This is a genomic window from Companilactobacillus kedongensis, from assembly GCF_003946625.1.
In the GTDB taxonomy this organism is placed as follows: domain Bacteria; phylum Bacillota; class Bacilli; order Lactobacillales; family Lactobacillaceae; genus Companilactobacillus; species Companilactobacillus kedongensis.
This window is the reverse complement of the sequence record NZ_RHOR01000009.1, coordinates 1-57671: the sequence shown is the minus strand read 5'-3', so window position 1 is coordinate 57671 and position 57671 is coordinate 1. Positions and strand designations below refer to the sequence as shown.

45 protein-coding genes and 1 other annotated feature (1 of these 46 running past the window's edge) are annotated in these 57671 nt (G+C 36.1%); of the genes, 12 read left to right on the top strand and 33 right to left on the bottom strand.

Annotation, left to right across the window (positions count from 1 at the left end):
• The 13 genes from EKM60_RS06740 to EKM60_RS06680 form a co-directional block, all read right to left on the bottom strand.
• A protein-coding gene (locus tag EKM60_RS06740; RefSeq protein WP_125677508.1) for a glycosyltransferase family 4 protein crosses the window boundary here: on the bottom strand, positions 1-745 show its 5' portion. Its footprint begins 341 nt before the window's first position; 745 of the gene's 1086 nt are visible here — the first part of the coding sequence; its start codon is at positions 743-745; its stop codon lies off the left edge, out of view.
• A gap of 128 nt (positions 746-873) precedes the next feature.
• Entirely contained in the window at positions 874-2439 is a 1566-nt protein-coding gene (gene rny, locus EKM60_RS06735; RefSeq protein WP_125713753.1) for a ribonuclease Y, read from the bottom strand.
• Between the two features lie 127 nt (positions 2440-2566).
• Complete coding sequence (gene recA / locus EKM60_RS06730; protein ID WP_125713751.1) at positions 2567-3715, bottom strand: recombinase RecA; 1149 nt, start codon at positions 3713-3715, stop codon at positions 2567-2569.
• 89 nt (positions 3716-3804) lie between these two features.
• Positions 3805-4344 (bottom strand): nicotinamide-nucleotide amidohydrolase family protein, encoded by a 540-nt coding sequence (locus EKM60_RS06725; protein WP_125713749.1) that lies wholly within the window; start codon positions 4342-4344, stop codon positions 3805-3807.
• A 23-nt stretch (positions 4345-4367) separates the two neighbouring features.
• The gene (pgsA, locus tag EKM60_RS06720) at positions 4368-4952 is read right to left on the bottom strand and encodes a CDP-diacylglycerol--glycerol-3-phosphate 3-phosphatidyltransferase (protein WP_125677516.1); all 585 of its coding nucleotides are present in this window, start codon (positions 4950-4952) and stop codon (positions 4368-4370) included.
• A 107-nt stretch (positions 4953-5059) separates the two neighbouring features.
• Complete coding sequence (locus EKM60_RS06715) at positions 5060-5926, bottom strand: helix-turn-helix domain-containing protein (protein WP_125713747.1); 867 nt, start codon at positions 5924-5926, stop codon at positions 5060-5062.
• Positions 5927-5991: 65 nt separating this feature from the next.
• Positions 5992-6711, bottom strand: coding sequence for an elongation factor P 5-aminopentanone reductase (gene ymfI, locus EKM60_RS06710; RefSeq protein ID WP_125713746.1), 720 nt, complete (start codon positions 6709-6711; stop codon positions 5992-5994).
• Positions 6712-6713: 2 nt separating this feature from the next.
• On the bottom strand, positions 6714-7955 hold the full coding sequence (gene yfmH / locus EKM60_RS06705; RefSeq protein WP_125713744.1) for an EF-P 5-aminopentanol modification-associated protein YfmH: 1242 nt from the start codon (positions 7953-7955) through the stop codon (positions 6714-6716).
• 1 nt (position 7956) lies between these two features.
• Positions 7957-9234 carry an EF-P 5-aminopentanol modification-associated protein YfmF gene (gene yfmF / locus EKM60_RS06700; protein ID WP_125713742.1) on the bottom strand — a complete coding sequence of 426 codons (1278 nt, stop codon included), beginning with the start codon at positions 9232-9234 and terminating at the stop codon, positions 7957-7959.
• Positions 9231-11627, bottom strand: coding sequence for a DNA translocase FtsK (locus EKM60_RS06695; protein WP_125713740.1), 2397 nt, complete (start codon positions 11625-11627; stop codon positions 9231-9233). The genes yfmF and EKM60_RS06695 overlap by 4 nt, the downstream gene beginning before the upstream one ends.
• A 130-nt stretch (positions 11628-11757) precedes the next feature.
• Positions 11758-12183 (bottom strand): DUF1149 family protein, encoded by a 426-nt coding sequence (locus EKM60_RS06690; RefSeq protein ID WP_125713738.1) that lies wholly within the window; start codon positions 12181-12183, stop codon positions 11758-11760.
• Between the two features lie 13 nt (positions 12184-12196).
• A complete protein-coding gene (gene trmL, locus EKM60_RS06685) occupies positions 12197-12706 on the bottom strand; it encodes a tRNA (uridine(34)/cytosine(34)/5-carboxymethylaminomethyluridine(34)-2'-O)-methyltransferase TrmL (protein WP_125713737.1) in 510 nt (169 codons plus the stop codon).
• 192 nt (positions 12707-12898) lie between these two features.
• Positions 12899-14041 carry an AI-2E family transporter gene (locus EKM60_RS06680; protein ID WP_225427017.1) on the bottom strand — a complete coding sequence of 381 codons (1143 nt, stop codon included), beginning with the start codon at positions 14039-14041 and terminating at the stop codon, positions 12899-12901.
• 130 nt (positions 14042-14171) lie between these two features.
• Between EKM60_RS06680 and EKM60_RS06675 the strand changes: the two genes are divergently transcribed.
• The 3 genes from EKM60_RS06675 to EKM60_RS06665 are packed head-to-tail and all read left to right on the top strand — an operon-like array spanning position 14172 to position 16747.
• On the top strand, positions 14172-15185 hold the full coding sequence (locus EKM60_RS06675; protein WP_125713733.1) for a lactonase family protein: 1014 nt from the start codon (positions 14172-14174) through the stop codon (positions 15183-15185).
• 30 nt (positions 15186-15215) lie between these two features.
• A complete protein-coding gene (locus EKM60_RS06670) occupies positions 15216-16055 on the top strand; it encodes an undecaprenyl-diphosphate phosphatase (protein ID WP_125713731.1) in 840 nt (279 codons plus the stop codon).
• Between the two features lie 53 nt (positions 16056-16108).
• Positions 16109-16747, top strand: coding sequence for a copper homeostasis protein CutC (locus EKM60_RS06665; protein WP_125713823.1), 639 nt, complete (start codon positions 16109-16111; stop codon positions 16745-16747).
• A 54-nt stretch (positions 16748-16801) separates the two neighbouring features.
• Here the strand turns inward: EKM60_RS06665 and mgtE are convergent, their stop codons facing one another.
• The 4 genes from mgtE to EKM60_RS06645 are packed head-to-tail and all read right to left on the bottom strand — an operon-like array spanning position 16802 to position 20538.
• The gene (mgtE, locus tag EKM60_RS06660) at positions 16802-18175 is read right to left on the bottom strand and encodes a magnesium transporter (protein ID WP_125713729.1); all 1374 of its coding nucleotides are present in this window, start codon (positions 18173-18175) and stop codon (positions 16802-16804) included.
• A gap of 5 nt (positions 18176-18180) precedes the next feature.
• Positions 18181-19086 (bottom strand): RluA family pseudouridine synthase, encoded by a 906-nt coding sequence (locus EKM60_RS06655; RefSeq protein WP_125713727.1) that lies wholly within the window; start codon positions 19084-19086, stop codon positions 18181-18183.
• Complete coding sequence (locus EKM60_RS06650) at positions 19076-19885, bottom strand: NAD kinase (protein WP_125713725.1); 810 nt, start codon at positions 19883-19885, stop codon at positions 19076-19078. Before EKM60_RS06650 ends, EKM60_RS06655 begins: the two co-directional genes overlap by 11 nt.
• Positions 19885-20538, bottom strand: a complete 654-nt coding sequence (locus tag EKM60_RS06645; RefSeq protein WP_125713723.1) for a GTP pyrophosphokinase — start codon at positions 20536-20538, stop codon at positions 19885-19887. Before EKM60_RS06645 ends, EKM60_RS06650 begins: the two co-directional genes overlap by 1 nt.
• Before the next feature lie 143 nt (positions 20539-20681).
• Here EKM60_RS06645 and EKM60_RS06640 point away from each other — a divergent pair, with 143 nt between their 5' ends.
• Positions 20682-21335, top strand: a complete 654-nt coding sequence (locus EKM60_RS06640; protein WP_125713721.1) for a DsbA family protein — start codon at positions 20682-20684, stop codon at positions 21333-21335.
• Positions 21336-21342: 7 nt separating this feature from the next.
• On the opposite strand, the gene EKM60_RS06635 is transcribed toward EKM60_RS06640, so the two are convergent.
• From EKM60_RS06635 to EKM60_RS06615, 5 genes are all read right to left on the bottom strand, one after another.
• Positions 21343-22194 (bottom strand): competence protein CoiA family protein, encoded by an 852-nt coding sequence (locus tag EKM60_RS06635; protein WP_164508346.1) that lies wholly within the window; start codon positions 22192-22194, stop codon positions 21343-21345.
• Positions 22195-22774: 580 nt separating this feature from the next.
• Positions 22775-23428 (bottom strand): adaptor protein MecA, encoded by a 654-nt coding sequence (locus EKM60_RS06630; RefSeq protein ID WP_125713821.1) that lies wholly within the window; start codon positions 23426-23428, stop codon positions 22775-22777.
• 70 nt (positions 23429-23498) lie between these two features.
• Positions 23499-26054, bottom strand: a complete 2556-nt coding sequence (locus EKM60_RS06625; protein WP_125713717.1) for a BspA family leucine-rich repeat surface protein — start codon at positions 26052-26054, stop codon at positions 23499-23501.
• A gap of 184 nt (positions 26055-26238) precedes the next feature.
• Positions 26239-26637, bottom strand: coding sequence for a transcriptional regulator SpxA (spxA, locus tag EKM60_RS06620; protein WP_125713715.1), 399 nt, complete (start codon positions 26635-26637; stop codon positions 26239-26241).
• A 261-nt stretch (positions 26638-26898) separates the two neighbouring features.
• Complete coding sequence (locus EKM60_RS06615; protein WP_125713713.1) at positions 26899-27621, bottom strand: MBL fold metallo-hydrolase; 723 nt, start codon at positions 27619-27621, stop codon at positions 26899-26901.
• A gap of 42 nt (positions 27622-27663) precedes the next feature.
• Between EKM60_RS06615 and EKM60_RS06610 the strand changes: the two genes are divergently transcribed.
• Complete coding sequence (locus EKM60_RS06610) at positions 27664-28110, top strand: hypothetical protein (RefSeq protein ID WP_125713711.1); 447 nt, start codon at positions 27664-27666, stop codon at positions 28108-28110.
• Here the strand turns inward: EKM60_RS06610 and EKM60_RS06605 are convergent.
• Entirely contained in the window at positions 28103-30097 is a 1995-nt protein-coding gene (locus tag EKM60_RS06605; protein WP_125713709.1) for an FtsX-like permease family protein, read from the bottom strand. The two genes, EKM60_RS06610 and EKM60_RS06605, sit on opposite strands and share 8 nt — an antisense overlap.
• Positions 30078-30848 carry an ABC transporter ATP-binding protein gene (locus EKM60_RS06600; RefSeq protein ID WP_125713707.1) on the bottom strand — a complete coding sequence of 257 codons (771 nt, stop codon included), beginning with the start codon at positions 30846-30848 and terminating at the stop codon, positions 30078-30080. The genes EKM60_RS06605 and EKM60_RS06600 overlap by 20 nt, the downstream gene beginning before the upstream one ends.
• A 75-nt stretch (positions 30849-30923) precedes the next feature.
• Here EKM60_RS06600 and EKM60_RS06595 point away from each other — a divergent pair, with 75 nt between their 5' ends.
• From EKM60_RS06595 to EKM60_RS06580, 4 genes are all read left to right on the top strand, one after another.
• A complete protein-coding gene (locus EKM60_RS06595; RefSeq protein ID WP_125713705.1) occupies positions 30924-31598 on the top strand; it encodes a response regulator transcription factor in 675 nt (224 codons plus the stop codon).
• A 12-nt stretch (positions 31599-31610) separates the two neighbouring features.
• Positions 31611-32615, top strand: coding sequence for a sensor histidine kinase (locus EKM60_RS06590; protein ID WP_125713703.1), 1005 nt, complete (start codon positions 31611-31613; stop codon positions 32613-32615).
• A gap of 135 nt (positions 32616-32750) precedes the next feature.
• On the top strand, positions 32751-33467 hold the full coding sequence (locus EKM60_RS06585) for a hypothetical protein (protein ID WP_125713701.1): 717 nt from the start codon (positions 32751-32753) through the stop codon (positions 33465-33467).
• Complete coding sequence (locus EKM60_RS06580; RefSeq protein ID WP_125713699.1) at positions 33464-34387, top strand: sce7725 family protein; 924 nt, start codon at positions 33464-33466, stop codon at positions 34385-34387. The genes EKM60_RS06585 and EKM60_RS06580 overlap by 4 nt, the downstream gene beginning before the upstream one ends.
• A 987-nt stretch (positions 34388-35374) precedes the next feature.
• Here EKM60_RS06580 and EKM60_RS06575 read toward each other — a convergent pair.
• From EKM60_RS06575 to EKM60_RS06565, 3 genes are all read right to left on the bottom strand, one after another.
• On the bottom strand, positions 35375-37414 hold the full coding sequence (locus tag EKM60_RS06575) for a heavy metal translocating P-type ATPase (RefSeq protein WP_164508345.1): 2040 nt from the start codon (positions 37412-37414) through the stop codon (positions 35375-35377).
• Entirely contained in the window at positions 37414-37833 is a 420-nt protein-coding gene (locus tag EKM60_RS06570) for a CopY/TcrY family copper transport repressor (protein WP_125713697.1), read from the bottom strand. Before EKM60_RS06570 ends, EKM60_RS06575 begins: the two co-directional genes overlap by 1 nt.
• Positions 37834-38331: 498 nt before the next feature.
• Positions 38332-40902, bottom strand: a complete 2571-nt coding sequence (locus tag EKM60_RS06565; protein ID WP_125713695.1) for a leucine-rich repeat protein — start codon at positions 40900-40902, stop codon at positions 38332-38334.
• A 272-nt stretch (positions 40903-41174) separates the two neighbouring features.
• On the opposite strand from EKM60_RS06565, the gene EKM60_RS06560 reads away from it, so the two are divergent.
• Complete coding sequence (locus tag EKM60_RS06560) at positions 41175-43196, top strand: Ig-like domain-containing protein (RefSeq protein ID WP_125713693.1); 2022 nt, start codon at positions 41175-41177, stop codon at positions 43194-43196.
• 108 nt (positions 43197-43304) lie between these two features.
• Here the strand turns inward: EKM60_RS06560 and nrdJ are convergent, their stop codons facing one another.
• From nrdJ to EKM60_RS06530, 6 genes are all read right to left on the bottom strand, one after another.
• Positions 43305-45542 (bottom strand): ribonucleoside-triphosphate reductase, adenosylcobalamin-dependent, encoded by a 2238-nt coding sequence (nrdJ, locus tag EKM60_RS06555; protein WP_125713691.1) that lies wholly within the window; start codon positions 45540-45542, stop codon positions 43305-43307.
• Between the two features lie 473 nt (positions 45543-46015).
• A complete protein-coding gene (locus EKM60_RS06550) occupies positions 46016-48613 on the bottom strand; it encodes a leucine-rich repeat protein (protein ID WP_125713689.1) in 2598 nt (865 codons plus the stop codon).
• A gap of 187 nt (positions 48614-48800) precedes the next feature.
• Positions 48801-49964 carry a cation:proton antiporter gene (locus EKM60_RS06545; RefSeq protein ID WP_125713687.1) on the bottom strand — a complete coding sequence of 388 codons (1164 nt, stop codon included), beginning with the start codon at positions 49962-49964 and terminating at the stop codon, positions 48801-48803.
• 18 nt (positions 49965-49982) lie between these two features.
• Entirely contained in the window at positions 49983-51356 is a 1374-nt protein-coding gene (gene brnQ, locus EKM60_RS06540; RefSeq protein ID WP_125713686.1) for a branched-chain amino acid transport system II carrier protein, read from the bottom strand.
• Between the two features lie 156 nt (positions 51357-51512).
• Positions 51513-51740 (bottom strand) — a binding site (T-box leader).
• A gap of 109 nt (positions 51741-51849) precedes the next feature.
• The gene (ptsP, locus tag EKM60_RS06535) at positions 51850-53574 is read right to left on the bottom strand and encodes a phosphoenolpyruvate--protein phosphotransferase (RefSeq protein ID WP_125713684.1); all 1725 of its coding nucleotides are present in this window, start codon (positions 53572-53574) and stop codon (positions 51850-51852) included.
• Positions 53574-53840 carry a phosphocarrier protein HPr gene (locus tag EKM60_RS06530; RefSeq protein WP_057765009.1) on the bottom strand — a complete coding sequence of 89 codons (267 nt, stop codon included), beginning with the start codon at positions 53838-53840 and terminating at the stop codon, positions 53574-53576. Before EKM60_RS06530 ends, ptsP begins: the two co-directional genes overlap by 1 nt.
• A 293-nt stretch (positions 53841-54133) precedes the next feature.
• Here EKM60_RS06530 and EKM60_RS06525 point away from each other — a divergent pair, with 293 nt between their 5' ends.
• Both EKM60_RS06525 and EKM60_RS06520 read left to right on the top strand, forming a co-directional pair.
• Complete coding sequence (locus EKM60_RS06525) at positions 54134-56347, top strand: ATP-dependent Clp protease ATP-binding subunit (protein ID WP_125713681.1); 2214 nt, start codon at positions 54134-54136, stop codon at positions 56345-56347.
• 170 nt (positions 56348-56517) lie between these two features.
• The gene (locus tag EKM60_RS06520; protein ID WP_125713679.1) at positions 56518-57492 is read left to right on the top strand and encodes a MucBP domain-containing protein; all 975 of its coding nucleotides are present in this window, start codon (positions 56518-56520) and stop codon (positions 57490-57492) included.
• The last annotated feature ends 179 nt before the right edge of the window (positions 57493-57671 follow it).

Below are 57671 nucleotides of genomic sequence, written 5' to 3'. Positions count from 1 at the left end.
AGATGACAACTGGAATAAGCATTGTAATAAAAGTTACATTCTTCAAACCCTTAAGTGAGAAGACAGCAATCATAAAACCAATAAACAGTGCCCCAGTGTCTCCCAAAAAGATACTTGCCGGATGAAAATTGTGCGGTAAAAATCCTAGTAGAGAAGCTACCATGGCAAATACCCAAATTGAAACGTAGACATTAGTCATGTTTAAGAAGAAATATCCAACAATTCCCATCGTAAACAGGGCAATTATTGAAACTCCGGTTGCCAAACCGTCAAGTCCATCAATCAAATTAACTGCATTAGTAATGGCTAAAATCCAAATAATGGTAATTGGGAAACTCCACCAGCCTAGTTTAAAGGCCCCAAAAATCGGTAGAACAACCTCATTCATCTTAATTCCTGCTAAGAAATAGATAACCAATGAGGCCACGAAGATCCCACCCATTTTAGCCTTGGGAGAGAGTTCTCTAATATCATCGATGATCCCCGTCAAAATAATAATACATTCAGCCAAAAATACACTGAACAACTCATGACTAGGAAACTGATTTCGTAATAAGACAAACGTGGAAAATGTAAAGGCTATAAAAATAGCCAACCCGCCCATTGTTGGCATTGGCTTTTTGTTTACTCGACGTGCATTAGGGTTATCAACAGCCCCTAAAATATAAGCAAGTTTAACAACAAAGGGTGTTATTGCAGCAGACAATATCATCGTCAAAAATAATTTTACTATTACACTAAACATACTTGGTATACCCTGAAACTCACTTTCTAATTAATATTTCAATTATACAATACTCATTTACGGTATTTAAATACCCAACTGCCATTGTAACAAAAAAAGGACTGTAACAAACGTTACAGACCCCCTAATTATTTCGCTAACTCAACTTTTCTAACTTCTCGAACAACTGTGACCTTAATGTGGCCAGGATATTCAAGGTTATCTTCAATTTCATTTTTGATATCTCGAGATAAAATTGCAGCTTGATCATCTGAAATTTCCTCAGGTTTAACCATGATTCTAATTTCATGACCAGCTTGGATAGCATAACTGTGATCAACACCATCATGCTTATCAGCAATATCCTCAAGTTTTTCAAGACGATGAATATAGTTTTCCATAGATTCTGATCTTGCCCCTGGACGTGCAGCCGAAATAGCATCAGCTGCAGCTACAATAGTTGCAATCAGAGAAGTTGGTTCTACATCCCCGTGATGAGAAGCAATCGTATTAATGACCACTTCTGGTTCTTTATACTTAGTTGCGATATCAACACCTATTTCTACGTGTGATCCATCAACTTCACGATCAATAGCTTTACCTATATCGTGTAATAAACCTGCTCGTTTTGCTAACATAACATCTTCACCCAATTCGGCAGCCATTACGGCGGATAATTTTGCTACCTCAATTGAATGACTCAAAACATTTTGACCATAACTCGTTCTGTATTTCATACGTCCGATTATCTTGATTAAATCAGGATTGATCGAATTGATACCCAAACTGTAAATAGTTTGTTCCCCAACTTCACGAATGTGATCGTCCATCTCGCGACGAGATTTATCAACCATTTCTTCAATTCTAGCTGGATGGATACGACCATCTTCGATTAATTTTTCAAGTGCCATACGTGCAATTTCACGTCTGATTGGATCAAATCCACTCAAAGCTACAGCCTCAGGTGTATCATCAATGATCAAATCAACTCCGGTAAGAGCCTCAATCGTTCTGATATTTCTACCTTCACGACCAATAATTCTTCCCTTCATGTCCTCATTAGGCAAGGTTACAGTCGTAACGGTAGACTCTGAAACTGTGTCTGCAGCACTTCTTTGAATAGCAGCAACGATCAATGCTTTGGCATCTTTGTCAGCATATTGTCGTGCTTGCTCATCACTTTCCTTAATCTTTTCAGCACGTTCATGTGCCAATTCTTGATTCAAATTATCTAAGATAATCTTTCGAGCTTGTTCACGAGTTAAATTACTTACTCTTGTTAATTCCGCCTTTTGTTCATCAAGAGTATCAGTCAATTGTTTATTCTTTTCATCAAGTTTGTGTAGTCGAGCCGTAATATTGTTTTCGTTCTTTTCAATATTCTCTTCTCTTTTTTCAAGAGATTGATCTTTACGATCTAAAATATCCTGTCTTTCAAGAGCACGATTTTCTTGTTTCTGAATGTCTTGGCGACGTTCTTTCAACTCGTCTTCTTGTTGTTCACGATACTTATGAATATCGTCCTTAGCTTCAAGTAAAGTCTCTTTTTTCAAAGATTTAGCGGCTTTATGAGCATCGGAAACAATATCTTCAGCAGTTTTTCTAGCTTGTGAAAGTTTTTTTTCATAGGAGTCCTTGCAAAAAGCATATCCAAAGAATACCCCTACAATTAATGTTATCAATGCGAAAGAGAAGGTTATGATAGCACCATGCATGCCATCACCTCCAATTTTAATAGTACATAATTGTTTGTAAATAAAGAACTGTTACATTATTTTTACATACAACACCATATTATAGAATAAATAATTCCTGTCAATCAAATAAAATGAAAAAAGAGACCTATTTGGTCTCTTTTTCCTCTGGTTTTGTTGATTTAGAGCCATCAACATCCAATTTTAAATCTGTTGCATCGGCTTTCTTACCGGTTGCTTTAGCGGTCGACTTATCGTCAGATTTTTCGTCTTTTTTATCAGACTTTTTATCTTCATCAGATTTTCCGTCCATATTGTAGGCATCACGAACTCTTTGACGGATCTCTTCCATCTTCTCAGGATTATCAGCAAGAAACTTCTTAGCATTTTCACGTCCCTGACCAATTCGCTCGTCTTTATATGAGTACCAAGAACCACTCTTATTAACGATATCTTTCTCAACAGCCATATCAACTAATTCACCTGTCTGTGAAATACCATGTCCGTACATAATATCAACAAGAGCGACCTTAAATGGAGGCGCAACCTTGTTCTTTACAACCTTAATTTTGGTACGGTTACCAATTACATCAGAACCGTCTTTAATTTGCTCAGAACGTCTTACTTCAAGTCTGACAGTCGAATAGAACTTCAATGCACGACCACCAGGAGTTGTTTCAGGATTACCAAACATAACTCCGACTTTTTCACGGATTTGATTGATAAATAAAGCAATAGTTTTAGTTTTATTAATTGTTCCTGATAACTTACGTAAAGCCTGTGACATCAAACGAGCTTGCAAACCAACGTGAGCATCACCCATATCACCATCAATTTCGGCACGTGGTACCAAAGCAGCAACGGAGTCGACTACAACGATATCAACGGCACCACTGGATACCAAGGCATCGGCAATTTCCAAACCTTGTTCACCAGTATCTGGTTGTGACAATAGTAAATCATCAATATTAACACCCAAAGCGGTAGCGTATGCTGGATCCATCGCATTTTCGGCATCAATATAAGCAGCGGTTCCACCTTGTTTTTGTACTTCAGCAACGGCGTGTAACGCTACAGTTGTCTTACCAGAACTTTCAGGTCCATATATTTCTACGATTCTACCACGCGGAAATCCACCAACACCTAGAGCATTATCTAGGGCTAGAGAACCTGAGGAAACGGTTTGGATCTGCATATCCAAATCATCACCCATACGCATGATTGCACCCTTACCAAAATCCTTTTCGATCTTCTTTAGGGCTTTATCAAGCGCCTTTTCTCTTTCATCATTAGCCAAATTGTCTTCCTCCTAATGCATTCATCACTAGATATATTATTAGTAATTTAAATAAAAAGCAAGAAAAAAGCGAACAAATGTTTGTTCAGTTAAATAATTTCTTCGACGAGGGCAAAAGCGGCAAGTGTTGACTTCAAACGAATCGAATTTCGATCACCACTGAAGTGAAACTCTTTAACTTCCAACTTATTACTTGATTGATTAAAAGCTCCGATAAAGACTGTCCCAACAGGATTTCCTTCCAAAGCATCCGGACCAGCAACACCAGTCAAGCCAACACCAATATCAGACTTAACCACTTTGGCGGAGAATCGTGCCATGGCTTCAGCAACTGGTCCACTAACGACTGTATACTTCTCGATCAGTTTAGGGTCGATTCCTAGAAATTGTGACTTAACGTCATCGGAGTACGTTACGAATCCACCACTGAATACTTGAGAAGCACCAGGAACTTGTGTCAAGGTCGACTGAAACATTCCTGATGTTAAACTCTCCGCAGCCGTGATGGATAAATGCTTTTCTTTCAGCTTCGTAACGACGTTATGAGGCAGGTAATCCAATGCCTCTGGAACATAATCTTTAAATTCTACTTTATCAATTTCTTTTAATAACTCTTCAGTATTATCCATTGTCCTCACTTTTAAATTACGTTTTATTTTTTAAAGACATCTCTACTTTGAATAAAGTAATCCGCACCAGAGTAAACAGTAAAGAATAAGCAAATATATAAGAAAATCAATCCCATAGGGAATCCAAATGTTCCAAAGAATACATTATGCAATAGCAAAAGAATGATAGCAATCATCTGTGTAGTTGTCTTGATCTTTCCAGGCATTTGAGCGGCCATAACTTTGCCACCTTCTTCGAGAACGATCATTCTCAAACCTGTGACAGCTAATTCACGACAAACAATAATAGCAATTACCCAAGCTGGAGCCATTTTCATTTCTACTAAGAAAATAAATGCAGTCATAACTAACATTTTATCCGCTAATGTATCGGCAAATTTACCGAAGTTGCTGACCAAGTGATACTTACGAGCAATTTTGCCATCAGCTAAATCAGTTAACGATGCCAAAATAAATACTAAAGTAGCGATGAAATGATTCATTGGGATCAATGTTCCAAAAATGAATACGTCTCCCCAATTAGCAAAATTAAACGCCAACAAGATAATAAAGACTGGTATCAAGATAATTCGTAACATTGTAAGTTTATTTGGTACATTCCAAACCATAAGATATTCCTCCATAAATTATACTGTGAAAAATTTAACTACTATATAACACTAGAAAAATCTCGCCATTTACAAATAAACAACGAGATTTTTGATGAAACTAATTATTACTTTTCAATATTGAAAGTCAAAGTCTTAACGATCGACTCATCACTGCCAACAGTTCCCAAGTTAACGTTCTTCCCGTCAATTGTGATCTTAGTATGATTTACATTACCAGTTTGAATGGTAAATGAATCTGTATCTGCTGAAATCTTAGTTGATTTCTTTTCGTTTGCGCTAAGTGCTTGTTGCCATGTTGTAGTTGAACCTTCTTTAAACTCGATCCAAGCTTGACCGCTCTTACCAGAAACGACAACATTAGTACCATCTGAAGGTACATTTTTAATATTGTAAGTACCATCGGTACTTGATTCCTTAACACTAAGTGCTGTTGATTTTTTAGCAGTTGCTTTCTTTGAAGAAGTTTCCTTTTTAGTGGATTTCTTTTTAGAAGATTTCTTAGTCGTAGACTTCTTTGAAGTTTGCTCAGTATTGTCTTGTGGGATATTTACCTTAGATTCATTTTGGCTCTTACTGATCATTCCATAAGCAATTACACCAATGATAACTAAGATAACAATTCCTACAACGATTTGTGGAATGTAGTTACCTAATCTAGAGAAGATTGAACCCTTGTCTTCCTTAATTGCACGAGTACTATTCTTTTCAGAAGTTTGAAGTGGTTCTTTGGGTTGTGAATCAGGAATTTCTGACTTGTATTCTTCAAGCAAATCATCACTTGAGACATCTACTGCGTCTGAATACTGTTTAATAAAAGCTCGTACATAAAAATCACCGGGCAAATGATCAAATTGTCCTTCTTCAATTGCAATCAAATATCTTTTTTGGATTTTTGTGACTTGTTGTAAGTCATCAATTGTATATCCTTTTTTAATTCTTGCATTTCTTAATTTTTGGCCAATTTCGTCCATTATTTACCACCGATTAACTAATTTTATTATCTATAATATATCTTATTAGAGAGGTACTAGCAACGTTATAGCAGCCAGCCTCCCGCAAAATAAATTGTCTGTCCTGTTAAATAATTTGATTTCATATTTATCAAATAACTAACAAGATCAGCAATTTCATCCGGCTTGGCCAATCTATTGGCCGGGATCTCTTCACGAATAGTTTCTAGGTCTTCACTAGAGAATTCTTGATTCATCTTCGTGTCTACCGCACCGGGAGCCACAACATTTACCGAAATACCTAATGATGCGACTTCTTTTGCATATGCATCAGCGAATGATGACATAGCGCCTTTAACTGTACTATAAACAACTTCCATAGCAGAACCAACTTTTCCATAAATCGAACCAATGAAGACAACTCGTCCTGATTTTGATTCAGCCAATTTATCTTGAAGCTCTTTCAAGAGCAAAATTGGTAATTTAATATGTATCTTCCACAAATTATCAATTTCTTCCTCTTCAATATCTACAAGTAATTTATAGTAGGTATTGCCTTGAGCAAAGACTATCGCATCAAGTGTAAAGATCTGTCTAGTTAAGACTGACACATGATCGTGAATCATATCAAATTTAACAGGAATGAATTCCTGCTTAGGATATTTTTCATTTAATTCTGCCAGTAACTTACTGATCCGTTCTTGATTACTATTGTAATGCAGATAAAGCGACCAGCCTTTTTCTGCCAATTGTTTGGCGATACCTGTTCCAATATCGCCAGAACTTCCTAAAATCAATGCATGCATAATTATGTCCTATCAGGTAACAGATTGTAGTAGGTGTAATTATCTTTCTTTAATGAATCTTCAGCAACTTTTAGAACATCTTCACGTTTAATAGAATCAATCAAATGGATCAACTCCAAATAATTGACATCATAGAAGTGAAGTTCGGCCATTTGGTTAGCTATGGCATCAGGTGAATTCTGAGCAAATAAATATGCTCCAATTGCATCACGCTTAATACGTTCAAACTTTTGGTCATCAAGAACTTTATCTAATTGTTCATATGAAAGGTGTTTTTGTAAATATTGTTGAAATTTTTCGGGATAATTAGTTGACCCACTAATTATGATAAAGCAATAGTCATTTTCTGCAACCACATTATAAGAAAAACTATCATCAATTATTTCTTGATTTGTCAATTCTTGATAATTTAGTGAAGATTCACCAACTAAAGTTTCCATGATCATATTCAATTCAAACTGTAATTTGACTAAGTCACCATTTCGTAATGGTGTATCGATCCTGATTCCAAATGAAGAACGGCCTTGGCTGATCTCCATCTTTTCAGAACCACCTTTGCCAATTGGTGCCATAGTCTTAGACTCAGTTGCAGGTTCACCGTCAAAAGTTTCAAATTTTGATTCAGAAACAATTGATTCAATTTTCTCTGGATCAACATCCCCAACGATTACTAAATCCATATTACTTGGTCGATAATTATTCTGATAAGTTTCTAAAAGATTCTTATAATTTATTTTTTGTAACGACTCGCTACTACCAGCAATATCTTCTGCAATCGGATCTCCAGGGTAAAGTTGATTCAATATTCTCTGCTCCAAGACCCACTCAGGCATATCAAGATACATTTGAATCTCTTGATCTATGATGCCACGTTCAGAAGCAACATTTTCTTCAGTAAAGTTGGGATGCTGAATCAAATCAAGCAAGACCTTCAAATTATCATATGGATTGATCAGTGTTTGGAATAGATAAGCCGTTTTGGTGTAACTAGTATAAGCATTAGAGTTGGCACCGTATTCAGCAAATTTTTCAGAAACATCATAACCCGGTTTGGCAAACAATTTATGCTCAATAAAGTGTGCGATCCCAGCCGGTAACTTCTTTTGGTCTGGCAATAAAATATCAACTGATCCAAAGTTAGCCATTGCCACGCCGTAAGTCTGATTATAACCAGGTAGATTAACTACTTCGATTTGATAACCATTTTTGAGTTTTTTAGAAAACTTTTGTAATTTTTCTGCCATTCTAATCTCCAATCAATCTGTACTGAGCAATATCGTGAATTCCCTGGGCAACCTTAATAATATGATCCTTATTTAATTTATCCAACTCTTCTTGATAACGGTCGTCATTTAATAATGATTTAGGATAAATATTTTCCCAAATATTATGCATTATATAATACTGAATTGAGTCTGAACTTATCTTACGACGTGTTGAAAGGACCTTCTTAGCATGCTCGATCTGTGAGTCATTAAATTGCCCTTTTTGAACAAAGTCAATCTGTTTTTCAATCAATTCCATAGCTTGATCAACTGTTTTAGCGTCAAGTCCAGCTTGAATCGTCAGCAAATGACTTAATGGATGATATGAACTAGAAACCGAATAGGCCAAACTGTTCTTCTCACGCACCTGCAAGAACAATTGTGACTGATCATCCCCACCTAAAATCAGATTCATGGCTTGCGGTGCCAAATGACTTGAATCTGGATCTGTTTTCTCGGTCACATAGGCTAGAGCCAAACGGCTTTGATTAAGGTGCTTGTGTTCTTCTTCATTAAGCGGATGGTCGACTAAATTATCAAAACTGTCAAAAGTAATCTTACTATCATGACGTGCTTCCTTTAAGAATGCTGCCATAACACTACTATCCAAGGCTTTGGCAAATTCATTCTCATCTACATCACCGACAACATTTATGATCACAGTATCTTCTTTGATAACTTTTTGATAATGATCGTAGAGATCTTGATTAGTTAACTTATTAAGATGAACCATATCTCCAAAAATAGGAACTTGCTTGTCAGGATTATCGTGATGGATCAAGCTTGAAAGTTTCAGCATACTGACAAGATCTTGGTTATCGTCAACCGATGCCAAATTCGACATTAAGTTACGCTTTTCAGTTTCAAAAGAATCATCAGAAAATTCGTGATCATTCTTCAAATTTGGATCAAAGATGATTCTGCTTAACAGATCAATATTCTCTTTTAATAGATCATCACTATTCAATAGAAATTTAGGATCAGCAAATTCAATACTAAAAGCCAAATCATTGAGATTCATCAAACTTCTGGTATAAACATTTATCTCCGAACCGTATAGATCCATCTCACGATCATTTAACGTTCTAAAGCTAGGATAACGCTTAGTCGAATTTGACAAAACATTTGCCAACAAACGTCTAGTTGTCGTCTCTTCTTTATCTAATGGACGTAAAAAATCGATTTGAACTTTGATAGTTCTGAATTTTTTTATAGGATCAATATTTAAAACTACATTTTTAGCAATTTCTTGTTTCACTTTTTCACCTGATTCTTCTTAATTGCGTCTAATTGTTCTGGCGTTAATAAAACTTTTCTAGGCTTACTACCTTCTGATGGTCCAACAATACCCTTTTCTTCCATTTGGTCAACCATACGTGCGGCACGGTTATAGCCTATTTGGAATCTTCGTTGCAACATTGAAACACTGGCCGATTGTTGTTTAACGATCAAATCAACCGCATCATCCCAATGTTCATCATTTGGAGTGTCGCTGTCTTCACCCTTTTCTTCTATATCTGTTGGGATCATATCTTCATCGTATTCCGCTGATTGTTGTTCACTAACAAACTTAACAACATTTTCAACTTCTGACTCCGAAATATATGCTCCTTGAATACGAACTGGCTTACTCTTACCGATTGGTTGAAATAGCATATCTCCTCGTCCCAGCAATTTTTCAGCCCCAACGGAATCCAAGATAGTTCTTGAATCAACACCACTGGAAACAGCAAATGCCATTCTAGACGGAATATTTGCTTTAATCAAACCGGTAATAACATCAACAGACGGACGCTGTGTAGCAATAATGATGTGCAATCCTGCAGCACGAGCCATTTGAGCCAAACGAACAATCGCAGCTTCAACCTCGTGTCCAGCTACCATCATCAAATCTGATAACTCATCAACGATAACAACGATGAATGGAAGTCGTTCCATTTGTTTATCTTTATCAGCGGTTTTATTAAATTTGTCGACATCATCGTTGTATTCACCAATATTACGATGGTTCGTATCAGCAAATAATTTGTAACGACGTTCCATCTCTTTAACAGCCTTCTGTAAAGCCCCAGCTGCCCTTCTAGCATCAGTTACAACGGGTATCAATAGATGCGGTATACCGTTATAGATATTCAATTCAACCATCTTAGGATCAATCAAAATCAGTTTGACCTCATTGGGTTTAGCCTTCATCAAAATACCAGTGATAATAGTATTTATGGCAACGGATTTACCACTACCTGTTGAACCAGCTATCAATAAATGGGGCATTTTTGTGATGTTAGCTTCAATAATGTTACCTGAAACATCTTTACCAAGCGGCACGATCAAAGGATGCGTCTTATCTTTTTGATTCTCAGTAATATCTCTAAAAGAAACTGTTGAAATAGCTTGGTTAGGAACTTCAATACCAACAAATGACTTACCAGGGATCGGTGCTTCAATTCTGATATCCTTGGCTGCTAAAGCTAAAGCCAAATCATCAGATAAATTAACGATTTTACTTACTTTAACACCGACAGCTGGCTGAACTTCATACTTAGTAATTGTGGGACCTAAACTAGCTTTTTTTACTTCAACATTGACACCAAAACTTTTGAAAGTCTGTTTCAATTTATCCTTATTCTCATCGATCAAGCGAACTTCGCCACTCTGATCAACTTGCGGAATCTGCTTTAATAAATCAGAACTTGGTAATTTATAATCATCATTCTCAACTGCCTTAGCACTGACTGGAGTTGGTAGATCCTTTTCATCTCCTACTGTATGAGGAGTAGTAACTACTTGTTCCTGGTCAACTGAAGATTTCTGTACAGGCTCCTGTGTTGAAGTTTGACTTGGAACATCAATATGAAATTCCGGTTCTGGGTCTGCCTTTTTAGCTTTGGCAAAGCTGTTTACATCTTGGAACTTATCGTCATCACGTTCTATCGGACGCTCTTTTTTCGGCTCTGGTTTAGGTCTATTGTTTCGTTTATCAACATAATTATCATAGCCACCTGACAGAGCTTCCTTAGCGCCGACGATTCCATGTTTAAAGTGCAACAGAATATTTGTAAAAACAATCCCGACTTGCTTCATTGTGACATTGAACAACATTAGGATACCAATAAAAATCATTAAGAAAATAATGAAATATGTCCCCAACGTAGAGAACAACGGCATACATAGACTAAATAGATACGAGCCGATCATACCGCCACCAACTGATTCAGAAACTGAAAATTTAGCCATATCAGCCGATAAAATATTCCAAGTTATCATATTGTAATTGTGATACAAAGCTAATTTCGAAAACAGAATTGCATGCAAAATTAACAGTACCCCTAAGTAGGTGAAAAACAGGCCAAAATTTCTCTTGGGTGTCATCATTGGGATCCTGCCTGTTGCAATAATGAATACTGCAATAAAGATACTGATGATCAATAGAGCTGGATAACTGTCACCGACAAAAATTCGATAAACATTATCGAAAAACTTACCGACCATCCCAAATTTAAATAGTCCTAAGAATGACAATACGATCCAAAATAAACTAAGGATCGACTTTGCCAAACGACCATTATTGTTTTTTTTGGTCTTAGCAGTTCTAGTTGATTTTGTTTTTGTTGTTGTCTTTCTAGGCGTTGTTTTTGCCTTTCTTCTTGCCATAAAAACCTCACTAATTCTCGATTACTCACTAAAAATTATACATTATTTCCAATACAAAAATCTCTTTTGTGTAAAAAAATAAGTTTGGGTTTATTCATCCCAAACTCAAGCAACACTGTTTATCTTTATTTTATTTTTCTTCTGTCTCTTTATCAGGTTTTACTCCCGAGTTAGCTGTAAAGTTCAATGAAATACCTTGATTCAAAGCTACTGCTGTAACTTGATATGTCAATGTTTCAATGTACTCTACGACCGGACGTGAAACTTGTTCGACTTCTTTTGGTTTCAAATCTTCAGGATTATCATGGAAGTCTGTTAATTGAACCACTTGTCCGATCAAACCGGATACTTTAAAAGGTGCACCCTCTGGATGAACTTCAAAGGGAATGATAATTTGAAAAATTTTTCCCTTACTTTCGTCCATTGGTTTCCCCTGCTCATCTTTTAAATCAGGATGTTCAATTGAGATATGTAAATCCTGCTTAGCGTCAGCCGATGGTGACTCAACGTCATAATGGAATGCGTTTACTGTTACAGGACCCTTTAATGTTTTCATGTTCAATACCCCTTTAGTCTAATTTATCGTGTTCGTAATGATGAGATAATTCCAAACCAGCAAAGTTTTGTTGGCGTACTGCCTCATAAATTACTAAAGCACAGCTATTAGACAAATTCAATGCTCGAATGTTATCGCTCATTGGTATTCTTAAACATTTCTCAGGATTTCTACGCATAAAGTCTTCAGGTAAACCTGTTGTTTCCTTACCAAATAAGAAGTAATGGTCTACTGAAGTATCACTGAAATCCTTATCTGAATAAACCGTATCAGAGAATTTGGTGATCAAATACAGATATTGGTCATCAGGGATCGATTCGATAAAATCATCCAAAGTATCATGGTAAGTAATATCGACTTTGTCCCAGTAATCCAATCCAGCACGCTTCATATGGGCGTCATCAGTACTAAAACCTAGTGGACGGATCAAATGCAATTTAGTATTTGTTCCGGCACAAGTTCTAGCAATGTTTCCAGTATTAGCTGGCATAAGTGGTTGATACAATACAATATGATTAGTCATTTTTTGCTCCTTTTGAATTAAAAAAACGCATACCCTCGGTGACACTCACGGCAAGGACATGCGTTAGTTAAACCCGTCAAATTTACTTGCTTTTGTCAAAACGACTTCTGAGAAAAACAAATAACCACAAAGTTTATAAACAGTATAGACGATAAATTTGGACTATACAATATAAATTTGAATAAATAATGATTATTTTTTGACAATTTTGTCATTTTTCGGTTCATCAAGCTCTTTTATATCCTGCTCATCATACCAAGTCGAATTACGTTTAAACCAATTAAAGATTCTCGTACAGATAATTTTTAGGATGGCAAAGATTGGAATACCAGCAATCATTCCGATCAGTCCAAACATCCCTGCAGCGACCAATAACACTAGAATAGTGGTAACCGGGTGCATCTGCATCTTATTTCCCACGATGATCGGCGAAATAACACGTGTCTCAATTGTCTGTTCAACAATAAAGACGATCAACACCTTAATTACCATTGATGGTGAAACGAAAGCCGCGATAACAAGTGAAGGTATCAACGCCAAAGTTGAACCAACATATGGGATCAGGTTCAAAATACCGGCAGCGATCCCCAAGACCAACGCATAACGTTGACCAATAATTAAATAGCCGACAAAGAACATTACCGCTACCCAAAAGGCAACTGTCAGCTGACCTGTTATATAAGAACTAAGTGACTGACTCATTTCCGTCAGCATATCAGTAGCCGAACGACGCAATCTCGTTGGTACAAATCTAACAATTGAACTTTTGAATTTTTTATCATCCTTCAACATGAAGAACAGGATAAACGGTGCCGTAAGTAAAATCACAATTACATTTGTTACAACACTCAAAGCTGAACCAATATTATTGAACGTTTGTGGCAAAATATGATCGATCGACCTTTCAAAGTTAGAACTAAACTTGGCATTAGCATCAGCCAGTCGATTCTTGAAGACATGTAACTTAGGATCTTTAAAAAGATCTTGCAATGATTTATTCAAAGAATCCCAATACTGTGGCCAGTTCTTCAACAAAGAATTAATTTGATTTTGGACAAATGGAATCAACGACATAACTCCCCAAACTAACAACGCCGCTATGATAATAAAGACAAAAGCGATTGAGATCACCCTTTTAATATGGAACCTCGTCTCTAAAACATTTATCAGTGGATTAATCAAATAATATAAGATCAAAGCCAGAATAACTGGCGGCATAGTGATACCTAAAATTTGATTGATCGGTGTGAAAACAAATTTTATCTTTGAAAATAAGAAAACTATCAAGAAGATCAAAAAGACATTCAATAAGACGACCGTTAATTGGTTATTCAAAAACCATCGATAAAATAAACTTTTTTCTTTCTTCGGAGATTCTTTCATATACTCACCCGCGTACTTTTCTATAATAATTGGTTTACGCCATTTATAATGTATACTATACAATGTTTGGAGGTAATTATAAATGTTAGAAAAGGTGCTACTTAGTGGCTACACCAACCGAGGAAAGGGAATTTATCAAGCCGAGCTTGACACAGATTCCAAAACTCTCTCAGAACCAACACCACTGATCAACTTGGATGGCCCAACTTATGTCGATGTTACGAACGATTTAAAATTGATCACAATGGTTAAAAAAGATGGTCGGGGCGGTATCGCAGTCTACGATATTAATTCCGACCCTAAATTATTAGGCGAAGACATTTCAGAAAAGGCTTCACCATCTTACGTAAAATTTGATGCTAGTCGCAACTTGATCTTCAGTTCTTACTTTCATTTGAGCAAAGTAAAGATTGACCACTTGTCAACTGATGGAGAGATCGAACATTATTCAACATTAACATTTGAAGGTTCTGGTCCTAGACCTGAACAAGATCAATCAAAACCACATTTCAGCGCTTTAACACCTGATGGTAAATTAATTATCTGTGATTATGGAGCTGACCGTATATACATTTACAGTTTGGATGATCCTAAAAATCCTCAATTGTTAAATGAATACATCGTTCCTAGTGGCTATGCACCTAGACACCTTGTCTTCCACCCAACTGAATCTTACCTATATGTAGCTTGCGAATTATCATCTAAAGTTTTGGTCTTAGAATATAGTCCCGAAGATTCACGATTAACTTTAGTTGATGAAGTAGATGCAGCTAAAGATGAGCAAAAAAATACAACTGCTGCCATTAGGATCAGTAATGATGGTAAATTTCTCTACACTTCAACTAGAGGAGCGAATGTGATTACTGTCTTCACAGTCGATCCTGACGGTTCACGCCTAAAGAAAATCGATACGATCAAAACTAAAGGCAAAGGACCTAGAGATTTTGATCTCGATCCTTCACAAAATTTTGTCATTGCAGCTAATCAAGACAGTGACAATTTGACGCTTTACAAGCGAAATTCCAAAAAAGGAATTTTAACAATTATTGCAGATGATATTGCTATTCCTGAGTGTGTATGTGTACACTTTATCTAGTTTTAATTAATTTTAGGAGAAAATTTTATAATGTTCATTGAAATAATAAAAACTATTATTCTGGGTATTATTGAAGGTTTTACTGAATTTCTACCTATCAGTTCAACTGGACATCTTTACCTAGCCAATGATTTCGTTAAACTAAATGAGACCTCTGCTTTTATCCACATGTTCATGGTTGTTATCCAGTTCGGTGCGATTTTGGCAGTTATCTTGATTTACTTTCACAAGCTCAATCCTTTCTCACCCAAGAAATCCAGTCACGAAAAGAAATTAACTTGGAATATCTGGTTCAAGGTTCTTGTTGCTATTATTCCTTCAGTCGTTATCGGATTTCCATTGAATGATTGGATGGATGCCAATCTAACAAGCTGGCAAGTAATTGCAGCCACACTTTTGATTTATGGTATCTTATTCATCGTTGTTGAGAATTACTTTAAAAATAAACGTCCTAGAGTAACTGACCTTGATAATCTTTCATATAAGACAGCCTTTGGGATTGGACTTTTCCAAGTGTTATCACTTGTTCCCGGGACATCACGTTCTGGTGCTACGATCCTTGGTGGTATCTCGATAGGTACTTCAAGATTTGTAGCAACTGAATTCTCATTCTTCTTGGCAATTCCAACCATGTTTGGTGCTAGTCTCTTGAAGATCCTCAAATATTTCAAGAATGGACACACATTTACATCAAGCCAAGCAGTTATTTTACTTATTGGTACTCTTGTATCATTTATCGTAGCTTATGGATCAATCAAGTTCTTGTTAAATTATATTAAACGTAATGACTTCAAGGCCTTTGGTTGGTATAGAATCATCTTAGCTGTTATTGTTATCTTATACTTTGGACTCATGAAAGCTTACATTTAGAACGCCGGTGGGCGTTTTTTTTATGACAAAATTTAACGAAAGAAGTGATTATTATCTTTAAAGAAATCGCTGTTGAAAACTTTACCAATATTCCTCAAGCCGTTTTAGCTGGTGCTAATCGAATTGAGTTAAATGACAATCTATCCGCTGGTGGAACTACACCAAGTTTGGGAGTTCTTCAAGAAAGTGCTAAATACCTTCAAGAGAAATCCATCCCACTAGTTGAAATGATTCGTCCTCGTGGGGGAAACTTCGTCTATAACGATTTAGAAATCAAAATGATGGAGGCCGATTTGTTTGAAGCACAAAAATTAGGTGTCGATGCTGTCACCTTTGGTGCCTTAACACCTACTGGTGAACTTGATGAAGATGCTATGGAACAATTAATTGCTGCCAGTGCTGGTATGCAAATCGTTTTCCATATGGCTTTTGATGATATATCAGATGATAAACAGAAAGAAACTATTGATTGGTTAGTTGATCATGACGTCGATCGTATCCTGACACATGGTGGACCATTTGAAATTCCCATAACTGACAATTTAGATAATCTTAAAAAATTGATTAATTATGCTGCTGATCGTATTACAATTTTGCCTGGTGGCGGCGTTACGTACGAAAATTGTGATGAAATTGCCAAGACTTTGGGTGTTAAAGAATTACATGGTACACGCTTGATTGATTTAGCATAATCGGGTTCCAAAAAAGAGGTATCTGCATAATATGCAGATACCTCTTTTTTTGGTTCAAGCTCCGACAAACGATTGTAGGAACATTCCAGCAATACTGAAATAAATCAAAACACTGGTCAAATCACTTAAAGTAGAAATGAATGGTCCGCTGGCAACGGCGGGATCAAACCCAAAGCTGGACATCAGCATTGGAATCAAGCTACCTGCTAAGTTAGCCACCGTTATAGCGGCACACATTGCCAATCCTATAACCATTCCCAAAATAAAATTATGTTTCCAGAATCCCACTAACAACAGTACAGATGCACCCGTTACAACGCCAGTAATAAAACCAGTCAGCAACTCTTTACCTACCAGTTTAAAGAATTCACTACGATCTATTTCTTCAACTGCTAATCGTCTGACGGCGACAGCCAAACTTTGAGTACCCGCATTACCGGCTGTACCAGTAATAGTTGAGATAAAGACAGCTAAAATACTTGCTTCCGCTAATAAACTCTCATAGTGGTTAATTAACGTTGCAGTGATCATACTGAGCAGCAGCAACGTAATAAGCCATGGCAGACGTTTCGAGGCAGCCTTTAGAGGATTATCTTGTACTGTCTCATCAACGCTCACACCGGCAAGTCCTGAATAGTCTTGCAAGGACTCGTCATCAATAACTTCAATAACATCATCAACTGTGACAATACCGACCATTTGGTTAGAATGATCCACAACTGGAACGGCCAAGAATTCATAATCTCTAAAAACTTTGGCAACCTCTGCTTGATCAGCATCAACATTTACTGTAATAATATCTGAATTCATATTATCTTTTAAAATTGCGTTATCATCTAGTACGATCAAATCACGTAATGACATGACACCAACTAAATCATCATGATTATCCAAAACATATAGGTAATAAATCGTTTCGGCAGTTTCCGCAAATCTTTTCAAATTGCTGATAGCTTCCTTTGCGGTCTCTTCTTCATGAAATATTACATAGTCGGTAGTCATGATACCACCAGCGGTTTCAGTGTCATAATGTAATAATCCACGTAAATTATTAGCATCCGCTCGAGGCATTTGTCCTAAGAATCGATCAATCTCTACCTTATCCAAATGCTCTAAAATATCGGCGGCATTATCATCATACATATCGTTCAACATCTGTGAAGCATATGTTAGATTCATTTCGTTTAAATATTCAGGGATCTCAGGCAGATCATCTTCGAGGGTATCGAACATATCCCCCATTTCATCTGGCTCTAAAATCGTATAAATACTTAGTCTTTCGTCTTTATTTAAGGTTAGGTAGAAAGTACTCTGGTCATAAAAATGCATATCCAAATAGGTTTTTCGAAATCGTTTTTTATCACCCTTATCTAGATATTTCTTCAACTGGATAAATTTTTCCTGCAGTTTTTTTTCATTTTCATCCATTGTTTTCACCCCTTTAACGCACCCCTTAACAATACCATATCTTGGGGAATTGGTGCCGTTAATTTTAACAGCTTTTTAGTTACTGGATGTAGTATTTGAAGCTGATAACAGTGCAGTGCTTGGCGATTTATCCGTGGATTCTTTTTCAGGCTATACATCTCATCCCCAATGATCGGGTGTCCTATCGCAGATAGGTGCACTCTGATCTGATGTGTTCTGCCTGTTAATAATTTAAGCCTTAGCATACTGTCATTTTCATAATTTTCCACAGTTTGATAAAGTGTTCTTGACGGTTTGCCAAGTCGATGATCTATGGCACGCAAATAGAACGCCTTAGGATCTATTCCGATCGGCAAGTCAATTTCACCCTTAGACGGATCAACTTTTCCATAAACAATAGCCAAATAAAACTTCTGAAAATCATCCGAATGTAGTATTTGATCTAATAGTGAATGTGTAAATGAGTTTTTTGCGAATACCATCAACCCTGAAGTATCACGATCCAATCTAGTAACTAGATGAATCGAAGCATTTTCATGTTTTTCTTGCAAATAATACTTCACGATATTAGCAATTGTTTTACTAGAGCGAGCTTTTGCCGGTAAACTAGCTAACCCAGGTGGCTTATTGACCACTAATAAATATTCGTCCTCAAAAATAACATCCAATTTACCTGCCATAGGCTCGATAAGATCAGATGGTTCTTCATAATTTAGAACAATTAGCAGAGTATCCCCTGTTTGCATCTTAAAATCAAAGTGACGTTGTTTATGATTAACATAAATTTGGCCACCCTTATTTTTTAAATTATGCAATTGGCTAGACGAAAATTTGTGCTGAATCAAAAATTTACGCAGAATTTTCTTATCAGTCTCCTTGATTTGAAACTTTAAAAGACGATTATTCTTCATCTTGACCTAAGAACGCCGTTCCAACTCTAGTCCAGAAGTGGCGATGACGATACTGTGCAAATTGAGCTCTCTGACTATTCAAACGGATCGATATTCGCTTAACTTTCATCAGTTTAGTAGTAATACCATCACAACTAATAACATAATCATCTGCTACCTGTGGATAAAGATCGACTTGTTGATTGTGTGGAATAATGATCGGTGAAGAAATCGTCCGGTAAACTCGATTATTGATCGAAGCAATTTCTACCATTTGAAAAACACTTATCTTGGGATGAACTAATGCACCACCGATAGCTTTAGAATAAGCTGTTGAACCAGTTGGTGTGGCAAAACATAAGCCATCTCCACGGAAACTTTCAAAGAATTCACCGTCAATATCAATACTTGTTTTCATAGTCATAGAAGAAAGACGTCTGACAACTACTTCATTTATAGCAACTTCGTGTAAATAGCGTCCATCTTCACTTTCAACCTTAATGTCGATCAAAGGATAACTAGTTGATGGTATTTTATCCTTATAATCCTTGATTCTCTGAGTTAATTCAGGAATCTCTTGATCTGTCCAATCGGAATAAAAGCCTAAATGACCAGTGTGCAATGCCAAAAATTTAACTTTATCCAAATGATTTGAATAAGCATGAAAGGTACTTAAAAGGGTGCCATCCCCACCAACACTGATCACAAGGTCAGGACTGCGACGATATTCTTCTATTCCCAAATCTTTCAAGCTTGCCCGTATTTTATCCCCAGCAATAACTGACTGTTTCTTATTATTATTATTGACCCAAAATTTCATTAATTTTTATCCTTCGTAGAATTATTGATATCTCTTTTACTATCCGTAAAATATTGTTGGGCATCTTGAATTTCACCTCTGATTTTGGACATCTCTTCATCTAGCATGAAAGATGCTTCAGCGGCTCGTTTCAAACGTTCATTTATCTCTTCTGGAAAATCACCACGATACTTGTAATTCAGTGAATGTTCGATCGTTGACCAAAAGTTCATCGCTAAGGTTCTGATCTGAATTTCAGCGATAATATTTTTTTGACCCTTAGATGTCTGGATTGGATATTCGATCACAACGTGATACGAACGATAACCACTCGGTTTACTATTGGCAATATAATCACGTTCCTCGATCACTTGCATATCTTCTCTAGCATGCAAAAGTTTGGCAACATCATAAATGTCCTCTACAAACTGACACTGAATCCTGATACCGGCAATATCTTGCATATCTTGTTCCAAAAGATCCTCTGTAATATAACGCCGACGCATCTTTTCTTTGATACTGTCAACAGTTTTGACACGTCCTGTTACAAATTCAATTGGTGAATGTTCATTTTTCTCTAAAAATTCTTTTCGTAAGTTTCGAAACTTCAATTTAAGTTCGTCGACTGTTTGCGAATAGGGTATTAAAAACTCATTCCATTTAATTCTTGTCATATTAACCCACCTTACCACTCTAAATATATCGTAATTCAGACAAAGAATCACCTAAATAAGAAAATTGGTCCCTAGAGTTATTATTTTACCTTTTATAAGTTTGCTGTTATGATGACTATGCTAGAGAGATGGAGGGAAGCAAAATGTGGGAAGTATTCTTATATATTAATCCCTTGTGTTCGTATAGCTTGAAGGTCGAACAATCCATTATTGATTTTACAAGAAAACATGATATTGAAACTCAATACCACTTTGTTACCACGAATAATATGGAAACCATCAACGAATACATGCAATTAAAAGGATACCAACTTTGTGACCTACAGAACCGGTCAAAAGTTTCAAAAAATATTTCTGAGGCAGCAAGTCTGTATAAAGCTGCTTCCTGTCAGGGTAATAAAAAAGCTCGTAACTTCTTGATGAACTTGCAAGAGCAAGTAACAGTCTTAGATAATCCTTTTAATGATGAATCCGTTAAAGTTGCCATTAATAATAGTGGTCTTGATTACGAAGCTATAATGGAAGACAAAAAAAGCGAATGCGTTGAACAAGGTATTAAGCGCGATCAACAGTTAGCAATGGAAATGAACATTACCAAAGCACCAACGGTAGTTGTTTTTGATTTAAACAACGAAGATCGTCCTGGTGTCATGATCGATGATTTTGGAAGTAAGACTTCTGATGATATCATCAATAGTAATCTAACTGCGATGTTAGAAGCAGCTATACCTGAAGTAGCTGAACAGCCTACTATTAATAGCAGTACCGTAATCAGTTTAGATAAATTTATAAGATAGGAATCCGTTAGGATTCCTTTTTTTTGTGTAAAAATGGTTGATCTAAATATCTAGGGAGCTCCCCACAAAGAATTCTCCAATAGTGATTATTATAAATCGGCTTTTGATAATTGACTGATTTATTGACCAAAAAATCTTCAACCGTTTGGCCAGTCTGATTGAAGAACTTTTCTTTCAACTTATCCACTTTTACACCACGTAAATTGCGAATTCTTTGAATCTGATAGTGATCAACCTTAACCAGTGGATAACTTTTGAATTCAGATTTAAATTTGAACAGCTCCGCAATGTCATCTGTGCAAAAACTTTTTTTATTGTAAGTTATCTTATTGAACAGTCCCACAAATCTAACTTGATAGAACAAATGATAGATTTTCTTATCAGCATCCAACATTATCAAATAAAATCCCCAATTAAAATCATACGATAAGAATTTAAGATGCTTCTTTAGAAGCTTCTCGCTTAAATAATCTCCACCTAATATCCAAATATTTTTCACTTGCAACTCTTGATATCCGGCCACACGTTGCACTAGTTTTTGTGTATCAATAATCGCACACTGATACTCCAACACTAGATTTTCAGTTAACAAAATATCTGGCTTCTGCTTGATATCACTTAAAAACTGTTCTTCTTTAATATTGTCATAACCTAATTCTGTAAAGTTATCCACCAAGATATCTTTGCCCAATTTATGAATATCTCGCTCATTTATCTCATTGGATTTCTTTGTTAGATGTTGAAAATAAGCTGTGTCGTTCTTCTGAATCAGTTTAACTGGTTCCAGACATTTTGCACAGTGAAACTCTTCAATTGTTTGTACTTCAACTGCGTAAACTAACTCTTCATTTTTATTCAAAGCCGCATACATTAATATCACCTCAAAAGAAATTACGCAAAAAGGGCAAGACAAAGTCCTGCCCCCTAAGATGAAGTTGTGGTAGTCAACCTCTACCACAGATAATGAGTCTATCCTAATAAGCTCATTATCTGCGGAGAGGTTCCCTTCATCGCGACTCCTTCTCAAAATCTCTCATCGACAATTAACTAGATATTAAATCTTACACAAAAAAATCGTCCCTACATAGCCAGAATTTCTCTGCAATGTAGGGACGACCAACCGTGATACCACCCTAATTCATATTTTGCTCACACAAAATATCTCAACGACACAAACATGTCTGGGATGATATCGCATCCTTGCGTACCATTGGCTTGCACCTAGGTAAGACTCCAAGCTCATCTTCGATCAAGTTTTCATTCCGCCTTTGCACTAACCAGCGGTCACTATAAAACTACTAATTGATCTACTCTTCTCTTCAACGTCTAATAAGATTAAATAAATTTTAACTGCTTGATTGGTAATAAACTTACGCCTTACTTTAGTTATTGTCAAGTCTAACAAAAAACAGCATACCAATCAGATATGCTGTCCAAGTTTACTTACTAAAATAATATCTAGTTAATTCTAGCGCTGTTTTGCTCATTACTTCCTTGCCGTATTCTGATAATACAGCTGCCGTAACTTTAGTCTTGTTACTGTATTCGCTCATCAAGGCCATAACGTCGTTATAGGTCATATCGTGCATTTCATCTGTAAACAATACTAATTGTAGATAATATTTACCCTTGTATTCCCAAAGGTTTGAAACGCCACTTTCTAAATGCAATAAGTCAGTCAATTGAATGTAGTCTTCGAAATCATCGAATTCCACAATCAATGTCTTAGTAGGTGTATCAGGATCCTTCAGATAAGGTGAAGTGTCGCTGTCATATTCCTCAAAGCCTACACGGTCATCTGTTACATCATTACTGTCAGAGTCTGTGTCCTCATATAGTGATTCATCGGTATCATCAAGACTCTTGCTAATTATCAATTCCAGTCCTTGCTTGTTAGGCATGATTTGGAAAGTTACCGGTTCGTTGTTAGAGAAAACATGGTCCTTGTCAACTTCATCCAAAATACTGTAGAAAAATGATTCGATCTGTTTTTTGTTGCCCAAAAGGTCCAAAACAGTTACTCCACGATCTTGCAAATCCTGCGTACTAAGAATGACTTTGATCGTATTCTCATTAAGTCGATCCATTTCCATCATAGTCACCTCAATTCTGTATCTACATTCTAACAGTCTCAAAATTTATGTAAAGAAAAGAAACTCTACATTAAAGGCTATTTTGTAAGGTCCAGGTTAAGGTTCCAGAGTAATCTCCAGATTTGATCGTCGAACCATCAAAGTTCATTAAAAAACCATAGTTGCGATTCCAAGTTACAGTCGAATCATTCATTGGAAATGTTCGTGTTGCTAGTGTTGTATCATCGGTTCCAATTGTTTGATCAGACTTACCATAATCTCTAAAAATCAAAGCATTATTTATCACATCACCATCAGCATCTGTTAAAGGTTTTGAGATTTTTACTTTAATATCACTTTTGACAGATTGAGCTGGAAAGACATTATTTGTTACAGTTATGCCCCAATTGTCTTCTTGTCTATGAGCGACTACTTTATTTGATCCAACTTTATGGAAAGAAAGATCTGGGACATCCATCTTCATATCCATGTATGGTTGTTGTTGCCAAACATAAGTTGCGGTGGGGCCACCCATTTTAGAATACAAACTAGCTAAATCTTCATTAGAAACCAACTTACCTACAGGCTCATGAACTGTACCACCGTTGGCCTCATCAACCACTTGCCAGTGATCCGAAATACCACTATAGTCAGTATTCGTATCTACATCGGTGAAACCATTAGTTTTAGCAATAGGAAAAGCCATATCATCCGTAAAAAATGTCTTGGGTCCTAAGGAAATTTGCCATAACCCTGTACCATTAAGCATAGTTTTCATTGAAGTAACATTAGACATATCCCATTTAGATAAATTCAATTTACCTAACTGACTATCTGATTGAAACATAATATCCATATTTGTAACCTTAGATGTATTCCAATTAGACACATCCAGTTTATTCAACTTACCACAAGAATAAAAAGCACCGTTCATGGTATTTACATTTTCAGTGTTCCATTTAGATACATCTATGTTAGAGAGTTGATTATCACCGTTGAACATTGAACTTATATCTGTAACTTTATCTGTTTTAAAATTGGACACATCTAATTCAGTTAACCTATTATCCCCGGAAAACATTCCCCTCATGTTTGTCGCACTTTCAGTATTCCATTTGGATATATCTAAAGTAGTTAAACTTTTCATTTGACTAAACGCAGACGAAAAATCTGTCACAGAGCCAGTATCCCAGCCACTAATTGCGCTTAAATCTGTCAATGACGTATTAGAAAAAATATTACTCATAGTGGTAACTTTGCTAGTATCCCAATCAGATAAATTTAATCTAGACAAATCTGAAATAGAAGATGAACTAAATAGAAAGCTCATCATAGTTAATGATGGTGTTTTAAATTTTCCAATGACCCTGATTAAACTTTTAGTATTATAAAACATTTGTCTAATATCAGTTACCTTATCGGTCTGAAAATTCGATAGATCCAAAATCTTAAATCCAGTACCATTAAACATATAGGCCATATTAGTTACGTTTTTTGTATCAAAGTTTTCAATTCCCGAAAGATTATCATCATTCAAATTAGAATCGCCTGAAAACATACTAGACATATCTGTAACCTTACTTGTATTCCAATTGATCAAATTTAATCCATTTAATTTTATACAATTTGAGAAAATCATACTCATATTGGTTACATTTTCTGTATTCCAATTGTCAATATCGGATAAGTCAGTAAGTCTTGTATTATAAAATAATGAACTCATATCAGTGACATTGGATACATCCCAATCCGCTAGGCCATTTATATCCGTCAGAGAACTATCACCTGAAAATAAACCACTAATATTGGTGATCTTGGATTTATTCCATTTAGAAATATCTACGCTAGTCAACTTTGTCATACCACTCAACATATTGGCAACGGTCGTGACATTGGACATATCGAAATTTCCAATATCAGTAAAATCAGAAATATTGGTTCCATTAAGCATGTAGTTCATTGCAGTAACTTTACTAGTATTAAAGCTTGATAACCCAATTATATTTGCCTTACATCCGTTAAACATATAGTTCATAAGAGTCACATTACTAGTGTCGAAATGTGAAACATCCAATTCGGACTTTAATGAAGATATTGAAGCAAACATATAACGCATATCGGTAGCCTTACTTGTATCAAAATTTTCAATTCCGGTAATATTTTGAAGTTTTAGATCATAAAAGAAAAAATCACTAAAATTTGTAACATTACTTGTATTTAAATTAGAAACATCGATAGAAACAACATTTGAGAAATAAGAAAAAAGACTACCCGAATTTGAATTTGCTTCTACGCCTGGATCCACATAAATACTTGTAACAGAATTTTTATCCCAATTACCAGCTCCAGCACCTAAAACACCAGCATGAATCGTCAGCAATCCCGTATCATCAATATCCCAATTACAACTACCAAAAGTACCACTTTTGACAATTGAAGTTACTGCAACGGCTGAAGTTACCGGACTCGAAGTTGCGGATTCTGTCTTAGTTTGATCTGGCTGATTGACGACTAGAGAATCATTTTGATTAATCACATCCTGCATAGTACCCGCCTGCACAGATGTACCAACAAAGAAAAAGGCAAACACAAATAAACTGCCTAAAATAACCTGAACTATTGGCTTGTGCGCTTTCCTTGTTTTCATAATCTCCTCCAAAAAACAATTGATTAAATCTTATATATCCATAATATATAGGTATTTATAAAAGCGCTCGTCAAAATTCAAAAAATGAAATTGCCAAAAATGAGATATACCAACATCAAAGACTCATCCGTCAATTATCTTTTGTGACAAACAAAAAAGCCGTTCACTTTTGTGAACGACTCTCCTATAACCCAGCCATAAGTTGAGCTTTTTGTAATTCCATAGTTCTAACACTTCTAGGCAAGAATCTTCTGATCTCGTCTTCGTTGAATCCTACTTGGAGACGCTTGTCATCCATGATGATTGGGCGCTTCAATAATCCAGGGTTCTCTTGTACCAAAGCTAATAATTGATCGATCGTAAGATCATCAAGATCAACCTTTAAGTTTTGGAATGCTTTAGAACGTGTAGAAATGATTTCTTCAGTTCCGTTTTCTGTCATTTGTAGGACTTGTTTAATTTCTTGTTTGTTTAAGGGTTCAGAATAAATATTTCTTTCTTTGTAAGGAATATCGTGTTGTTCGAGCCAAGCCTTTGCTTTACGGCATGAAGTGCAACTTGGAGATGTATAAATAGTTACCATTATAATCTCTCCTTTTCTGTATATTGTGCATTTGATTACTAACACAATAATATTGTATCGTATTACTAATACAAAATCTATACTTTTTGTAATAAAAACTAACGAATGCTTGTTCTCACTTTTATAGATTGTGAACTTGACGACCCGTCAAATAAGCTATTTTGTGATAGATTCACATTTAGTATAATTTTTTTATTATACTAAAGATTATAGCCTATTTATAGTCTACAAGTGTAATACCTATGACACTAGGAACAGAATTTAAACTTGAACTTCAAGTCCTTGGAATGCCCTAATTACAGGGATATCGCCGGCATACTTCTGTGATTGTTCTAACAAAGTTTGCTTTTTGTAGGTTTGAGGAAGATGACTGATCATCATTCGTTTAACTCCTGCATCCTTTGCTAAGGTACCTGACTCTTTGGTATTCATGTGCCACTTTCTACCAGTAACTTCTTCAGGGAAGTTGGTATCGGTGATCAAGAGATCGGCTCCTTTAGCAAAATCTACTAATCCATCAAAATAAGTAGTATCAGCAGTATAGACTATTGTCTCATCACCCTTAGTTATACGCATTGCGTATGCAGGTACTGGGTGAATCGTTCTTAAAAACTCAAACTTAAATGGTCCGATGTTAGTAGGCTCATAATCATTATAAGCAATTCCTTTGGTAGCATTGCCCTCTGTCAATTGAGCAAAGTTAACAAAATCTTGTGTGTGACCATAGATTGGAAGTGGTTGTTCCTTATCTGCAGCTAGCCAATTATACTGCAAAACTCCAAGATCTGCGGTATGATCATGGTGATAGTGAGATAAGACAACCGCATCCAAATCAGTTGGGTCGAGATAGTTGGATAAGACGTTCAATACCCCACTACCGCAATCGATCAACACATTGAAATTGTCATCTCTTAGTAAATATCCTGAAGTTCCGATACCGTTATGTGGGTATCCTCCATAGAAACCTAATACTGTAATTAACATGTGAAAACCTCCAAAAATTTTGTTGAAAGGATTTCAATAATTATGAACATAACATTAAAGCTAGGAACATATAATTTTTTAAAGAATCAACAGACTAGTGCTGATACTTTATTAAAACCCTTATTTGATGATAAAGCAGATCATCTTTTAATAAAAGTATTAGCTGAATCTGGTCAATACCGTAAGAAGACTGGATCCGTTGACGAATCAAATCGGTTATTTTTATTAACTTATTTGAAATTTAACAAGGATCAAGCTGCTATTTTTGACAGTAAGATGTATTCTGATGATTTTGTCATCAATGACAGAGATTCAGAAATCTTTCAAAAAAATGATAATCGCTTAGAATATTTAATTATTACTACTTTTCCCGATGAATCATCACTGAAAAATTGGCGCTCATTCATCAAGAAGCAGATCAACACCGAGATCCAACGTTTTTCAGAAGAACCATTTGGATTCTTCCTCAAAGAATACGAAATCAGCTAAGTTTCTGATTAACACTGCGCCAAGATATCAGGTAAGTTACAAACCCTATTATCCCATAAAGTGCAATATAACCAAGGTTAATCAAAATAAATGGTATCACCATCGTCGTCTTTGGGTAACGGTCGAGCAAAGCAATTACGATATAGGATTGTAAGACGGCAAAAATAATCGGAATGACAAACGAATAAATCGTTTCTTTTTTGACAATTTCTTTAATCTCACTTTTACTTACTCCAATTTTATTCAGCGTTTTGAGCTGTTTCCACTCGGAATCATCCCTTAATAATAATCTCAAAGTTAACACACTACCCAGTGCAATCAGCAGTGATACGCTGAACATAGCAACGATAAATATCCCAAATCCGCTTATCTGATTTACCTGTACCTTAGCATTTTTTTGCCTTGAAAAGTTTGAATCCATATAAACAGAAGTATCAGAACTATTTCGTCTATCTGTATCAGTCGTCATCTTAGTATCAGCTAAGTTGGCGGCTTTTTTTATTTGGACGCCACTAGTATATTCCTGTTTATTTAACTTCTCGTATTGCTTATGCGTCAGTCGATCTCCATCTTTAAAGAACCATCCGTAAAATGTATTTCTCACTTCCGGCTTTAGTTTTTGATAATACTTATCCGGTGCAACAATCATCAGCCCTTGATACATAGTCGATCCATAAGGAAATGCTGAACCTATTTTATTGGTTTTGATAGTCTTGGCATTTTTAACCTTTACCACAGCTGTATTAGATTTATCTGATGCATATCCCGGAACAGTATATCCAAAGTCCAATACTAAAAATTCTTTTTTAGTTATCCGCGGATTTCTAGCAATGTTACTCTTAGGCAGTTTTTGATAATCTGAATACGATATAAAGGTACCTGGTAACATCTCATTATTCGATCCTCGCTGAATAACGGTTGTTTTAACGGTCGTTTTGTAAGAACGGGTTATTTGGGACTTGTTTTCCTTTAAATATTTTTTGATTGGATCGACTGTTTTCTGATTGGCAGTCAATTCAAAGGGATGTGCATATGCATAGTTGGTATAAATTGACTTATATCCAAAATAACAAAATGACAATAGTATCAAAGCTAAAGACGATAATTCAGTGATAAACCACAATATTGAAACATTTTTCGTTAACCGTTCTTTAAAATATTTGAATGAAAACATATTGATCCCAGCATAGGCAATTTTTTTAGTATGTTGCAGGATCGTCAAAAAGCTTGGTAAAAATCCATAATACATCAGATAAGTCCCTGCCAGATAGGCCACAAATAGAAAAGATAGTTCGGCAACGGCAGCGGTCTGATTGCTATCTTTCACATCTCCAAATAATATAACTGTTACTAATATGCCGCTAATAAACAGCAAAATACCGACAATTCCGCCTGGTAATCGGATATACCACCTAGGAGTTCGTTCAGATTTATCTTTATTCTTCTTTAACAATCTCCGAACTCTAAATGAGTTCATAATACTGAATACTATTGTCGAATATAAGCAAATTTGCCACAACATACTAAAAATATTGCCAGTAAATCGGAACATAAAGCCAGTTTTAACTCCCATCAAATATAGCAATAACATCCCAAAAAATTTTTGAAAGATAAGAGCAATAATTATCCCGATCAGCCATGAGATCAATTGGACAACGAATGTTTGGATAAAACCGATTACGATTACAGTCCAACGTGACATTCCAAATTTTTCAAAAGTTTTAAATTCATTAGTCTGCTGTTTGATAAAGAATCCACCAACAAACCCCATATAGACAAAGACACAAAAAATAAAAAGTACACTAAATCCTAAAGTAATATTGTTCAGACTAGCACTCCAACTTGAGATACCACTTTTTAGACGTGGATTGTCGACCAACGACAACAGGATACTGAACATCCCGACGGCAAAACTACAGGACAAGATGTAGATCAGATAGCTGTCCTTCATATTATAGAAGCTACGTCTAATTATTTTGAGAAACATTGAAATAGCTCCCCCCACCGATAGTTCGCTGCATATTGATTATCTGTTCAAAAAATTTATTACGATCGCCAGGGTTGACCACTTCAGCGAAGATAACGCCATCCTTAACAAAGATGACTCGTGAACAATAACTAGCTGTAAAGGCATCATGTGTCGCCATCAAAATAGTTGTCTTCTCTTTATCATTGATCAATTGCATATAATTCAGTAAGATCGTTGCTGACTTAGAATCCAAACTACCCGTCGGTTCATCTGCAAACAAGATTTCTGGACTATTTATCAAAGCGCGGGCAGCAGCGACAATCTGTTTTTGTCCCAGAGACAAATCGTCAACACTCCTTTTAGATAGCCCTTCAATATTCAATAACTTGGTCATATGTTTAAAGTTTTGTTCAATCAATCTTTTAGAAGCATGATTCAAGGCCATCGGTAGGATGATATTTTCTTTAACGTTCAGAGAATCCAACAACTCAAAACTCTGATAAATAAACCCCATCTTATTACGACGATATTTAGCTTGTTCCTTATCATGCAATCCCGTCATGTCGATTCCATCTATTAAGACTTGTCCGTGGTCCGGACGTTCATTGGTTGAAATGATATTTAACAGTGTTGATTTTCCGGCACCAGACGGACCCATGATCCCCAAAAATTCACCGTGCTTCACTTCTAAACCAATGTCCTTGATAGCATGTACAGCATTGAATCTTTTCCCATAATCTTTAGCAATATTCTTTACAACAATTTGCACAGCGTACTCTCCATAAATTAATAATTACTGTTATGATAATAGTTAGCTTTATTCTATCATGTGGGGGTTAATTCCATGGCAAAAATTATGATTATTGAAGATGACCCATCTATCTCCAAGTTAATCAGTGAGAATCTCGAAAAATGGCATTTAGACAACTATGTAACTGAAAATTTTGAAACAGTCCTTGAGCAATTCAAAGAATACAAACCAGATTTGATTTTGCTGGATATTAATCTACCAGTCTTTGACGGTTACTATTGGAATCAAGAGATCCGAAAAATCTCTAAGATCCCGATTATTATTATTTCTTCACGTAATTCTAATATGGATCAAATCATGGCTATGAATATGGGGGCTGATGACTTCGTCGAAAAGCCATTTTCCGTCGATATTTTAATTGCTAAGATCAATGCTCTACTGCGTCGCACATATGATTTTACAAAGAATAATAGTGACGTTATTGAGTACAACGGTCTAAAACTAAATTTATCAAACGGTACTGTAGAAATCGGTGACGAAAAGATCGACTTATCGAAAAATGAATATAAACTACTGCAACGTTTATTGCGTGACCAAGGCAAAATCGTTACACGTGAGCAGTTATTAAACTTCATGTGGGACGATGAAAGATTTGTTGATGACAATACCTTGACCGTAAATATAAATCGTCTCAGAACCAAAATTTCCCAATTTGGCCTCAATGATTACATCGTTACTAAAGTTGGCCAAGGCTATATTATTCCTTAAACGAGGTTGCTTATGACATTTTTTAAATATCTGCGTGATCATTTAGCTCTGATATTAGTTATCCTCTTTGGGATAACCTTTATCGAGATTGTCTTTTATTTGGACCCACAAGTCCATTTTCAGACTGGAACTTTGATCTATACCTGGATCTTAGCTATCTTGATTTCTTCTGTCAGTTTAATTCTGTCTTTTAATAGGAAGAAAGATTGGTATAAAATCCTTCAAAATAGTAATAATGACCTCTCTAAAGAGCTGTTTGGCGCCAAAAATTACGAAGAAAAGTTTATCCAAGAAAAGATCAACGATATTTCCTTAGAATATCGCAAAGAATTAACCGAACTCTACCAAAATCAAAAAGATCAGCGTGAATATACGGAGTCTTGGGTACATGATATTAAGGTTCCATTAGCAGCCTTGAAGTTGTCTCAAGATTCTGAATTAGATAAAGAATTACTTGATGAGGAAATTGATCAGATAGACTACTTAGTTGATCAGGCCCTGTATTTCGCCCGCTTAAATAATTTCTCAAATGACTATTTAATCCAAGAACAAGACCTGAATAATATAGTTAAAGCTTCAATCAGAACTAATAAGCGTATGTTTATTGCCAAACACATCGGAATCGAACTCGATGTTACTTCCGAGAAAATTTTGACTGATGAAAAATGGCTTAGTTTTATACTCAACCAAATTATCTCTAACAGTCTCAAATACACAGACCAAGGTGGAAAAATCTCTATTTTTACCACTGACAAAGAAAATAACGTTGCTCTGCATATTAAGGACAATGGTGTCGGAATTTCTGATCAAGACATTACTCGAGTCTTCAACAAGGGCTTTACTGGCAGTAATGGTCGTACTTCCGGCAGTAAATCGACTGGTATGGGATTATATTTGGTTAAAAAAATGGTGGATAAACTTGGTCATAAAATTGAAATCAATTCACAGGTGGATAACGGTACAGAAATTATTATTACTTTTCTAGATCTGCCATATTATCAACGAACTGTGTCATAGCCATGAGAGTAAATAATTGATACTAAAAAAGATATATCTACCTGATTTTATTCAGTGCGATATATCTTTTTTTAGCGACAAATACGAACGTATATTCTATAATGTAGGAAGATATTGTCCAAAGGTAGGATCAAGATGAAAACCAAGTTAACTAAAAATCTGGAAAGCACTCTTTATCAATACTGTTTAGAACAGGAGTCTTATGTTGTCGAAGAGGTTTCGATGCCTGATAAAAAAGGTATCGTTGATACTTTAAGCTACCGACAACTTCCAAATGGTGAAATAGAGTGGCGCTGTTTTGAACTAAAAATCACTAAAAATGACTTCCATTCTAAAGCTAAATTATCATTTATCGGTAACTACAATTACTTTGTTTTAACAAAAGAGTTATTTGAGGAAGTTAAGGATGAGATTCCCGACCATATTGGTGTTTTGATCTACCGTGCTTTTGATGAAGAATCAGTTGAATTATCCCCACAAACTCAACGGGCACCAGGATTTTTAACAATCGCTAAAAAGGCCCAATACCAAGATCTGCAAGTTGATGAAAAATATTTAACTAGTCATTTTGTAGCTTCTCTCTTTCGTGAAGTGGATAAAGCTAAACGTATCGAAAAAGGCCTGCAATTATATTCTGACGACCAACTTTTTAAAGAATTAAAAAAACGTTCTAAGACTGGATATAACGTATATAAACCTGATCATAACCTCTATGACCGTTTCATTGACGAATCCAAAGACGATAAACTTACAGCTTTACAGGAAGAATTAGATGCCAGAAACGCTGAATATCAGGCTTTGAAGTTGAAATTACAGAATCAAAATAAGCCTAATTTGGAGGATCTAATATGACATACTATCCCTATTTGCGTGGACGGATGTATGATTTATTAGCTTTAAAGGAACTTTGTGAATCCAATTGGTTAGGACCAGACATTGTCCCAATTATTGAACCCGTTCGCGACTCCAAAGAATTACAGAAAACTGTCCAAACATTTCTGGACCATCATCAACCGTTTAGTGTCGTCGCTAACCCGCAAGTCAGTGTCTATGGATTAAACGATACCAAATTGTATCCACTTCCAGATATGTCAACTGTTGATCACTTTTTGCCAAGCGCTATTTTGGCCTCCGATTTTTCTACTGAATATTTAACAACTAATCAAGAAACCCTCTTGATTGCTAAAAAATATCCGCTTTTGAAAGCCTATCAAAATACTTATCTCCTAAAAAAGATTGATCATGTCCTTATTCCTGAAGAAGCAAGATTGCACGAAATCGTTGGATCAAAAGCGGTTTCACTGACAGATCCATTGACCTTCGTCAAGCATGTTGAAGATTATGCTATTTTAGATGATGAATATTTTCAACCAGCTAGTTGGTATCAACAGATCGATAATTATAATGGATTCGGCGACTATTCAATGATCGGCAGCGTTTACTTTGATAAGGGGATGCCCAGCCGAGCTATTGCTTTACACATTATCTATGTAACCTCCGAAGGAATCTTGCGAATTCATCACTTTGTTTCCGATAGTAATGAAACTATGCGTGGACAAAAAGAGAAATTTTTTGAAGCTTTAAATAAACTTGACGATTGGGCAACAGTAAATCTTAATAGAATGAACAATACTCCAGCCCTACAAGAATTATTAAGTTATGCAAAACAAAACAAGTTTCCAGGATTAGGTATGGTCAAGAAGTTGTCACTTATGCATCACTTCCAATTGATGAAAAAATTATTTGAATTTAAAAATAATAATGAAAATTAGCTTTGCATTACAAACAGAAATAAGTTATCATTCTAAATGTAAAGAAGCCATTGACATTGGTCGTCAATGACTTCAAGCGTAAGCTGAATGATGATGTTGGCTAGTCCTTTCGGACTAGCTTTTTTAGTATCCGGACTGCTTTAGCATAATTTAAATATGCCGCCGACAACATCCAGACACATATGGCAAAATCCACCATATTTCTCCATCATCATTTCTTTTTTTAACATGATCATCACCTCGGTAAACTGTTTTGAGGGGTGAATATCATTCATTACTCACTAAGATAATCGTGAAGCATGATCATCCTAAAGAAATCTTATCATGCTATATAGAATTATTTTGGGCCATATTGGCAATTAAATTAGTTTTGCATTACAAGTAAAAATAAGTTATCATTCTAAATGTAAAGAAGCCATTGACGTTGGGTGTCAGTGACTTCAAGCGTAAGCTGAATGATGATGTTGGCTAGTCCTTTCGGACTAGCCTTTTTAGTATCCGAACTGCTTTAGCATAATTTAAATATGCCGCCGACAATATCCAGACACATATGGCAAAATCCACCATATTTCTTTTTTTAACATGATCATCACCTCGGTAAACTGTTTTGAAGGGTGAATATCATTCATTATTTACTAAGATAATCATTAAGTATGATTACCCTAAAGAAATCTTATCATGCTATATAGAATTATTTTGGGCCATATCGGCCAGCCAAATTGATCAAAATAAAACGTCTATACCTCAAGAACATAATGAGGTATAGACGTTTTTTGTAAATTGTATAAAAGATTACGAGTAATGGAACCAGTTGTGTCAGTGGAGTTTTACTCCACTGACGATTCTGAGATTTGCGTAGCAAAGCTCAAAATCGAGACTTTAGACCTTGGCTAAAGTCGGTCAAACAACAGGTGGAATTACTCGTAATCGGAAGTGACCATATCGTAAACGCGTTCCAGAGAGACAACTTTCTGCGCTTACACTCTCTTATTTCAATGTCATAGCGTTCAATGCAACGATAACGGTAGACAATGACATAATTACAGCACCAACAGCTGGACTGAGAATAAATCCTACGCCAGCTAAAACTCCGGCTGCTAATGGGATAGCCAAGATGTTATATCCAGCTCCCCACCAGAGATTTTCAACCATCTTTAAATATGTCTTATGTGAAAGATTCAAGAACTTGATTATATCGCTTGGATCACTGTTATATAGTACAACATCAGCAGAATCAATCGCTACATCAGTACCAGCACCGATGGCAACACCAACTGTGGCACTAGCTAAACTAGGTGCATCATTGATACCATCGCCGACCATCATGACATGATGGCCAGTTAATTCGAGGTTCTTAAGATAATCATGCTTGTCTTCTGGCAACAATTCAGCTTTGAATTCATCAATACCCATTTGTTTTGCCATAATGGCAGCTGATTCTTTATTATCACCTGTCAACATAACAGGGGTAATATTTCTAGCTTTCAAATCTTTAATGAATTGAACTGTATTTTTCTTGATACGATCACCTAAAGCAATGAAACCAATGATTTTGTTATCTAATACAAGGTAACTAATAGTATTACCCTTGTCCAAATATGGTTTGATAACTTCTCGATCGACTGGAATATTCTTTTCTTGGAGATATTTCATATTGATCAATAGGTATTCTTGTCCGTCTTTTTGACCAGACATTCCGTAACCTTTGATAGCTTTAATATTAGTTAACGTATCAGCAAGAATATTTTTTGATTTAGCATATTTGATAACACCGCTGGCGATGGGGTGACTAGAGCCAGATTCCATCCCAGCAATAAGTCCGAGAACTTTTTTATCGTCATATTTTTTATCAAGTGATTTCATACCATTAACAGTAAACTTACCTTCTGTTAAAGTACCTGTTTTATCCATGATTACATAGTCGATCTTACGACTATTTTCCATTGCCTGATTATCACGAATGATCAATCCATTTGTGGCAGCAATTGAAGTGCTACGCGACATAACTAGGGGAATTGCTAAACCTAAAGCGTGGGGACATGCAATAACTAGGACAGTAACTAATCTGTTTAGAGCAACATTCATATCTCCAAAAATTAACCAGTAAACAAATGAAAGTAATCCAGCAGTTACGGCAGCATAGAACAACCAACCTGAAACTTTATCGGCTAAAGCTTGAGTCTTAGACTTACTATTTTGTGCATCATTAACCAACTTACTGATCTGTGACAAATAACCTTCTTTAGAAGATTTAGTAACTTTTACTCTGATAGTTCCATCACCATTGATCGAGCCACCAACAACCTTTTTACCAATTTCCTTTTTAACAGCTTTTGATTCACCAGTTATTAAAGATTCATTGATGTAACTTTCACCTTGAATGATTTCACCGTCAAGTGGAACTGACTCACCGGCACGAATTTCAATAACATCGTCGGCTTTTACCATACCAATATCATGATCCATTGTTGTATCACCATGAACCAAATGAACTTGACTTGGAACAAGCGAAGCAATCTTTTGGAGCGCATTACCGGCATCCATTGTGGATTTCATTTCAATCCAGTGACCCAGCAACATAATAACGATCAAAGAAGCCAGTTCCCAGAAGAAGTCCATAACATGAGCTGATCCGAAGAAATTATTCATAACGAAAGCATATAAACTATAAATATAGGCAACACTGATACCCATTGTGATCAGTGTCATCATTGCGGGTTTTTTACTTTCAAGCTCACCTTTAGCTCCACTCAAGAATGGTTTACCACCATAGAAATAAAGGATCGAAGATAGAACTAAAACGACCCATTGTGAACCTGGAAATTGAAACTGAAATGGTAAATGCAGTCCCATAAATGGCGACAAAATTAAAACTGGAATTGCGACAATTAATGAGACCCAAAATTTCTGGCGGAGGTCTCCCATATCCATCATATGACCACCGTGATTCATCATGTGACTGTTACCTGCGGACCCCATGTCCATATCTTTCATATTATGCATATCATGATTTTTCATATTTTCCATTATAGACTTGCCTCCAAACAATCACATTCTACTTCATCAGGTGCTTTTTCTCTCTTAATTTGCAACTGTGAAATTAAATCATCAATATCGCTCTTAGAAATATCTGAATTATCAATCAAATCTCCAATGGCTTTTCCCTTTTTCATACAGCAGAGACTATCAAATAAATCATTGACACTCTCATGTATTGCGTCATTTTCAGCAATCAAGGGTTTATAAACATATGGTCGATTTGATTCATCAGCAACTAAGAAATTCTTCTTTTGTAATCTGATTATTAAAGTTTTTATAGTAGCTGTTTTCCAAGTTGTTTTTTTCTCTAAAATATCAATAACTTCTTTACCCGTCGCCTGACCAAGTGTCCAAATAATTCTCATCACTTGCCATTCGGCCTTAGTCATATTTTGTATCTCTGCCATAAATATCAAGTCCTTCGTTTACAAATGTAATCTTTATTACGATTCGTAGTTTACACTTGTAAACAAAACTTGTAAAGAATTTTATCTCTTAATAAAAATATCTTCCGATTTCATAGGAATTCAGAAGATTTTTTATTGATTAAATTCTTAACACTATAGATATACCAGCATTGAAGAGATTAAACACGTTGCTATCATATATTTCCATTCTCTTGAATCCTTGTTATTTCTCAAAATTCCAAGTAAAAAACCAATGACAAAATTAGATTCTCCAGATAATCCATTAAAATATAAAATAACCCCCGCAATCGGCCAAAATACTTCTATAGGAATAAAGTCCAGTATTCCAACAATCTTTCACCGTAAGTAATATACAAAATTTTACTTATATCAAAACTATATAAGTATTATAATACTTAAAAATATAAAATAATACGTACTAAAAGAAAATTAGAGTAAACAAAAAATAGTAGAAATCCGTAGATTTCTACTATTTTTTTATTTCCAATCTTTCTTCTTAAATCCTAACCAACCAAGAAATACTAAAACTACGGCTCCTATCCAACCTAAAAGAGTTGATTTATTACTTGTTTGAGGTAGTAATCCCTGAGTTTCTTGTGAAACAGGATCACTTGGGCTTGGGGCTGTCTTAATATTATTGGATTGAACAGAATTGTTTGCAAAAGTTATTAGTGGATCATTTTTTGAAGTTATATTGGTATTTGAACTACCATTACTTGAACTAGTTATGATTCCACTCTTAGGTGTTGCATTTGTAACTGTTTCCTTTGCAGTAATTGTATTTGGAATAACTGGTTCTACCGAATCAGTTTTATTATCTGGTATATCCACTCTAGTGGGTCCTTCTGAACTAGCACTATCAAGTGAAGAGCTATTATTCGAAGGATCTATTATATCTGGTGTTCCTGTGCTATTAGAACCACCCTTTGGAATATCAGGTTTACCTGGATTAACTGGTTCATTTGGAGTAGCTGGGTCTGTTGGCGTAACTGGAGTTACAGGGGTGACGGAAGTTGTTGGTGTCACCGGCGTTATTGGAGTTACAGGATCATCTGGAGTTGTCGGCTTAGTTGGATCTGTTGGTCCCGTAGGATCTTCGTGTGGCCCAAAGTCTGGCTCATAGTCGACTGATTCATTTGCAGTAATCGTACCATTATCATTAACAGTTGCTTGAATGGTTTTCTTATCTGCAATATATCCCAGAACTTCTGGAACATCAACAGTAACATCTGTACCAACTTGTCCCGTTACATTTTTAACAACTGATGTGACCCATGGCTGGTCAGCCAAATTACTTGGAATATTAACGTCAGCCGTAACCATCTTTTTAACTAATGTAAGTTTCAAATCTCTTGTCCCATACCATCCAGTATCAAGACCTCCAGAACTTAACTCGAAAGTAACAGTAACATTTTGACCGCGATAATCATTAGGAATCGTTAGTTGATCACTATATTCATCATAATCTAAAGCTGATCCGTCCATACTAAACTTCAATTGAGTCATTTGATCTGATGACAAGCCAAGATTTTTGGCAATGGCTGCCCTGACACCTAAAGCCTTTGTGTAAGTGGCATAAACTGTTGCTGCCATTTTCTTTTGATCAGAAAAAGCTTCATTACCAATTGTTCCAATTTTGCCATTGATCTTAACACTTTGAAGATTATTAGCAGAAAAGGCTTTATCACCTAAACTGTCCAAATCACCATCTAAAATAATCCCGGTTAAATTATTATTAGCAAAAGAACTATTACCAATACTTGCTACACTTTTAGGAATCGTTAAAGTTCCACTCAAATTATTATTAGTAAATGAATTTGTCCCAATTGTTACAACATCTGAATTCAAGGTCAAATCGTCTAATTGATTATTTGCAAAAGACTCATCACCGATATTTACAACATTATCAGGTAACACTAAAGAACCCTTTAGGTTGTTATTTTCAAACACGCCGGTGTTCATTTTAGTAATCAAACCATTAAATTTGATCCCCGTTATTTTATTGTTGGCAAAAACATAGTCACCTAATTGTGCTAATTTATCTGGTAATACAATCGTACCAGCTATTTGATTGTTTTCGAAAGCCGAGGTACCAACCGTTTCAAGATTTTTACCTAAGGTCAAATCTGTTATTTTATTATCTTTAAAAGCGTTTTCTGCTATATTTGTAGTTTTATCCGGTATTACTACCTTACTAATATCATTACCGCTAAAAGCATCACTATTGATCTGTGCAACTTGGTTTAAATCAACATCGACCAATTCATTATTTTTAAATGCATCTACACCGATCGACCAAATTCCATCAGTAAAACTAATTGAAGTTAGTTTATTGCCTTCAAAAGCACCGTTACCGATCCATTGAAGATTTTTACCAAGAGTAACTGAAGTCAATCCATCGACAACTGATAAATTATCATCACTGTCACCGTCGTTATTGAAAGCATTGGCAGCGATAGCTATAACTGGCATCCCTTTATAGTAGTCTGGAATTGTTATATCAGTAGAATATTTAGGAGTTTTCTCACCGTTAGCTGTCTTTTGAGCAGCACCAGTATAGCCTGTCACAATATAATTTCCATTAGCATCTTGACTATAACTAAGATCAGACTGCGAATCCGTATTAGGATCGGTCACATTATCTTTAGCAGTCACAGGATCAGTTGTTTCTGTTGTTGACGTATCTCCTGAACCAGAAGTTTTATCAGGATCAGAAGTTGCTTCTTTATCCGTAGTACCAGGATCATTATCCTTGGAATCTACCCCAGTACCTGTAGTTCCTGAATCAGATGTATCTGATCCAGCAGTTGAGTCTCCAGTATCAACAATACTAGAATCACTCTTATCACCAGTAGTTGCCGGTTGATCCGCATTCGCTTGTTTTGTTTCTAAAATTGAAGAATCATTTTCAACTGGAACCTGACTTGGTATTGATCTATCAGTCGAATCTGCCTTAACATTTGTACCTAACATCAGACCTGTACCCAATCCAACTAATGTTGCACTAGTTAATAACAAATTGCGTTTCAATTTACTTTTTTCTCTCAATTTTATACGCCCAAGCACCAGCTAACCTCAATGGTGTCCTCTCTTTTTAGTATTAAATAATTTATAAATCCCTCTGCGATCAGAATAACACTTATACCAAATGAGGATAACTTTAAACTACATTTTACTGACAGTCAACAAAATATTCTATATGACATTTTCATATTTTGTTAATTTAGATCAGTTTATGCAAATACTTTTTATATAATATGGATTATTGAGCATTTTTTATATGTTAAAATTATATCAAGATATTAACAAGGAGACGATTTATGCGGATAAAAAAGTTGTCTATCACACTTCTAGCCTTCTTATTGATAATAAGTTGTTTTCAATTTAATGGACTAAATGTATCTGCTGAAGATACTGATAACGATACCAATACTGAGGATGTCGGCTACTACAAAAAACCTACAAAGGATGTAAAAAAATTCTTTGGTATTTGGCTGACAACCGGTTTTGCGCTGCAACCAAAAGAAAATAATTACGTTGTAGTCGGAGATACTGTCACTTTAAGAACAGATTCAGCTCGTTCAATGGTTTACGCCGCTGCGACGCTAGATAGATGGGCCCGATATCAATGGTATAAATATACCCCTGGGGATAAAGACTGGTCTGAGGTCAGCAAAAGTGATGGAGGTAAAAAAGAAAATTTAGTCATAACTGGAAAAAATGCTGATGTAACTACCTACTACCAGTTGCGCGTACAATGGGTCGGTATTATTCCTAATCCATTCGCTAAAAAAATCTATTCTCATGTTGCAGCTGTCCACACGGTTCCTTATCCAATTGATGGAGAAAAAATGACTGTCAGAACAGACGATGATTATATTTATAGTACTTCATTTGATATGGCTGCGACTTCCACTTACGCTCACGCCGATATAATACCTGAGAATTACACTGGAGATGTCACATGGAGTGTTGACGATACTTCTTTAGCAACCATTGATAAAGACACTGGTCTATTGACCGCCGTTACTAAAAAGGAAGTTCACGGTACAGTCACTGTTATCGGTACACTTCATAATCCAGTCGGTGATGACATTCAAGAAACTACCACTGTCCGTGTCGGTCAAGGACTAGAGGATCAAACTGTCAAAGCCGGTGAAAAAGCCACATTCTCCATTGAAGGTAATCTAGGTGATCTAGAAGATATCGATGATAATGGGGACGATGGCGACGAAGGTGGAGACGGTAGTGATGGCTCCAACGAATATAGTGTCAAATGGTATCGAGATAATCCTGATGGTTCCAGAGTTCAGATCAACAAGGACGATGAATTAAGTGGTCCCTTATCTGTAACAACTGACGCCACAAATATGGAAGATGATAATCAGAGTAAATATCAGGCAGTTATCAACGTAAAACTCGGTTCTATCAATAAAAGCTATACAACTAATAAAGCCACTTTAACAGTTATTCCTGATGGTTCTCCAGATATAAAGGTCGATAACCATATTACAAATATTGATTACAGTGATGATTTAGACAATGACCTTCACTTATTCGGAGTAAATCAAGGTGACAAGATAACTGAAGAAGCCATCATAACAAATAATAGTAGTACCGGAATACTCACTTCAGGTTCATACCATTTACCTATCAGAGAAACCTCTACCATAAATTCAGTTGTCGTTGATGACAAGGAATTATCCGATGATGAGTATGAAATGGTGACCCGCGCTAAAACGGGTACTAAAGAGCTTGTCATTCCTAATCTAGGTTTTAGCACTAAACAAAGCCACTCAATCAAAGTAACCAGTAGTGTTGGATTAGTTGATGAAAAAGAAACTCTCCATACTACACCTTATATATTAGGTCAGGTAGCTACAGCCGATGATTACCGCAGTGACGGATCTGAAGAAGCTATCACCTACTCAACTAATACTATTCAAATGAATGTAGCAGACATTCATTTTGGAAATGTAAATCCACTCTCCTCCAATAAGACCATCTATCGACCTGACGAATTAAATGAACCAGAAAATGTTATTAATATTGATGATCAAAGACGCAATAAAAACCATGCCGAAATTCGTGCTCAACAAGATGGTGAATTCTTGAATTCTGACAACGTTAAACTCCTAGGCAATCTAACGTTTGTCGATAATGGGACCTCACATAACTTACTGGAAGAACAATTGATTCAGGCCACTGGTAATGGTAATTCCATTTCGTCAATTGGCTGGGCTAGAGAAAACGGGGTATTATTACATATCAGTGACACTAATCTTACAACTGGTAAATTCCAAACAAAAGTTAACTGGTCTATTGTTGAAAGTATCCAATAGATTTGTCGTCTCTTCCGACTAATTTTCAAACCTACACAAAAATAATAAGCACTGTATGACACCTTGTCTCATGTGTCATACAGTGCTTATTTGATATTGCATTTTTTTCTATTTAATTGGGCATGCGCCGCTTTCACAGTCTGATTGATCAACTAATTCTAAGTCTTTCTTATCATGATTGCCTGTTAGTTCAGCAAATTCTTCGGCTACATCACCATTGATTTCTGATTCACGTTCTTGATAAACTTTCTTATCAATTGGTTCTTTAGGAGCTTGTTTAAACTCACCACCACTATATGGCAATAGTGAAGTTGATTTTGTTGTGTGACGATACTGATACATCAATGGTGCAATCTCTTTAGCCTCATCTGGTTGGAAAGTTACGGTACAGCTAACTGCATTATCTGACCAGTAAGTTTGTAAGAAAGCTTGTGTAGCAAATTGTTCAGCAATGGAAACATTACCAGCTGATGCAAAGTTAGGATTATCTGCATTGACAGCTTTAACAGGGAATTCTACACACATTGTATGTTTGGTATAAACATCAGGTTCGATCTTGTAGCCACATGCCTTTAGTGCTGGAAGCAATGGATCACTATCTTGAAATCTGATTCTTTGAATCAAATATCCAGCATAGTGGAAATGCATTCCTTCTGAAACACCGGCTAGCTTAGCAACGGTACCAGATGGTTTAACAGTTGTATGTTTGATTGAAGGTTGGCAATTTAGAGCTTTGGAATAGTCAGCATCAGCTTTAACAACTGCATGATACAAACTATCAAATTTCTTAACGATTCTTTGATCATAAATAGGCTTCTTGATCTCTACACCATCGTCTACTGCATCTTCAAAACCAGTAACAACACGGTTACCAAAGGTATTTAAGATCCAGTCTTGAATACCTGACATTGAAACTCCGATACGACGATTCTTCTTGATAACGTTACGTGAAACTTCCCAATCATAGTTACTGAAGGTTACACGTTTAGTATATCTAGCAGCTAAACCAAAGGCTTCTTCTAGATTCCAGCCTTGTTTTTCAGCAATAACTGGGAACAACTCAAATAGATTACATGGTTCACCATTACTTAGAGAAATTTCACCACAAGGGTTAGTTCCCTCTACACCATCATCAATTCCTGGTTGATAGCCATCAGCAATACGGCCATAATTACGTGATAACTCAAGATTTACGATACCTGGTTCACCATTATGTGTAATAGAATCAGCAATTGGTTGATACTTAGTAAATTTAGAATCAACTGAAACACTATTATTCGAAGCCCAACGGTGATGGTAAAGTTTCTTTTGATCTTGTTTCATTGTAATAAAGTCGTCATCAGTTGCTCCGCCTAAAGCTAATTCGGCAGAACGACGCACGTTACCAGCAACAACTGTTTTACCGATCAAGTTACCCATATCAGTACAGTCAACAGATGTTAATTGTCTACCGACAGCTTCATCTAGCACTTGGTTAATATCATAAAACATTTCGATCAAAGGAACAGGACCTGAAGCTGTGCCACCAAAGCCCTTGATTTTAGCACCTTTAGCACGAATATCAGTAATGTCTAAGACGACATCATCAATTTTATCTTCATTAGTTGAAGCAAAATGAGCATCGATCATATTGGCATTGGCAATTACCCAGCCTTCACGAGTATCTGGCAACTTATAGAAACGAGTATTGTCAAGACTATTAACCTTCATCCATTCTTCACGGTCAACAGCACCGGCTTTGATTGCATCATCATAAGAAGCACTCTTTTTGTCAATCAAAACAGTTAAGTTAACATTTTGGTCAACAACTGGCATTTGTTTCATATTTTCAGGAACAACGGAGAATCCGACTCCGCCACCCTTCATTAATTGGTCAAACATGAATGAAAATGGCATCGAAACAGCGACTTGATCCTTCTTCAAGTATGAGGGAACAATATGACTATCACCATAAGCTTGTGGACGAATAGCAATAAACCAGCAGTTATTTAAGGCATCACCATTTCTATCTTGGTAATCTGTTCCAGAGATCCAAAGATTTCTACCTGAAGGAGTGGCAGCTAAGCCATAAACTAATTTATATAATTCTTGTGCTTCACCAACAAGTTCAGAATGCTCTTCATCAGTTAATGAATCATTTTGTAAACGAGGGTCCAGATTGATATTCCCTTCAACGACACGTTTAACGGTTTCAGACCAGTTTTCGGTACGTCTTAGTTCTGGTATCCAACGAGCATATGTACGCTTGTAAGTAACCCAGCCTAGTTCTCCCCAATGTGGTTTGACTGTTTCTTTAACATGATCAATAAAATTTTTTTTTAAGGTAATCTTCTTTAATAAACTCATTATGCTTCACTCCAATTAAAATAAATAACACAATATATAGTATCTCAAACCATTTGAGATAACAAGATATTGTGTTCAAAAGTTGATACTGCACAAAGTCATAAACCGAACAGAAGTTTGGTAGATTGGCATTTGTTACCATTTTTTTCTGAATAATTATTTTTAAAATTCACATAGGTGAACTTATACTTAGGTTTTTGAACTCGCAAATTCAATTCTAATATGTTTATAACTTGATAAGCAATGGTTTTTTTAATTAGCATTTATGTGAATAATTCAAGTGGTTGACAAGAAATTATCTGATAAAAAATATCAAAATAACCTTGACGGTTTTAATCGCCTCTATTCGCCCTCTGACAAATAAATGACCTCTTTTGGGCAATCACCTTAAATGAAGATTGACCGATTATAGCGTGTCAATTTCCTTTTTCCTAAATTCAAGTAAAAAAGTATCCCCATACTGGAGGATACTTTTAATTTTTTCTTCTATTAAAACCCAGCAATCCCAAAAATCCTAAAATGATTACTCCTAACCAAGATAAGCTATTAGATTTTTCACTAGTTTGAGGAAGTTGGGACGTAATTACAGGATTATTATTTTTTGTGAGATCAGTTGGTTCATACCTAACTGACTTTGAAATGACATTATCATAATTAACAGATATTGTTTTACCACTCTGATTGGATTTACCATCCGCAGAATTGGTAGATATACTTGAATTACTCTGTGCTGTTGTCGATGTATTCGAGTCAGTTATTTCCGAACCAGAATCACTATTTGAATCAGTTCCAGAATTTTTATTCGTATCAGTTCCTGAACCTGTATCAGTATTTGAACCACTATCCGGATCTGTGTTGGTTCCCGTATTTGATCCGGTATCTGGATTTGTGCCAGTACCCGAATCAGTTCCTGTATCAGAGCCTGTCCCTGAATTGCCATCATCTGGATCTGTATGGCTTCCAGTATTGGCAGTATATTCAACTGATCTATTTGCAGTTATGGCTCCGTCATCGTTGACTGTGGCATAGATAGATGTTGGACTTACCGAATATCCTGCAATATTAGGAACCTTTACTTTTACTTGTGCTCCAACTTGGCCTTCCACCTTCGGAACCACGGGATCAGTATTTAAATTACTAGGGATCGTAACATCCGCAATCACCATTTTTTTGTTCAAAGTTAACTCAAGATCCTTGGTTCCATACCAACCAGTATCTGGTCCATCTGAAGCAAGAACCAATTTCATAACTGTATCTTTTCCTTGATAATCTTTTGGTAGTGTCAGTTTGTCGTTAGCTTCATCGTAATTCAAGTCAGTATCACCCAATTTAAATTTCAATTGAGCTAAATGATCAGCGGATAATCCTAATTGTTTTGCTATAGATTTTTTAACATCTAAAGCTTGTGTGACTGAAGCGTATACAGATACAGGTAATGTTTCCTGATTAGAAAAGGCTTCATCCCCAATGGCTTTAATAGTTTGTTCAATATTAATGGTTTGCAAGTTATTGGTGTTGAAGGCCTTATTACCCAAATTATCTAATGACCCTGTCAAATCAACTCCAGTTAATTCGTTATTTTCAAATGAGCTTTCACCAACACTCGTTACACTGTTTGGAATAACCACATTATCCGATAAATTATTATTGGCAAAAGCAGAGGTTCCAATAGTTTTAAGACTCTTATCTAATGTTAAACTGTCAATTTCATTATTGTAGAAGGCACTGTTTCCAACATAAATAATATTTTCAGGTAGAGCTAAAGAACCCTGCAAGTTATTATTTTCAAACACACCGGTATTCATCTTAGTTATTTTATCGTTAAAGTTTAATCCAGTTATCTTATTATCTGCAAAAGCGTAATCACCCAATTCTGTTAATGAATCAGGCAAAGTTACTATCCCAATAATCTGATTATGTTGAAATGCTCCTGTTCCAATGCTTGAACTTTTATCAGTCGTTGTTCCAGACGGTTCATTATCAAAAACTACACCAGTTATCGCATTATCAGCAAACGCATTATCACCTACACGAATCAGTGAAGATGGGAAGGTTATTACTCCAGCAACTCCATTGTTTTGAAATGCTGAGATACCGATGGTTTGAAGACTTGATCCTAATGTTAAATCGGTTATATGATTTCCTTCAAAAGCATAATCAGCAATATTAGTTGTCTTATCAGAGATAACTAACTTACTGAGGTTATTATCAATAAAAGCATGGTCATTGACTTGTGTTACATGATTCAAGTCGATATAACTTAATTGGTTATTTGAAAATGCGTATGCACCAACTGACCATGTGCTATCAGGAAAACTTATTTTAGTAAGACTATTACCTGAAAATGCATAATCACCAATTTGCGTCACTTTATTGAGAGTAAGATCACTCAATTGATTATTTTCAAATGCGTGTTTGCCAATCGACCACGTACTGTCGGGAAAACTAATTGAAGTTAACTTATTACCAGCAAATGCGTAATCGCCAATTTGTTGAATGTTTTTACCAAAAGTAACTGAAGTCAATCCATCAACAATAGACAGATTATCATTGTCTCCAGCCTCATTGTTAAAAGCATTATTGCCAATAGCAGTAACGTATCCATCTTTATACGTATCAGGAATTGTTACATCTGTGGAATATGTTGGATCAACTCCACCATTAGCAGCCTTTTGAGCAGCACCTGTATATCCTGTAACGGTGTAATTTCCATCGCCGTTCTGGCTAAAACTAAAATCTGACTGGTCATCAGTTGCTGTATTTGGATCACCAGTAACTGAAGTATCAGTTTGACCGTCACCCGTATCAGTATTAGATCCGGTTCCCGCTGAACTTGATCCATCAGAAGCTGCTTCATCTCCAGTCCCACTGGCCGAATCTTCACCTACTCCAGACACAGGATAATTTGATTTAAGCAAAGATGCTGACTGCGTAGTTTGATCTTGAGTCGTATTTACCGTGTTAGTCGAATCGGCTTTTACATTTGTACCCATCATCATGCCAGCTCCAAGGCCGACTAATGTGGCACCAGTCAACAATAACTTTCTTTCAGCTTGACGTTTTTCTGTCAATTAGGAATTACCAATCACCTTTAAATTACAGGTGCCCTCTCAATTTATAAGTTTTTTTATCGGACAATTATTATCATACCACTGTAAATCAAGTTGTTTAGCAGAACGTTCTTACTCAATTGAATGGCCAATAAATCAAAAAGATAACCAATCATATTTCAAAATATGACTGGTTATCTTTTTTAACTTAATTAATCTGTAAATTTTTTGGAGATGGCATTTTCTTGATTGCCTGTTTCAACATGAATGGAGCAATAATTGTTATCAGAATAATTACTAAAATAATGTCGGAGTAATAATCTCCAGACAATAAGTGAGCTGAAAAACCAATTTGAGCTGTTATCAAAGCCATTTCGCCACGTGATATCATCCCAGCTCCAACTAAGTAATTACTGCTGTTAGAGAAGCCATTTAATTTAGCTCCTAAACCGCAACCGAGTAGTTTAGTCAAAACTCCAAGGATCGTCATAGTAATAATGAATGGAAGTGATTGTAAAACACCGGCAAAGGTCATATTCAATCCGACACTGACAAAGAAAATCGGAATAAATAACGTATAACCAACTGGTTCGATATTGGTATCAACTTCTTTTTGATAATCAGTCTGAGCTACAGCGATCCCGGCGAAGAATGCACCGATCGCACCACTCAGACCAACTAAATTAGCTAACCAAGCCATTCCTAAACAAATTATCATTGACATAATAGCAGGACTAACTGACATCAACAAGTGATTGCTTAAACTCATCAATAATGGTGCGATCCAGCGGAACAAGAGATATACACCAGCAAAAAATGCTACTTGTTCCAATAAAACTATCCCAATATTAGTTGAATTTTTGCTTCCCATCATCGAAATCATGATACTTAATAAAATGACACCAATAATATCGTCAGCCACTGCCGCTCCCAAAATGGTTGCTCCTTCTTTAGTATCCAGCGTATGAAATTCTTTGAGAACTTCAACTGAAATGGATACAGACGTAGCCGAAAAAATAACTCCGATAAACAATGCTTCAAATTGAGTAAAGTTAAATATCAAACTAACCCCACCCATGACCACCACTGGGAAAACAACTCCAATAATAGCGACAATAACAGCTGGACGAAGGTATTTTTTGAGTAATTGTAAATTACTTTCCAATCCACCGATAAACATCAAAACGACTACTCCAATTTCAGAAAAAGTATTTACCAATGTATTAAGTTGGACCCAATTTAAAATCGCTGGACCAACAATAACTCCGACGATAATTTCACCGATAACGGCTGGGATCCCTGCTAGATGTGAAAAATGTCCGGCTAGTGTTGTACATAATAATAAGAAACATAATGTACCTAAAAATGCCATGCTGATCCCTCCCGTTTATTAATCCATAATTTTAGAACGTTTTGTAATTAGTTGTGCATAATGGATCGTTACTCCTAATAATAATCCAATTAAAGCTGGAATAAACCAATCCATTCCTAATTCTGCAAAAGGAAGATACATTTTATCCCATTTTAAAATCAACTGTGCAAATCCCTGTTGAGAAATAATAGCTGGCGCTGAATTAAGCGCATCGATCAGGGCGGGAAAAATTGTAAAAGTTGTAGTTGTGATATAAACAATTGGATCACGATTGAACAATGGCGACATAATCGAAAGAATAATCAAAGTTATAGCTAATGGATAAAGGAACATCAACATCGGTGTTGACCAAGAGATTATCTGTTCCAATCCCATATTGGCAATTAAAAATGAAGCTGTACAAGAAAGAATATTCCAGAACTTATAAGACGTTTTAGGAAATTTAGCATGTAAAGCTTCTGCAAAGGAAGAAATCAAACCAACTGCCGTAGTTAAACAAGTTAATGTTGCCATAATGGCCAAAATAATTTCACCAGGTACACCCATAAAGTACGAGGCAATTTGAGAAAACCCAATCCCACCATCAGCTGAAATTTTAAAATGTGTTAAAGAAGTGGCACCGATCCAGATGAGGCCAAGATAGATAAAAGCTTCTAAAGAGATACTCATCAAACTGGATTTAGCGGCTGTCTTTGCAATTGCAGCGGGATTATCTTGTCCAAGACCACGAATTGATGTAACAACAACGATACCGAATAATAAGGCGGCCAAAGCATCCATCGTGTTATATCCTTGCAGGAATCCGTTTAGAAAGGCTCCATTTTGATAATCACTTGTAATGTGAGCTGTGGTTGCTGTGCCCATTGGATGTGTAAATGCGATTCCAAAAATAATGGCTAAAAGAATCAAGAAAGCAGGATTTAATAATTTACCGATCGTATCAATAATCCCAGTTGGTTTTCTAGAGGCCCATCCGGCAATTAAGAAGAAAATCAACGAATATCCAAGTAGATACCAAGGTTCTTGTGTTGCTGAAACATGAGTAGCAATACCAATTTGAAATGGCGTTGTAGCTGTTCTTGGTGTGGCAAACAGAGGTCCTAAAGTCGCACAAGTGAGGATCATGAAGAAAGTTGCATAACGATGTCCGATCGGTTTAGCTAAATCATAAATTCCAGTTGAACGTGTGATGCTGATAGCTATGATACCTAACAGCGGTAACAAGGTCCCAGTTAATAAAAATCCTAGTCCGGCTGTTAACCAATGTCCACCGGCTAATTGGCCCAAGTGAATTGGAAAAATTAAATTTCCAGCTCCAAAGAACATACCAAAGAGCATAGATCCAATAATTAGATAATGTTTAAAAGTTAATTTTTTATTCTTAGTTTCCATATTTGAACTCTCCTAATTGAATGTATAGTTTTTATAAAAGATTCATAACTATTCACTCGGACGAGTCCGCCATTACTATTAGTCAAATTAGTCATTATTGACCGCCTCCAGTTCAAATGAACCAAAAAAGCGTCCTCAGAAAATCATCAAAGATTTTCAAAGGACGCTTCTGCGCGGTACCACCCTCATTGCATTGCTTTCACAACACCACTTCGCGTACAAAAATACGCTAGCACTATAATGGGTGCACCCATGCAACACTTGCTTTCGTTTGCATTGCCAGCTCCGTAGTTACTTTCATTGATCGATCAATGCCATTTTCCAGATAACATGGCTCTCTGTAATCTGATCCAATCAATTACTTCTCCACTTTCTTGCTGTTAAATTCATTTATTTTTAATGACATTAGAATATTCTAATTTATCAACTTTGTCAACCTGATTTTAAACAAAATAAAAAATCGACCGAGGATTAACTCAAGTCGACTTTGAATTTACTTATTAATATATGATTCAACAAGCTTCTTGTTGTCTTCGTTAGTGATTGATTCGTTAACAGCACGTTCTGCTAATTCTTTAAGATCAGCTGTGCTTAACTTCTTCATCAAACTTCTAACACGAAGTACTGATGTAGCACTCATTGAGTACTCATCTAGTCCCATACCAAGAAGTAATGGAACCATGATATTATCACCAGCAGCTTCACCACACATACCAGCCCACTTGCCTTCTTTATGAGCTGATTCGATAACATGCTTAACCAGTCTCAAAATTGAAGGGTTGTATGGTTGATATAGGTAAGAAACATGTTCGTTACCACGATCGGCAGCCATTGTGTATTGGATCAAATCGTTTGTTCCAATACTGAAGAAATCAACTTCTTTAGCAAATTGATCAGCCAAAATAGCAGCAGCAGGAACTTCCATCATCATACCCAATTGGATCTCATCAGAAACCTTTACACCCTTTTCAACTAACTTGACTTTTTCTTCTTCAAAAACCTTCTTAGCATCACGGAACTCTTGAAGAGTACCGATCATAGGGAACATAATGCGAAGTTTACCAAATGCTGAAGCACGTAGTAAAGCTCTCAATTGTGTTCTAAAGATTTCTTGTCTATCCAAACTAATTCTAATAGCACGATAACCTAAGAATGGATTCATTTCTTCTGGAAGTGGCAAGTATGACAGATGCTTGTCCCCACCAATATCCATTGTACGAACAACAACTGGTTTGCCGTTCATACCTTCAACAACCTTTTTGTAGGCTTCGAATTGGTCATCTTCTGAAGGTAATTCTTCAGACTGCATGTACAAGAACTCTGTACGATACAAACCGATACCTTCAGCACCATTATCAATAACACCTTGAAGATCATCAGGTGTACCAATATTAGCAGCAATGTCAAAATGTTTGCCATCAGCAGTAACTGTGGCTTCATTCTTCAACTTTTCCCATTCTGCTTTTTGATCAGCAAAATCTTTAGCTAATTTTTGATAATGCTTGATATCTTCGTCAGATGGGTCCAAAATAGCGGCACCATTTAATCCATCAAGGATAATAGTTTGGCCTTCTGTAGCATCTGTTGTAATTGAATCTGTACCAACAACGGCTGGAAGTTCAAGCGAACGAGCCATGATAGCTGAGTGGGCAGTACGACCACCGATATCAGTAACAAATCCTTTAACATATTTTTTATTTAATTGTGCAGTATCACTTGGAGTTAAGTCGTGAGCAACGACAATAACTTCATGATCGATCAATGCAGGATTTGGCAATGCAACACCAAGAAGATGAGCCATTACACGTTTAGTAACATCACGTACATCGGCAGCTCTTTCTTGCATATAGGCATTATCTGTCATACCTTCAAAAATTGAGATAAAGTTGTTTGATACATCGCTTAATGCTTGTTCAGCATTAACACTTTGATCTTTAATCTGTTGTTCGACAGCTCCAGTAAATTCTGGGTCAGCCAAAATCATCTTGTGGGCATCAAAAACTTGAGCTTCCTCTTCACCCAATGACTCCTTGGCAGTGTCACGGATCTTAGTAAGCTCATCGTCTGATGTAGAAATAGCATCTTGTAAACGACTGATTTCAGCGTCCGCATCGGAAATACTCTTCTTATCAAAAGACAAATCTGGTTGAACTAAAAGGTATGCTTCTGCGGTAGCAATTCCATCACTTGCGGCAATCCCTTTGATAGTTTTAACCATTATTCAGCAAGTCCTTCCTTTGTCATTGTTTCTGCAATAGCAGCAACAGCGTCAGCAGCATCGTCACCGTCAGCTGAGATTGTAACATCTGAACCTTGGCCAACACCTAGTGACATAACACCCATGATTGACTTCAAGTTAACTGATTTACCGTTAAAGTCGATGTTGATGTCTGAGCTGAACTTGCTAGCTGTTTGTACTAACATAGTAGCTGGACGTGCGTGGATACCTGTTTCTGCAATAATGTGAAATTCTTTCTTTTCCATAATATAATACCTCACCATTTTTAAAATTATTCTGTAGTAATCCTACAAATATTCACTAATTAATTTAACATTAACTAGTTTTATTCACAAGGGTTTAGACCAAAAAATGTAACCAACCCTATATATATTAAGCTATTTACCGCTTACAGTTCAAGCTTTTTGTAAGCGTTAATATTTGTGATACACATTTACTATTAATATGTAGAAAAAATACCCAAGACTTAGCACTTGCATTCATCGAGTGCTAATTATATACTACCCTTGTATCCTTAAAGAGGAAAGGTGGGGTGCAAATGCTTTGTCAGAATTGTCATAAAAATGAAGCAACAATTCATTTATATACAAGCGTTAATGGTCAACGGACAGAAATAAATCTCTGCCAAGATTGCTATCAACGTCTAAGAAATCAAGCTAATGAAGGTATAAATAATATGGCACAAAATCCAAACGGTTTTTCTAGTTTCGAAGATTTGTTTAATGCCTTAGGTAATCCTCAAATGGCTAATGGTGTTGAACAAGGACCCCAAACCCAAACTGGCGGAGGTAACGGCAACAATGGTCGTGGCCGCCAAGGTGGTAATGGAATCCTAGATCAATATGGTGTTGATTTAACTGCACTTGCCAAAAAAGGTCAAATTGACCCTGTTATTGGCCGTGACAAGGAAATCCAAAGAGTTATTGAAATTTTAAACAGAAGAACTAAAAACAATCCGGTACTTATCGGTGAAGCAGGTGTTGGTAAAACAGCTGTTGTTGAAGGACTCGCTCAAAAGATCGTCGATGGCGATGTTCCCGAAAAATTACAAAATAAACGTGTTGTACGTCTTGATGTCGTCTCATTAGTACAAGGTACTGGTGTCCGTGGTCAATTTGAACAAAGAATGCAACAATTGATCAAAGAATTACAACAAAATGACGAAATCATCCTATTTATAGATGAAATCCATGAAATTGTCGGTGCTGGTAATGCCGAAGGTGGAATGGACGCTGGTAACGTCTTGAAACCTGCTCTAGCTCGTGGAGATTTGCAACTAGTTGGTGCAACTACCCTTAAAGAGTATAGAACCATTGAAAAGGATTCCGCCCTGGAACGCCGTTTACAACCCGTTCAAGTTAATGAACCTAGTGTTGAAGAAACAGTTCAGATCTTAAAAGGTATCCAACCTAAATATGAAGATTATCATCACGTTAAATATTCAAATGAAGCCATAAAGGCTGCCGCAGAACTATCTGCTAGATATATTCAAGACAGATTTTTGCCTGATAAGGCAATCGATTTGATTGATGAAGCCGGTTCTAAGAAGAACTTACAAATCAATCACGTCGATATGGCCGACCTTGATAATAAAATCTCTGATGCTGAAGTTCAAAAGCAAGCTGCTTTACGTAATGAGGATTACGAAAAAGCTGCCTACTACAGAGATCAAGTAACTAAGTTCCAAGATATGAAAGATTCCGCTAAAGATGAACCCGTTGATAAGTCCATCGTTAACGAAAAAGAAATCGAAAAAATTATCGAAGAAAAAACTAATATTCCTGTCGGTGAATTGAAGTCTAACGAACAAGCTCAATTAAAGAATCTTGAACCTGATCTTAAGGCTCATGTCATTGGACAAGATGAAGCTGTTGGACAAGTTGCTAAATCAATCCGTCGTAACAGAGTCGGCTTTAACAAATCTGGTCGTCCAATTGGTAGTTTCCTATTTGTAGGCCCTACTGGTGTTGGTAAAACTGAACTTGCTAAACAACTCGCACGTGAACTATTCGGCACAGAGGATTCAATGATCCGTTTCGACATGTCTGAGTACATGGAGAAACATAGTGTGTCTAAACTTATTGGTTCGCCTCCAGGGTATGTAGGTTACGAAGAAGCTGGTCAATTAACTGAACAAGTTCGTCGTAATCCATACAGTCTAATTTTGCTAGATGAAATTGAAAAAGCTCATCCAGACGTAATGCATATGTTCTTGCAAATTCTTGATGACGGTCGTTTGACTGATTCACAAGGTAGAACTGTCAGCTTTAAAGATACCATCATCATCATGACATCTAACGCTGGACAAGGTTTACAAGAAGCTAACGTTGGATTTGGTGCTGAAGCATCTGGTAATACACATTCAATTATGAATCGTTTATCAGAATTCTTTAAACCTGAGTTCTTGAACAGATTTGACGGTATCGTCGAATTCAATTCTCTAACTAAGACTAACCTCTTGAGTATCGTTGACCTTATGCTTGACGACACAAACAAGATGATTGCTGATCAAGGTTTGAGTATTCACGTTACTAAAGATGCCAAAGAAAAATTAGTCGACCTTGGATTTAATCCTAAGATGGGGGCTCGTCCATTGAGAAGAGTCATCGAGGAACAAGTTGAAGATAAAGTCGCCGATTACTACTTGGATCATCCAGCTGATAAGCACTTGGAAGCAAGAATAAATAACGGTGAAATCAATATTACTAAATATGATGAACCCGCTCCTGCAAACATTAAAGAAGACAAGTAATTTAATAAAACACGAAAGAATTTAAAAAATTCTTTCGTGTTTTTTATATTTCTATTAAGTTATCTGATATCCAGTCCGCTAAGCATTGTTTCTTATTTTAATATGGTAGAATTACTGTAATTTATATACTGCCAGAGTAACATCTGAGAAATTAAATCGGGGGAATGGAAATGACAGATAATTTAATCTCTCAAAAAATCAAAAAAATACATCGTAATGACGTTTCAATAACAATTAGATACATCGATTCAGTTGGCAATCCTGTTTCTGATTCAGTAACTATGGAAGGTCACTACCTAGACAAACTCGATATCCCTTGGAAATCGATCCCTGGCTATGTTTTGTCTTCAATTCAACACTTTCAACAAAACTTTATTCCCAGTGAAGAAGGAATATCCCTGATTTATTCACAACAAATAGCTGCACCAGTTATCATTTATCACCGAAACACAAATGGTGAATTGATCTCGAATCCACAGTATTTAACCGGAGACCTCAATAAAACTTATCAAGTACAACCTTTAGATGATGCTGCTAAATATTTAGTGAAGAACCAAAAATCAGCTAACGGTACCTTCTCTAATGAAGTAAAAGAATACGAATTCGTCTACAATACCGCTTCTTTGGAAAAAGTCGATATTCCTGACAACCTATTCGTACAAACATTGAGTAACTCAGATGTTTTTGAAAAACCCAATGCTCCTTACGCACTAGAAAAACAATTGCCGTATAACACCTCGTGGCATGTTTATGAAGCCTTAAAAGAAACATATCGTGAAATTTATTGGTATAACCTAGGCGGAAGTACTTGGATCTCCAGCCAAGAGAATATTAAAACATTGAATATCAAGAACTATACAATGACTCAAAAAATGTTAAATACTCCCCTAGCTTCAAATGTCGATAATATCAGTTTTACCTATCAAATAATCGATAGCATCGATATCAATAAAAAGGTTAAGATACTCTACTATTCTGATCAGAATATCACTGCTTGGGAAACTCCCTATGGCGATATGAACAGTAAACGCTACAAGGGTGGTCAACAAGTATTTGTTATTCGTTTGATCCAGCTTGATAATCAAAGCGTTTGGGCTCAGATCGATGATGGGTATTATATTGAGAGTAAGTATTTGAACTTGTAGTTGTATTTGGTGTGTTGCCGCCAAAGGTGCTGAGTAATTCCACCTGTTAATCGAGTAGGAGGTAAATTAATTACCGACCTCTCACACCACCGTACGTACGGTTCCGTATACGGCGGTTCATTAATTTAAGCATTCTTAATAGACTGGAGTTTCTTGGACATATTCATTAGTCCTAGAGA

Excerpts from the sequence above, each read along its gene's own strand:
- EKM60_RS06695 (WP_125713740.1), bottom strand. The coding sequence starts at position 11,627 with ATGGCAAGAAGAAAGGCAAAAACAACGCCTAGAAAGACAACAACAAAA.
- EKM60_RS06715 (WP_125713747.1), bottom strand. The coding sequence starts at position 5,926 with ATGGACGAAATTGGCCAAAAATTAAGAAATGCAAGAATTAAAAAAGGA.
- pgsA (WP_125677516.1), bottom strand. The coding sequence starts at position 4,952 with ATGGTTTGGAATGTACCAAATAAACTTACAATGTTACGAATTATCTTG.
- EKM60_RS06545 (WP_125713687.1), bottom strand. The coding sequence starts at position 49,964 with ATGGCATTTTTAGGTACATTATGTTTCTTATTATTATGTACAACACTA.
- EKM60_RS06585 (WP_125713701.1), top strand. The coding sequence starts at position 32,751 with ATGAAAACCAAGTTAACTAAAAATCTGGAAAGCACTCTTTATCAATAC.
- EKM60_RS06580 (WP_125713699.1), top strand. The coding sequence starts at position 33,464 with ATGACATACTATCCCTATTTGCGTGGACGGATGTATGATTTATTAGCT.
- EKM60_RS06650 (WP_125713725.1), bottom strand. The coding sequence starts at position 19,885 with ATGAAATTTTGGGTCAATAATAATAATAAGAAACAGTCAGTTATTGCT.
- ymfI (WP_125713746.1), bottom strand. The coding sequence starts at position 6,711 with ATGCATGCATTGATTTTAGGAAGTTCTGGCGATATTGGAACAGGTATC.
- mgtE (WP_125713729.1), bottom strand. The coding sequence starts at position 18,175 with ATGGATGAAAATGAAAAAAAACTGCAGGAAAAATTTATCCAGTTGAAG.
- EKM60_RS06630 (WP_125713821.1), bottom strand. The coding sequence starts at position 23,428 with ATGGAAATGGATCGACTTAATGAGAATACGATCAAAGTCATTCTTAGT.
- EKM60_RS06655 (WP_125713727.1), bottom strand. The coding sequence starts at position 19,086 with ATGAAGAATAATCGTCTTTTAAAGTTTCAAATCAAGGAGACTGATAAG.
- ptsP (WP_125713684.1), bottom strand. The coding sequence starts at position 53,574 with ATGGTTAAAACTATCAAAGGGATTGCCGCAAGTGATGGAATTGCTACC.
- EKM60_RS06615 (WP_125713713.1), bottom strand. The coding sequence starts at position 27,621 with ATGTTAATTACAGTATTAGGTTTCTATGGAGGATACCCACATAACGGT.
- EKM60_RS06610 (WP_125713711.1), top strand. The coding sequence starts at position 27,664 with ATGAACATAACATTAAAGCTAGGAACATATAATTTTTTAAAGAATCAA.
- EKM60_RS06560 (WP_125713693.1), top strand. The coding sequence starts at position 41,175 with ATGCGGATAAAAAAGTTGTCTATCACACTTCTAGCCTTCTTATTGATA.
- EKM60_RS06525 (WP_125713681.1), top strand. The coding sequence starts at position 54,134 with ATGCTTTGTCAGAATTGTCATAAAAATGAAGCAACAATTCATTTATAT.
- nrdJ (WP_125713691.1), bottom strand. The coding sequence starts at position 45,542 with ATGAGTTTATTAAAGAAGATTACCTTAAAAAAAAATTTTATTGATCAT.
- rny (WP_125713753.1), bottom strand. The coding sequence starts at position 2,439 with ATGCATGGTGCTATCATAACCTTCTCTTTCGCATTGATAACATTAATT.
- EKM60_RS06605 (WP_125713709.1), bottom strand. The coding sequence starts at position 30,097 with ATGTTTCTCAAAATAATTAGACGTAGCTTCTATAATATGAAGGACAGC.
- brnQ (WP_125713686.1), bottom strand. The coding sequence starts at position 51,356 with ATGGAAACTAAGAATAAAAAATTAACTTTTAAACATTATCTAATTATT.
- EKM60_RS06640 (WP_125713721.1), top strand. The coding sequence starts at position 20,682 with ATGTGGGAAGTATTCTTATATATTAATCCCTTGTGTTCGTATAGCTTG.
- EKM60_RS06570 (WP_125713697.1), bottom strand. The coding sequence starts at position 37,833 with ATGGCAGAGATACAAAATATGACTAAGGCCGAATGGCAAGTGATGAGA.
- EKM60_RS06520 (WP_125713679.1), top strand. The coding sequence starts at position 56,518 with ATGACAGATAATTTAATCTCTCAAAAAATCAAAAAAATACATCGTAAT.
- EKM60_RS06530 (WP_057765009.1), bottom strand. The coding sequence starts at position 53,840 with ATGGAAAAGAAAGAATTTCACATTATTGCAGAAACAGGTATCCACGCA.
- EKM60_RS06595 (WP_125713705.1), top strand. The coding sequence starts at position 30,924 with ATGGCAAAAATTATGATTATTGAAGATGACCCATCTATCTCCAAGTTA.
- EKM60_RS06690 (WP_125713738.1), bottom strand. The coding sequence starts at position 12,183 with ATGAAAACATTAAAGGGTCCTGTAACAGTAAACGCATTCCATTATGAC.
- trmL (WP_125713737.1), bottom strand. The coding sequence starts at position 12,706 with ATGACTAATCATATTGTATTGTATCAACCACTTATGCCAGCTAATACT.
- yfmH (WP_125713744.1), bottom strand. The coding sequence starts at position 7,955 with ATGGCAGAAAAATTACAAAAGTTTTCTAAAAAACTCAAAAATGGTTAT.
- EKM60_RS06670 (WP_125713731.1), top strand. The coding sequence starts at position 15,216 with ATGTTCATTGAAATAATAAAAACTATTATTCTGGGTATTATTGAAGGT.
- EKM60_RS06590 (WP_125713703.1), top strand. The coding sequence starts at position 31,611 with ATGACATTTTTTAAATATCTGCGTGATCATTTAGCTCTGATATTAGTT.
- EKM60_RS06725 (WP_125713749.1), bottom strand. The coding sequence starts at position 4,344 with ATGGATAATACTGAAGAGTTATTAAAAGAAATTGATAAAGTAGAATTT.
- EKM60_RS06645 (WP_125713723.1), bottom strand. The coding sequence starts at position 20,538 with ATGACAAGAATTAAATGGAATGAGTTTTTAATACCCTATTCGCAAACA.
- EKM60_RS06675 (WP_125713733.1), top strand. The coding sequence starts at position 14,172 with ATGTTAGAAAAGGTGCTACTTAGTGGCTACACCAACCGAGGAAAGGGA.
- EKM60_RS06575 (WP_164508345.1), bottom strand. The coding sequence starts at position 37,414 with ATGGAAAATATGAAAAATCATGATATGCATAATATGAAAGATATGGAC.
- EKM60_RS06625 (WP_125713717.1), bottom strand. The coding sequence starts at position 26,054 with ATGAAAACAAGGAAAGCGCACAAGCCAATAGTTCAGGTTATTTTAGGC.
- spxA (WP_125713715.1), bottom strand. The coding sequence starts at position 26,637 with ATGGTAACTATTTATACATCTCCAAGTTGCACTTCATGCCGTAAAGCA.